We start from the raw sequence: 57,671 nt of genomic DNA on the forward strand, positions 1-57,671 counted from the left end.
GGCATTTTGCGGGCAAGCTGATCGACGATGCGGGCCTCAGAGGAATCCGTCACAAAGATGCTCAGGTTTCTCAGTTGCACTGCGGGTTTGTCATCAACAAGGCAGAAGCAAGTTGTGAAGATGTGTTGGAGCTCATTCGTTTTGTAAAAAAAACAGTCTATGATAGGTTTAACGTAGAGTTGGAAGAAGAGGTAAAAATTGTCGGAGAAGAGTAAAACGTGGATACAGACGGCGGAATACCATACACATACCTTTTATAGTGACGGTAAGAGTACGATGGAAGACAATGTAATCGCAGCTCGAAACTGCGGGATCAAAACGATCGGTATCTCCGATCACGGATATCGTCATATGGGTTTCGGAGTTTCTTACAGAGATTATCCGAAGATGAAGGATGAGGTGTTGAAGTTGAGGGACAAATATCCCGATATGGAGATCCTGCTCGGAGTGGAAGCCAATATCCTCGACGATACGGGTTTGATTGATGTCGATGACTACATCCTGAGGTATGTGGATTATGTGATGGCAGGCTATCACTTCGGCTCCTCCATCACGAAACCGCGGGGATTGCGAAATCATGTTTGCAACTTTATCAAGCCCTTGAAGCGTTTTGAGGTCGATTACAATACAAGGGCGTTGATCAATGCAATGAAGCAAAACGACCTGTTTATCCTTACTCATCCGGGAGATAAGGGGGATATCGATACCAAAGAGGTAGCCAAGGTTGCGATGGAGACGGGTACGATATTGGAGATCAACACTCACCACGCCAATCTTTCCGCCGCTCAGCTGAGTCTGATCAAGGATTGGGATCTCAAATTCAGTGTGGGAGCCGATGCCCATCGCAGCGAGCATATAGGAAATTTGGAGGTCGCGCTCAAAAACATCCGGGAGGCGGGACTGTCCTTGGATAAGGTGATAAACCTAAAAGAGGACTAGTGTAGCGGCACGTTGAAATTCACGGTAATTTCGACTTTGATATGAATTCTTTCGGTTTATAACCGAGATAAGAAATAAAGCTAAATATCAATATGTCAGGACACTAGTACAAAAGAACAGTATTTTATAGTGTGGAAGTTCTATAGATTTTGTGACAGGAAGGCAGGTGAGAGAAACAGTGAACAGAGGTTTTGCCGTCTATCTTGCACAGACGTATATCAGTAATAGGCAAGGAGAAAGAAATTGAATACCGTAATTGTAACCGGGCTTTCCGGCTCGGGAAAAAGTGAAGCAATGAACATATTTGAGGATATCGGCTACTATTGTATCGACAATATGCCGCCCCTCTTGATCGAAAAGTTCAGGGAGCTCAGTCGCAATTCCTTTGAGCAGGAGAAGACGGCGTTGGGAGTCGATATTCGGGGTTACCGATTTTTTGAGGACTTTCGAGCGATGGAGGAGTTTCTCAGTGAAGAAAAGGGGGATATCAAGATCCTCTTTTTGGAAGCGAGGGAAGACATTCTTGTAAGGCGTTACAAGATGTCGAGGCGAAGCCATCCGCTCTCGGCGAATCAGACGATGTTGGAAGCGATCCGTCAGGAGAGGGAGATCCTTCTTCCCTTAAGAGAGAGGGCCGATTATATCATCGATACCAGCGATACCGACATTCATATTCTAAGAGAGAAGATCTTGGAGTTTTGTCGTGATAAGGATGAGAAGAAAGCCTTTCATCTCATCATCAACTCCTTCGGTTTTAAGCACGGGATCCCCATCGATGCCGACCTTGTCTTCGACGTGAGGTTCCTGCCCAACCCTTACTATATTCCTCAGCTCAAGGAGCGTACGGGCAATGAGAAGGAGGTCCAGGACTACGTGATGAACTCTGAGGTCAGCGTCGAATTCGTCCGAAGGCTCGAGGATATGATGGATTTTTTGATACCGAACTATATGAAGGAAGGCAAGACGCAACTTGTGGTTTCGATCGGATGTACGGGAGGCAGACACCGTTCGGTCACCGTTGCCAACAAATTGTATGAGTACTTGGATAAGAGCGGATACAGGGCGTCCATTCATCATAGGGATGCCTCAAAACATTGATTTGGGGGAAGAAGGGCTATGAAAAAAATCAAAAAGAAGGTTGTCGTCCTCGGAGGAGGAACGGGGCAGGGAAATCTGCTCAGGGGGTTTAAGAACAAAGATGATGTGGACTTGACGGCGGTAGTCGCCGTATCCGACGACGGAGGAGGTTCGGGAACGATAAGGACGGAAATGAGGATGTTGCCGCCGGGAGATATCCGAAACTGTTTGATCTCGCTGTCCAATATGGATCCCACTATGGAAAAATTGATGAATCACCGGTTTGCTTACGGGAGTTTGAAGGGACAGAACTTCGGCAACCTTTTTATTTTGGCCCTGAACGAGATCTTCGGAGACTTTCAGATCGCTATTGATCAGGTATCGGAGATGATATCGGTAAGAGGCAAGGTCCTTCCCGCTTCTCCCGAGATGATCAGATTGATGGCGGTTCTTGAGAACGACAACGTCGTTATCGGAGAATCCCAGATCGCAAGAACCTGTCTGGAGCAGAGCACCCATGTCAAAAAAATTGAGATTATACCGGAAAAGCCGGAGGCGACCGCGCAAGTCTTGGAACACATCCAAGAAGCTGATATCATCATCATCGGTCCGGGAAGTCTTTACACCAGTTTGCTGCCCAACCTTCTGATTCCCGAAATCAAAGAAGCCATTCTAAAAAGTTCGGCAAAAAAGGTATATATCTGCAATTTAATGACCGAAAACGGAGAAACCGATCACCTCGACATTTATCAACATGTGGAACTTATTCAAAAGACCCTCGACTACCATCTACAGTATGTAGTGATCAATACCTCCCCTATTTCAGCTGAGATACAACATAATTATGACAGGGAGCAAAAGACCATCCTCTATCCGGCTGCGGAAGATATCCGCAGGATGAATGAGATCGGGGTCCAGAGTATTCGGGGAGAATTTGCCGTGGAGACCGATTACGGAGCCATGATGCACGACAGCGACAAGGTGGTGCGGACCATACTTAAACTTCTTCAAAGCCGGCGTTCTCAATGAATAGCGAAAAAGATAGCAAAAAGGTAAGATATAGGATATAATAATAACAAATAGTATCATTTAGGAAGGATAGAGGAATTTGTTAAAAGAAGAGATAAGTTCCGGAGGAGTCGTCGTCTTCAATAATGCCATCCTGCTTTTAAAGAAGTTCAACGGAGACTGGGTCTTGCCCAAGGGAAAGATCGAAGAAGGAGAGTCTTCGAAGGATGCCGCATTGCGGGAAGTCTTTGAAGAGGGCGGAGTAAGAGCCGAAATCAAGGAGTATCTGGGTGAGATTCACTATACCTACAAGGAAAATTGGGACGAGAACAGACCGGTGCATAAGACCGTACATTGGTATCTTATGACCTGTAAGAATATGGAAACGACACCTCAGAAGGAAGAAGGCTTTGTGGAAGCCAAGTTCATCCATTTCAATCAAGTCTTATCCCTTGCCAAATACAATGATGAGACTGCCATCATTGAAGTGGCGTTAAAGAAAATAAAGAGCAGGAGATAGAGATGTCTTTTTCTACGGAAGTAAAAAACAACTTGGCGAGGATTATCCCGGAGACCAAGGAGCAACAGATCAGTGAGCTTTCCGGGATTATTCGCATGGGCGGAAAGATCCGTTTTGTGGGAGGAGGTCTTCTCTCTTTCGTCATTACGATAGAGAACCCTGCGGTCAGCAGGAAGATCGTGCGTATCGTCAAGAAGTGTTTTGCCTTGAATATGCGCATCAGCGTCAACAAAAACGAGAACCTCAAAAAGAGGCTCTATACGATGGAAGTCATCGACAGGAAGAGGGGCAATGACATTCTCTTGAAGACCGGACTGATTGAGAAGGACGGAGAGTATTTTCGCTTGACCAGTTCCATACCGCCCTTTGTTTTGAGGTCCGAGATGAACAGCAAGGCCTATATCCGAGGTGCCTTTATCGGAGGAGGTTCGGCAACCGATCCCGGCAAGTCCTACCACATCGAATTTGTGACGGGGGACGATGAATTCAGCGGGAATTTTAAGCAACTCCTGCAGAGCCTTCAACTTAGAGCGAATGTAACGAGGAGAAAGAACAACAACGTCATTTACATCAAAGACAGCAACGACATCTCAGATCTTTTGACCCTGATGGGCGACTACGAAAACACCTTCCTGATCGAAAATGTAAAAGCGAAAAAAGAAGTTCGAAACAAGGTGAACCGAATGGTAAACTGTGAAACGGCAAACCTCTATAAGGTTGTAAAGTCATCGGTTCAACATGTGGAGAGCATTGATTATATAAAAAATACCGTAGGCCTAAAAGCTTTGCCGGACGAACTTCGGATCGTGGCTGAAGCAAGGTTGGAGAATCGATACTCGAGCCTTAAGGAACTTGCCGATATGCTGGGAGGCTCCTTGGGACGCTCGGGGGTGAACCACCGATTGAAGAAGATACAGGCCTTTGCCGACAAACTTAGGGAAGAGGACCTTCGATCAGGCGATGGAGCACCCTCCTCAATGAAGAAAGGCACACGATAGCATCAAAACGACACAATCGGTAGATAGTACTATGGCAAATATAAGGAAGATCTTAGATAGGAGAGGAAACTATGTTAGTCAATACATTTGAAATTAAGAGCAAAGGAGGCTTGCATGCAAGACCTGCAGCTTTGTTCGTACAGGAGTGCAACAATTTTGAATCGGAGATCGAGGTTCAAAAGGGACAACACCGTATCAACGGCAAATCTATTATAGGAGTGATGGCCTTGGCGGTGGAAACCGGAGAGAGCATTGAGGTCTTTGTGGAAGGACCTGACGAGGAAGAGGCTATGAAGGCGATTGAAGCTTTTTTGGCCAAACAGGTCGACTAGAGAACTGCCGAAAACGGTACCGAAAAACCCCTGAGAGTATTGTAAAAGCCGATGACTTGACAATACTCTTTTTTTATTATACCTATGGATGCAAGAAGGATTACTGTTGTCTATTGGAATTGAAAGATTGAATGCGTTGGAGCTTATCGTCCTTCCAATGATTTTTGGGTAAGGATCTATGTTTTATACTATTTTTCAATAGAAGTGTGGATATATCTATTTTTCCATGACGAAAAACTATGTTGTCTTCTATGGGCCACAGATTAGTTATATCTACAATTCAAAGGAAGAATAGTATAATACTACTCTCCGCTGGCAGTCCAGTCCTATCCGTTTTGTCGCCGCAAACATTCGTTTTCTCTTTTGTAAAGAAAAAATCGGTGTTATCGGGAATTCAAATGACGAACAAGATAAGGAGACATCGGACAAAGGCAAGCTGTAAACAAACTGTAATGATATGTAATGATATCGGTATGGACTTGATACAAGTTTTGTTAAGCCCTCGCTTTTCATATCAATAGGGAGGGAGTTCAAGAAGGCGGGAGTTCTCAATCGAACAAAAAAACAAAGACCTGCCTTTTAACTGTCCGAAAATAGGGTATAAACATAACGTATGCAATAAAACAGGTTTTGAAAACGGAGCGTTTTCGGATGAGCAGCGAAGGGAGATCATATGGAAAAACAACTGTGGTACCAAAAAACAGTTCAGGAAGTCCTGGACCATTTCGGGGTTGATAAAATGAGCGGGCTAAGCGAGGAGAAGGTCCGTGACAATACACAGAAGTACGGACTGAACAAGTTGAAGGAAGAGAAGAAAAAAGGCTTTATATCGAAGCTGATCGATCAGTTTAAAGATTTTTTGGTGCTGATCCTGCTGTTTGCAAGCGTGGTGTCCTTCGCGGTCGGAGAGAGGACCGATGCACTCATCATTATTGCCATCGTGCTTGTAAATGCGCTTCTCGGTCTGTATCAGGAAGGAAAAGCGGAGGAGGCGATCGAGGCTCTTCAAAAGATGGCGGCGCCCAATGCCAATGTTCTTCGTGACGGTCATCCGATGTCGGTACCTGCGGAACATCTTGTGCCGGGAGATATTGTCATCTTGGAGACCGGAGACATTGTTCCCGCCGATCTGAGATTGATTGAGAGTGCAAACCTGAAGATAGAAGAGGCATCGCTGACCGGAGAGTCCGTCTCTGTAGAGAAGTCGGCAGAGGTGTCTTACGATAGAGATATCCAATTGGGAGATCGCGAGAATATGGCGTTTTCTTCCACAATACTGACCTACGGTCGAGGTAAGGGAGTTGTTGTAGAAACCGGACATAGCACGGAGATCGGAAAGATTGCCAGTATGATCCAGAGCTACGAGACAGAGCAGACTCCATTGCAGAAGAAGCTGGCAAAACTCGGAAAAGACTTGGGGATCATCGTACTTGTCGTCTGTGCCCTTGTCTTCGGTATCGGAGTGATCCGAAAACTTCCCATGTTGGAGATGTTTATGACCTCCGTCAGTTTGGCGGTCGCAGCTATTCCGGAGGGATTACCTGCCATCGTTACCGTGGTTCTGTCACTGGGGATGAGCAGGATGGCACAGAAGAATGCGATCGTAAAGAAACTTCCCGCAGTGGAAACCCTCGGAACGACCACCGTCATATGCTCGGATAAGACCGGAACTTTGACACAAAATGAGATGACAGTCGTAAAGGTCTATGTTGATGCAAAGATCTTGGAGGTGGAAGGCACCGGCTACAGCCTTGAAGGTAAGATCAAGGATGGAGATGAGGAAGCGGTGCCGGAGAAGGTACCTTCTTTGGAGAGACTTTTGGAGATCGCCTTGCTTGCCAACGATGCCAAACTTAAGAAAACAGAAGGAGATGCTTTGGGCGTTATGGGCGATCCTACGGAAGGAGCCCTTCTCACTCTTGCGGGAAAGAAGAAGATGCTTCAGGACGAGTTCAACGCGAAGTATGCTCGTTTGAACGAACTTCCCTTTGACTCCGACAGGAAGATGATGACGACTTTCCATGAGAATATCGGCTCCGACAGAGTGGTTTCATTCACGAAGGGTGCACCCGACGTCGTGTTGTCCCACAGCTCGTTCCTCCTTCAACAGGGAGAGAAACTTCCCTTGACGAAGGAACTTAGAGAAGAGATCCTCAAGATCAATAGCGGTTTTGCAAGCAAGGCCCTGCGTGTTCTTGCAATGGCATACAGAAGTTATGAACAGATGCCGACGGATATCAGTATAGAAACGATAGAGAAAGACATGGTCTTTGTAGGTATGGTCGGGATGATCGACCCCGCTCGCTCCGAAGCGAAAGAAGCGATCAAGCTGTGTAAGAAGGCAGGCATCATCCCCGTTATGATAACCGGAGACTATAAGGAAACTGCCTTTGCCATCGGAAAAGAGCTTGGAATGGTTGAGGACATCTCACAGGCTATCATGGGAGAGGAGCTCGACTCCTATACTCCCGAGCAGATGAGAGAACTTGTAAAGGACAAAAGGGTCTATGCGCGGGTTTCTCCCGAACACAAGGTGAAGATCGTCACCGCCTTGAAGGAGAACGGTCATATTACGGCGATGACGGGAGACGGAGTCAACGATGCACTTGCAATAAAGAGGGCCGATATCGGAATTGCAATGGGTATTACCGGGACCGATGTCGCCAAGAATACGGCGGAGGTCATACTGACCGACGATAACTTTGCTTCCATTGTAGAGGCGGTAAGACAGGGAAGGATCATTTATTCCAATATCAAGAAGTTCGTTTCCTTCCTCTTGTCCTGTAATATAGGAGAAATTTTGATCGTACTTTTGAGTATTGTTATGAAGTGGCCGATCCCGCTTCTTCCTATCCAGCTCTTGTGGCTCAACCTTGTCACCGACAGTTTTCCGGCACTTGCCTTGGGTGTGGAGCAGGGAGAAAGTGAGATCATGGAGATTCCGCCCAGAGATCCGGACGAACCCGTGCTTGACAAGATGACCTTCCAAAGGGTCGTGATCCAGAGTGCGGCGCTTTGTATAGCGATCTTGGGAGCGTATTACTACGGCTTGAGACATTTTGGAGAGCATTTGGAGGGAGCCAGAACAATTGCCTTTGTAACCTTGATTATGGCGGAATTGCTTCGTTCTTATTCGGCGAGGTCTCAAAGACACACCATCTTTGAGATCGGCATCTTCTCCAACAGGGCCTTGGTGATGGGAACGGCATTTTCGTTTGTTATGATGATGGTGGTCATCTATGTACCCTTCTTACAGACGCTGTTTAAGACTGTACCTCTGGGGATGAAGGAGTGGAGTCTTGTTCTGCCCTTTGCCTTGATCCCGTTTGTTGTGGGAGAAGGATATAAGATTTTTGTACGCAGAAATAAAAGTGAACAGTCCCTGTAAGATCGGGGTAAGATAGACTTCGGATATCGGAAGTGGATATATCGGGCAAACGCTTTGCGGAATAAAGATGGAAGAAGAGTTTCATCTTCATTCCGGTGGACCGAACTTGAGGAAACACAGATTTTTATTCTGTTTGGCCAAGCAAGCCTGTCGCACTTGCAGGAGTTATCCTCAACCTGTTACAAGGGTATTTCATTTGAAAAAAGGACGGAGAAGGACCTTTGAACAGGTGTTTTATGTAGGAAGAAAGGTATAGGGAAGATTGTGAATATGAAATTAAGAAGACTTATGGTAGCCTTATTGACGCTGTTGACGCTGGTCGCATCGTCGTTGTCCGACCTCTCTTTTGTAGAGGCGCAGACACAACCGAAGAAATTGGAGAACGTTGTGACGGACTTCAAGATGGTAAATCTTGTAGGGCAACCGGTACAACATACGAACCATAAGTATAAGATGGTGATCAACGGTCCTTATGCGATCACGACCAAGTTTAATTTGGATGCGTACAACGGGAATCTAAACGATGGAGATTTCTTTGAAATAAGCGTAGGAGAAGGGTTCTCGATGCAGTCAGGAGGAGTGGAACTTAAGGTCAATCTTAGGAACGGACAACAACTGGCGATTGCGGATCTTGCTTTCGTGTCCAATGGAGGAGTAGATGGAGGTAAGGCGGTTGTTACACTCAAGAATTTGGAACAGTATAGGAACCTCCAGGGTTATGATATGGTCAAGAACATCTACGGGAATGTCAATATTTCGGTAAAGACGGGCCCTTCTCCCGTTGACAATAAGGTTGTTCCCATAGGTGGAGTGACGGGTGTATCTCAGATCGAGATCACCACTGCGAGAAATGTCTCCAACCCTATAGCAGTCAATGGAGAGATCCTTCGTAAGCGTGGAGGAGAAGTAAGGGGAGGAGCGGAAGGAACGTACGACTCTCCCGCCTTGGGCAAGAGAGGACAGCATGCCCATCTTTGGTCACTTGCGATCAACAGAGCGGAAAGGGAGTTCGATACGCTTACGGTCATCGACAACATCTCTCGAGAAGGAGCTCCCATGCAGTTTATCCCCGAGAAGATAAGGCTGCTTAAGGGGGAATATGAACCGGACACATACAATATTAGAAATATCCAAACCTTGGTAAAAGACAGGGATTATACCATAGAGTATCTGGACAATTTTACGACCTTTAAATTGACCATACCCAATTCCGGAAAAGGTCAGTATGCCTTCATCTACTATACGACCGCTCCCTTGGACGGATCCAATGTAGGCAACGAGGCCCTTATCCAAGATAACGGTCAGACCCTTCGTCCGAGAAACGGAGCTACGGGAGATAAGATCAGTGCTCACTCGGTAAGCAAGGATCTTCAGGGCGGAAGCATTGCCATTGATGTATCCAACCGAATTTTTCTCTACAAGGTTGATGAAGATGATATGACAAAGGGATTGGCGGGAGCTGTGTTTACGATAAAAAATACGGCGAATGCAGAGGAGCCCATTGAGCTTGCTCCTACAAACGAAAGAGGCTTCACCTATACGGAGCACAAGCTTCCCAACGGAATCTATGAAATCGAAGAGAAGACGGCTCCTCTCGGATATGAGAGAAACCCTGAAAAGCTTACCGTAACACTGGGAAGCAGCGGGATTACCAGAACGATCACAAATAAGAAGAGACAGATTCCGCTTATAGCGATCAATGTAGAAAAACAGTGGGTCGCGGGAGCGGAGGATGCCAAGCCTGAGAGCATTACCTTGAGGTTGAAGGAAAACGGAGAATTTAAGGGCAAAACTCTCGAGTTGAGGGCGGATGCACAGTGGAAGGGACGTTTTGAGAACCTTCCCAAGACAGACGATCGGCATATGGACATTGCCTATGAGGTCGAAGAAGTCGGCGTAGCAGGTTATAAGGGGGAGGTAAGTGTCCTTGATGAGACCGATGTACTGATTACCAATACAAAAACCGTCGATCTTTCGGTAAGAAAAGAGTGGGAACTGACGCTGGGTGAAACAACTCCCCTTGATGAAATTACCGTGGTGCTAAAGCCCGGAGATAAGGAACTGGTATTGAAGGCACAGAACGGGTGGCAGGGAAGTTTTGATTCCCTTCCCAAATATATGCCGAGCGGAGAAGTCATTTCCTATACCATTGAAGAAAAAGATATTCCTCAAGGTTATCGTGCAGTTATCACAGGAGATATGGAGAACGGCTTCCTGGTAAAAAATGAAAAGGAGCCTCCTGCAACCAAGGATATCCACATCCGCAAAGAGTGGGTAGGAGATATTGCAGGTCCTGTGACCATAGCCCTGCTCAAGAACGGGCAGGCGGAAGGCACCGAATTCGTTTTGGATGAAAACAACCGGTGGCAGGGTGTGTTTGCAAACCTTCCTCGGAAGGATGACGGAGGAAACGTTATTGATTACAGTGTGGAAGAAGTCGACGTTCCTTCGGGCTATGATGTCCATGTAAGAATCAATGATGAGGTAAACGGATTTTTGATTACCAATACAAAGAGGGCGGATCATAACGGAGGCGGTGGAACAAGTCCCGATCCCGACAACCCGGGAACAAACCCGAATACGCCGGGAGATTCAAACAATCCGGGAACAAATCCGAATACGCCGGGAGATTCAAACAATCCGGGAACAAACCCGAATACACCGGGAGATTCAAACAGTCCGGGAACGAATCCGAATACACCGGGGGATTCGAACAGTCCGGGAACAAACCCGAATACGCCGGGAGATTCAAACAATCCGGGAACAAACCCGAATACACCGGGAGATTCAAACAGTCCGGGAACGAATCCGAATACACCGGGGGATTCGAACAGTCCGGGAACAAACCCGAATACGCCGGGGGATTCGAGCAATCCGGGAACAAACCCGAATACGCCGGGGGATTCGAGCAATCCGGGAACAAACCCGAATACGCCGGGAGATTCGAACAATCCGGGAACGAATCCGAATACGCCGGGAGATTCGAGCAATCCGGGAACGAATCCGAATACTCCGGGAGATTCGAGCAATCCGGGAACGAATCCGAATACACCGGGGGATTCGAGCAATCCGGGAACGAATCCGAATACTCCGGGGGATCAAAACGGTACGGATCACTCGAATCGTGATGATAGAGAAGACCGAAGTGACAGGGAAGACCGAGTTGATCACGCAGGAGACAGGGATATGTCCGAGTACGGATCAACATCGGACAATCCTATAAGCACAGGAACGCTTACAACGGAAGAAGTCGTATCTCGTCCTACAAACGACAACAACTCTCAGGAAGAAGTGGTATCTGCAAGAACGGATAAGGAAGCACGGGAAGTCCTTTCGAATCAAAGAGAAGGGGAACAAACCGAACATGCGGCATCCAAACAGATAAAAGAACAGACGAAAAAGACAAACAAACTTCAAACAGCTCCTGAATCTGCAGGTGTAGTTCGGGAGGCGAAGGCAAATCGCGTAAGAAGAACTGTTCCTAAGACAGGTGTGTTGGACAATGTGGGAATGCCGTTCGCGTTCTCGGCGATTCCGGGATTATTGTTGTTGGTCTTCGGTTTGAGAAGAAAATATAAATAACAAAGATGGTTTTTAGTAAGAAAGCACCGATTCAGTTCGGGTGGATGCGGAAGTATGTTTTTGAGAGAATACGGTTATTTATTTACATGACAGTGCGTTCTGTCTTGGTAGGAGATAAAGCGAAATGTTCGTCATCTCAGGATAAATGGAACAATACTTCTATCGCAGAATAGTATAAGGCTTTGCCTGTACATCGGTAAAAACTCGAAAACGAATGTTCACAACGACCATTTTGGAAAGACACCTGATAGGGGAAAGGCATGCGGATTTCGCATGCCTTTTTGTCGGGATGACAGTCATACATTTATCTGTAATACTATTCTCCAAGAGAAGTATGGATATATCCGTTTTGTAAACACAAACATTCGTTTCCTCTTTCACGGAGTACAAATCGGCATCATCCGTAATTCATACGATTTTTCAATAGAAGTATGGATATATCTGTTTTTCAACCTATGAAAAATTGGTTTATCTTCTATGGTCGCAGGTCGTTTATATCCACAACTCAAAAGAAGAATAGTATCAAATGAAATAGTATAAATCCTTGATACCGAGCTTGTGTATCCCTATGCTTGCTTCAAATATCTCTGTATATGTATAGAGGAGGATATCTCTGCTCTTTCATCGCAAGAGGGTACTAATTCACGGCAGTTTTTGCTTATCTTGGATTTATTAAAGTTGATTTTATTAAAGAATTCGTATAAAATAAAGAAAAAAAGTTTGGAGTGCGTATTGTGAACGAAATAATTCGGTCGGATAAGGATAAGAAGTATAGGATAGAGATGTTGGATAAGAGTATAAAGGTAATTGATTGTATCTTTGAAAACGATTCTATGACTTTTATGGAAATTCAAAAGAAGATAAATATCTCCAAGGCAAGCTTGCATAGAATTCTCTACACTTTGGAACAAAGCGATTACTTGGAGAAAGATAGAGACACCGATGTTTATCGGTTAGGGAAGCTGTTTGCTTTTTATGGGATAAAAGTACGTTCTTCAATGACGATAACAAGCATTTGTGAACCGTTTATGAAAAATCTTGCCAATGAGCTCGGAGAGTCTGTGAATTTAAATATTGAGTATGATTCCAGAGTGCTCTGTTTATTGTCCTTCAAGGGAGAATCTTCCGTGATCTCTTCCACCTTAATGCCGATTTCTCCTTTGAACTGTTCTGCGAGCGGAAAGTTGTTTCTTCTTTCCAAAACCGATAAGGAGTTGAAGGAGTATTTCGATTCGGAGTTGCCCGAATATCGTACGGTAAATTCGATCATGAGTTATGAGTCTTATTGCAAAGAACGGGAAAACATTTTAGAAAAAGAGGTCTCCTATGACGTTGAAGAGTATGAGTACGGCTTGTTTTGTATATCCATTCCCTTGAAGAATCATCAAGGGAGACTCAATCTGAATGTGAGTATCTCCGGACCGAGGACCCGGATGGAGATGAAGGGAATCGACATGTTGGAGGAGAAATTGAGAAGTACGGTTGAGAGTATCAGCTATATTTTGAAGAATATTCAATACAGTCAGTCGCAAAGACGTTTGTAGAGAAGCATTGATAATAGTATTCTCCAATAGAAGTATGGTTATATCTGTTTTTCAACCCGCGAAAACTCGTTTTATCTTCTATGGGTCACAAATTGTTTATATCTATAATTTAAAGGAAGAATAGTATAAGAGGGTGTTTACTGGCTGTACTTTCCGAATGTATTGGATAAAAAAGGATTTCCGCCTATATAGGACGGAAATCCTTTTTTGCATTATTATAGGTCTATGCTCTTTAGGCAATTCCGAATAGGTTGGTAAGAAGAACGATGATGGGCAGGGCAATAATTGTTTTTTGTAAGAATAAAAACAGTACACCGCCGAAACCGATCGGAGTTTTGGAAGTTATGATCAAAGTGCCTACTTCTGTCATATAGATAATTTGTACTAAGGATAAAATCCCGATTACAAAACGTGTTTTGAAAGAGGCGATATTTGCAGCCAGGATCGCGGGGATAAACATATCCGCAAAACCCACTATGGTTGAGGGTGCGGCAGCAAATGCTTCTTCCAATCCCAAAAGTTGCAGATAATACCCGAACGGCAGAGACAAATAGTCGAACAGGGGTGTATAGGTCGCCAAAATCAGAGCGAGGGTACCGTAACACATGACGATGGGGGTAAGATTAAAGACAATCCCCATAAACACATCGAAGCCTCGATAAAGAAGTTGAGAGAAATCGGGAGCTTCTTTCGCTTTTTCAACTGCCAGGTGCAATGCCCATTGTCCTTTTTTGATTCCCTCCGGTTCGGATTCGTGAACTCTCTGACCTACGGGAGCATAGTATTCATCCGGATAGGAAGAGAGAGGAGGGATACGGGTCATAATAATGACGCTGAGAATCCCGGTAATACATAAAATCGCATAGAAGGGAATGAATTTGGATTCCACCTTAAGCATTGCGGCAATAACCAGACAAAACGGCAGGGATACAGCGGAGAAGCAGGTTGATATGGTAATGGCTTCTCTTGCAGTGTAGTAGCCTTGTTCGTACTGTTGTGTCGTCAATACGACACCTACGTTACAGTTTCCGACCCACGAAGCAAGCAAATCTACGGTAGCTCTTCCCGGGATCTTAAATAAGGGTCGTGTGAAATCTTTGAGTAGTGTTCCCGTGTATTCCATGATTCCGAAATCCATCAACAAAGGCATTAAAAACGATGCCGCAAAAAACCATGCAATCAGAGTTTGAAGAAGGGAGAGCATCGTTCCTCCCGTATCCGGCGAGATGATAAACTCAGGTCCCTTGTTGAAAATAATCATAGCTGTGGCGATTGAGCCTAAGATTCGTACAACCAAATAATACGGTGAAGGAGAAAACAATTTGTTCAACAAGGTATTGTTCTTGATAAAAGCGGGCTTAAACAAGCGATTGATCAAAGATACAATGGCCGATGATGAAATAAAGAACAAGAGCAGTTGGGGAGCAAAGGGCTTAATCAACTTTGCCAGAAGATCCGAGATAATACCGATCGGAATGTTTATGGAGTCATTCCATGGAATCGGACAAAGAAATATAAATGCTCCGATGAGAGACGGTATCAAAAACTTGGAGACCTCTTGTCGATCGGGTTTTTTTATAACAGCATTTTGACTCATGATGCTCACGTTTGATATTTCAAAAAATATCAATACTCCTTTCTTGTCAAATTTTATAGAAACTAAGTTTCTGTTTAAAACAAATTATAGAATTAAAAAGAAAAAATGTCAACAATAGAATTAAAATTATAAGAAAATTTATTTTCGTAAAAAAATATATTGAATAAAAATTCTATTTATACTAAAATAATAGAAACTGAGTTTCTGTTATTTCGGTCATGAGAGTAGTATACTATTCTTCCTTTGAGTCGTGGATATAAATAATATGTGACCATAGAAGATAAACCGATTTTTCGTAGTTGAAAAAACGATATATCCATGCTTCTATTGGAGAATAGTATTAGATGAGATATGAATTGCAGAGGCTATGCCTCAAACGTGAGGAGGATCCATATCGAGAGGTTTGTCCAATACGAAAAACTCATACCGAAAGAGAAAAGGAATCAAGGTTTTGTTTGAAACCCGCATGGATCGTTAAGGAGGAGATGGATAATGAAGCACAGATTTATTTCAAAAAGGTATTGGAACGATATTTCGACTCCCATGGGGGAGAGCGCCGGTTTGTTAAGCAAATATGATGATATTATCAACTTCAGTTTGGGAGATCCTGATTTTACCACACATGATCTGATTATCGACAAATCGATGGAAGATGCAAAGGCAGGTCATACACACTATACCGACTTTTTTGGAGATCCGGAGCTCAGGGATGAGATTTGTAACTATTACAGAGAAGACTTTGCGATGGATGTTAAACGTGAGGAAGTTATGATAGCGACAAGCGGTTGTCATGCCATGTGGCTTGCATTGGAAGCGATTTTGGATGATGGGGACGAAGTGATTATTCACGATCCCTTTTTTACTCCCTATCCGCAACAGATTGAATTGTGCAGAGGTAAGGTTGTCTACCTTCCGACCTTTGAAGAAGAGTTGTTTGAAATCAATGTGGACAGGCTGGAGCAACTTATTACAAACCGTACCAAAGCTTTGGTTGTAAATACGCCGAACAATCCCACCGGAACCTGTTTTCGTAAGTCTACACTCGAACAGATCGCACAGGTTGCCCTCAAGCATGATCTGATTGTTATTGCCGATGATGTCTATACGGCCTTCAGTTTTGACGAGCCCTTTATTCCCATCGCCTCTCTCGAAGGAATGAAAGAACGTACGATCATTCTGGGAACCTTCTCCAAGAATTATGCGATGACGGGATGGAGGATAGGCTACATTATAGCACCTGATTTTTTGATCAAGACCATAAAAGATATCAATGAGAACAATGTATTTACCGCTCCTTCAGTTTCTCAAAGAGCTGCCATCTATGCACTGAGAGAACGCAAAAACGTGGTTCCTCCAATCGTGCAGGAGGTAAAGAGTCGGTTAGACTACGCCTATAAGAGAATTTGCTCCATTCCCAAGATGTCTTGTATCCCTCCGCGTGGAAGTATGTATATGTTTGTCAATATCAAGGAAACCGGTTTAAGCAGTACGGAGGTCTGTGACATCCTCTTAAGAGAAGCTCACATTGTTGCTCTGCCCGGTATTGCCTTCGGAAATGCGGGAGAAGGCTATATCCGTCTTGCCCTCACCATCGACATCCCTCACTTGGAAGAGGCCTTTGATCGGATCGAACGACTCTCGATTTTTTCGGAAAAGGATTAGAACTGTATTCCAATACCGTCCTATTACGCACAATGTCCCTCATATTCGGGAAAGGAGTTGTCCGCCTTCTTGCCTAAGCGGTATCTTGAGGGAGTAATCGCTACGTCCTCATATGTTCCATTTGATACTACTATTCAAAAGAATAATAGTATTAGGGAGATACCGCATAATTCGAAAAGTCGGCATAAGGTCCATTTTGTACGAAGGATGAAATTCTTGAAAACATTTATATGACAGACTTTCACGTCTTATAAAATCGAAGGAAAATCAAAAACTTGCCTTTGTACGGTGTTTCCTTAGAAGGTTTTTAGGAACAGATGTACGGATATTTATGATGAAACGGAGGAATCAAACCCATGATCAAAGTATACCAGATAACCGAAGATGTCGATCACAAAAAGGTAAGTGAATTTGCTGAAGGTTTTGAGCTGATCTACAAGCCTTGCAAAACTCAAGATGACATTATAAAAAACTGTTCGGATGCAGTCGTGCTCATCAGCCTTTATGAACCGATAGACCGAAGGGTCATAGATGCACTGACGGACTTGAAATACATCTGTGTCGCCTCTATCGGATACAATGCGGTCGATGTTGAATATGCAAAGAGCAGGGGAATTCTTGTGTCGAACAATCCGAGCTATTGTATAGAAGAAGTGGCGGACCATACCCTGGCACTGATGTTAAACTGTGTCAGAAAGATAAATGCGTATCACAAAAGTGTTCAGGAAGAAGGAGAGTGGGATTATACGAAGTTCGGAAACACGCTTCGAAGAATGAGCAATTTGACAGTTTCTCTCATTGGATTTGGGAGTATTGCAAGAAAAGTCAACGAACGGTTACGCGGATTCGGCTGTAAGGTAAATGTGTACGATCCTTACATCAGTGATGAGATGGCGGAAGCCAACGCTGTAGAGAAGGTAGACCTGAATGTCATCCGGGAAAAAGCGGATATTATCTCGATCCACGTTCCGTTGCTTGACAGCACGAGAAAGATGATAAACGAAACTTTTTTGACCGGTCTTGGCAAAACGCCGATTATAGTCAATTGCAGCAGAGGAGAGATCATAGATGAACAAGCGCTGCTGCGAGCATTAGACAAAGGACAGATCCGAGCTGCGGCCCTTGACGTACTTGAGAGTGAAGATCCCGATTCCGCTTATTTAAAGGATTTGACACATCCCAACTTATTGATAACACCTCATGTGGCCTTTTATTCCCGGGAGGCCGTAGAAGAGTGTGATACAAATGTGGGTAAGTTTGTTTCGGCCTTTGTGAATGGAAGACAAGGCGAGATCCCCCTTCTTTAAAGAAGGCAAAGAAGGCATTGAGATTGTTGTCGGAAGAATCCGGTATTTCGGCATATCGACAGTCCTGTTCCTTTCAGCTGTACGGGACTCTTCCGTGTTATGATGGAGATACCGAATAATAGGGAAGTACCGCATAAAAACACAAAATGATGTTCCATTTGTTTTGGAGATATAGAAAGGCTCTAAAATGAGGGGTTTCAGAAATGTGTTTGTTCAAGAAAAACTGAATTTCTTCTACTTTTTGGAATTGTGCGGTGTTTTCATGGTATTCGTCATTTAAATGGTGGATAACACCGACCGGAACCCCACGGGAAATAATACTATTCTCCGTTTAAAACCTAAAGTAAACAGAACATATATTTACCGGAAACGTTTTGAGTAATCGTAGAATTTAAACTTCAAGACCGAACAATTTTCATGGAGAATAGTATAATACTATTCTCCAATAGAAGGATGGATATATCTGTTTTTTGACTGCGAAAAATTGTTCTATCTTCTATTGTTCACAGAACATTTATATCCACAACTCAAAAGAATAATAGTATAAAATGAATTTGCGCGGTTGCAAAACGGATAGAGTACATTTCTACCGCAAAGTAATGTGGGGAAAAATACCCATGTGCCGGTATATCGTTAGGCAAGCAATCCCATAGTAAAAAGCACGCTGAAGTCAGCGTGCTTTTGTAACATAAAGCGATAGGAAGCTACACGAGTGATTCGATGGAAGCATATCGATTCTGCGGGCACGAAAGCTTCTCCTCCTTTGAGTGTAATACTATTCTTCAATAGAAGCATAGATAGCTATTTTTCGGCCACGAAAAATCGTGTTATCTTCTATGGGTTTATATCCACAACTCAAAGGAATCGTAGTATAAGCTGTTGATACAAAGGATTGTAGAAACAATGCTTCCTCGTGGCGTTTTTCTATGGGCACTTCCTCCCGAACTCCTAAGCGCTTAATCTCGAAGTTACTTGACTTTGATTTGATGGAATTTTTTCTTTCCTTTTTTCAGCATGATAATCCCGTCTTTCAGGCAGGAACTGTCAATTACAGCCTTAGGATCACTGATAATCTCGTCGTTGACGGATACTGCGTTTGAGGTTACCAGCCGTCTTCCTTCGCTGTTGGACGGAGACAGTCCGACCTGTCTTAAAAGGTCAAGAAGACCGATCCCGCGATCCAACTCCTCTTTGGAGATTTCGGTCGTGGGAGCATCAGCGGAACTCGTACCTGCACCGAAAAGTTCTCTTGCCGCGTTTTGTGCCTTCACAGCTTCTTCTTCTCCGTGAACGATCTTGGTAACTTCAAAGGCGAGGACTTCCTTAGCCTGATTGATTTCGGCATCCTTTAACGCACCGAGACGGCGGACCTCATCCATAGGAAGGAAGGTCAAAAGAGCCAAACATTTTTCAACGGAAGCATCTTCGATGTTTCTCCAGTATTGGTAGAAGTCGTAAGGCGAAGTTTTTTCGGCATCGAGCCATACCGCTCCGGACATGGTCTTGCCCATCTTTACTCCGTCGGCGCGTGCGAGGAGCTGGAAAGTCATACCGTAGGTGGAAGCTCCCTTCTTTCTGCGGATCAGATCCGTTCCCGCTATGATATTGGACCATTGATCATCTCCTCCGAACTGAAGTTCGCAGCCATACAGTTCGTGCAACTTCATAAAATCGTAGGCCTGCATGATCATATAGTTGAATTCGAGAAAGGACAGTCCGCCCTCGTTTTGCATACGGGTCTTGAAACATTCCGCCGTCAACATTCGATTGACGGAAAAGTGAATACCGATATCGCGAATAAAGGGGATGTATTCAAGTTTCATCAACCAATCGGCATTGTTTACCATAATCGCCTTGTCTTCACTGAAATCGATGAAGCGGGAAAGTTGTTTTTTGAAACACTCGCTGTTGTGAGCGATGGTTTCTTCCGTCATCATGGAACGCATATCGGAACGTCCCGACGGATCCCCGATCATAGCGGTCCCTCCTCCGATAAGGATGATGGGCCTATGGCCTGCAAGTTGAAGATGTCTCATTGCCATCGCTTGCAGAAAGTGTCCGACGTGAAGGCTGTCTGCGGTAGGATCGTAACCGGTATAGAAGGTAACCTTTTTCTTTCCCAAAAGCTCCTTGATCTCATCCTCATGTGTCGCTTGTGCGATAAACCCTCGCTCAAGCAATACGTCATAAACGTTTCTTGTTTCCATGTTGTTCCTCCTTATACTATTTGTTTCTTCCATTTCTCCCTTAGCGTTCGGACGGAAAAAATCGAAATAAAAAAGGACAATCCTCCTGTCATGTAGACAGGGGCGAATTGTCCGCGGTACCACCCTGATTGTGTCAAACACATCTCATTTGCCGTTAACGCAGGCAGCGGAGCACCCTACTGAAATTCAGGTGTCGGCTCCAAAGTGTATAACCCGGCTCTTCCCGTCGATTTTCACCATTCACCGACTCTCTGGAGGGAAGACTTCCGTGTCTCTCTTTTTCAACGCCTTATATTGAAGCTAATTGTAGTATATTTCGTTTGAAATGTCAATATTTCTTTTTGCGCCTTTCGAAATACCGGAGAAACCTCTCACTTGAAATAAATGTTGATTTGCCTATTGAAGTTTTTAGATGTTGCTTTTACAATATTCATAAGAGGCTTTGTGTAATAAAAAAACTTAGGGCAATTTCCTTATCTTTCCAAAAAGTAGCATAACTTGATAAATGAAGTGATCGAAAATCAATGTTCTTCGGGCAACACATTTTCGAAAACGAGAACTTGACAGGAGTTGTGTATCTCGAAAAAGAAGCGATCGGGCGGTACCTTTTAATACTATTCTTCCTTTGAATTGTAGATGCAAATAATCTGTGACCCATAGAAGATAAATTGATTTTTCATAGATTGAAAAATAGTATAAGATAGTTCTTTGAAATTCCATACAAGCAAATGGCAGCATTTTTGAAATTCATTCAGATGATTACGGGATTTATATAGGTATGGCCCATTCGAAAAAATGCAGTGAACGAACCTTCATACAAAAAATAAAATTCTTGGAAATGTTTGTTTTGCAAGATTTCTGTACTGTATAAAATAAAAAAGATATGATTTTGTGCAACGTTGCCCTACTATTTGTTTGAGTTGTCGGTATGTAGAAGATGAAGCGGCGTTTCGCTTGCGAAACAGCTATGCCTATCGGACGATAGCGGTATATGGAAGTAGCGACCTGTTTAAACGAAGTATATACAAGGAGGAAAATATGGGTTTTGTATTTGGAGGTTCTATTCTTCTATTCATGGCATTTTTCATCATAGTGACTTCAATCACGATGGGGATCGCTATCTTTGTTGTGGTCAAAAATATGCAGGAGTTTAAGCGTAATCAAAATTCTCCGGTGAAAAGAGAAGCCGTCATTGTCGTAACTAAGAGACAGGGAGTTCGCTCAGGAGGAAACAGTCCTGCCTATACTTCCTACTATGTGACCTTTGAAGATAAAGAGGGCAAGAGGAGCGAGTTTAGAGTACCTGCCAAAGAATATGGATATTTGGCGGAAGGAGATATCGGAATCTTGGAATATCAAGGAACAAAGTATCTGCATTTTGAAAGGGAAGATAAGATCGCCCTGCAAAAGGGTGCAGAACGACAGGGGGTGTAATTTTCTTACGGTTTGTATGACACTTCGTTAGGGAAACGTCGTACAAAGGCGAATAATTGATTTTTCTTTTTGACCGTCGGTTTATTTCTTTTAAGGAAATATCGTACAAAGGAAAACTTCCGATTTTTCTTCGATTTTATAAAATACAAAAGTTTCTTATTATTAATATCTTTAAGAATGATATCCTTTATATAAACTTGGATTTATGCTGATTTTTCAAATTATGTGGTGTTTCCTCGCATAATCAAGAAAGGGCTTTTTCGGGCGTTGAATTTAGAATGGAACGAGTAAATACAAAAACCTCCTTTCTGTATAAGCAAAAGAGGTTTTTGGTGCTTTTATTCATATTCTTCCAAAGCTGTCTTAATAGCCAGACAAGCGTTGTAATTGCGTTGGCTCTTCATGTCGTTTCCTAGATCTCTTAACTCTCTTTCAGAAAGTTCGTTTTTTAATTTGAGTCTTAGTACATGAGAATATGCCATCAGTTTTGTTCCGTTCGTATGTTTTATTCTTGCACATAATTCATAAACATCCATTGCTTGAGCTTCATTTTGATACTCTTGCATATTTTGTATGCCTTGTTTCACGCTGTTTGTAAGATCTGAGAATAATCCCATCCCTATTATCTCTCCTTTACCAAGTCGAATTCTTTTTACTAGCTTCTTTAGCTTTTTCTCTACTTTCTTTAGCGCTTTCATACTTTCGCTTTGCTAAACCATAGTTGTAGTCGCCCTCTCCATTTTTTGCTTTTGCATAGTGTTGACTTGCTTCTTTTTCCATTCTTTTTGCTCGATGTTCATGCATCTCTTGAGGATTTTTAAAAAATGCCATAATTGAAACTCCTTTCACTAGAACTTATATATTTTTCATATATTATATACTTAAGAAATATATGGTGTCAATAATTTTTTGGGAAATTAAAAAACGATAAACTGGATATCACAAATTTTGAACGAAAGAAGAGAAAATATCTTGCAAAACTTAAAAGAGTATGATAAGATAAACGAGTTATGAGTTGAGGAGAGGTGTCCGAGTGGCTTAAGGAGCACGCCTGGAAAGCGTGTATACGGGGAACCGTATCCGGGGTTCAAATCCCCGTCTCTCCGCCAGTATATCATTCAAAGAAGGAACTGTGCTGAAAAGTACAGTTCTTTTTTTATCTCTTGAGGGGAGAAAGTAGAACGATGCTTTGACAAAAGTATGGCTATATCCCCTTCAGTCATCAAAATAAAGGATTTCAGGTATGAAAAAGTCAAAATCATCAACATCAATCAAAGGAAATGTTATGTTCGGCAATTCGTGAGGATAATATCAAACGGAAAACGGCATAGAGCCTTCAACAAAGTGCTCAAAACTTCTCCTTCCATACCTTCAAAAAAGCTTGTTTCCGGAATCCCTTCTTTGCACGGACGAAGAAGGGGCGTTGCAGAAAAGAGGCTTCAGTGCGTCCTCAATTCTTATATTTTGCGGAAATGAAAGCGTTTTCGACCTGATATTGTTTTGTAACTCGCTATGGATTGAAAAAAAGAAAAAAAGTGTTATAATAAAGGCAATAAATAAAATGGGAGGGAACGTATATGGACGATGGCGCCGGGAGTTTGTTACAGAATTTTTTAAGACCGCCTCTGGGCATTGTAGCAAACGGAAAAACGTTTCGTAGAGATACGAGTGTGGAAGATGATAATGTGAGAGAAGGTATTATCACAGCGATCATCGATAATGAAAATGCCGTTGTGACCGATCTTGAAAAAGATATGATCAAGAGGGTGTTGAGGTTTAACGAAACCAAGGCCAAGGATGTGATGACACCGAGGACATCGGCATTTACCATCGATGTAAATGAAGATATCGGAGAGGTGCTCGATCGGATCATTGAGGAGAGGTATTCGAGGATACCGATCTATGACAAGGACATCGACAACATCATAGGGGTGCTTCACATCAAAGACCTTTTCGCGCAGGTGAGAAAGGGTAACCTTGAGTTGATCAATATTCGGGGACTTTTGAGAGAAGCCTACCTCATCCATGAGTACAAGGCCTTGGATGAACTCCTGCTTGAGATGCAGAGAAACAGACAGCCGATTGCCGTGGTGATTGATGAGTATGGGGGTTTTTCGGGCTTATTGACCATGGAAGATATCTTGGAAGAGATTGTCGGAGATATCGCCGATGAAGACGATGAAGATGAAGAGATTCAAGAGATCACGAAGATAAGTGAAACCACCTACAAGATAGACGGATTTACCAATATACAGACAGTAAATGAAAAACTTTCGCTCAATTTGCCGACCGATGTCAATGAAACAATGGGAGGGCTCTTGTTGGAGGGCTTGGGTAAGTTGCCCGATAACCAGGGAGATCCTACGGGAATACAGATCGGAAACGTGGAGTTGAAGGCGATCAAAGTAAATGAAAAAAGAATAGAAACCCTCTTGCTCAGACTTAAGAGGGATTTGGTTTAGCTACGGTTTCAAGCTCCGCTTGATAACGGAACTTTGCCTGATGAATAGATGCTTCCAAAGTGAGATGTTCCGGTCGATCCGCTCTTTCTTTGGGAGCATTTTTGATTAAAACCGGCATTGTCAGGAAACGCTGAATCAATATCGCAGAATCCGAAAAATCGATGTAATACTATTTTTCAATAGAAGTATGGATATATCTATTTTTCGATGACGAAAAACTATGTTGTCTTCTATGGGTCAAAGATTGTTTATATCCACTATTCAAAAGAATAGTAGTATAAAATCAAGCTTAATAGTAGGAATGAAATTCTCAAAATGTTGATTTGACAAATCTTTGTATTTTATAAACTCAAAAAAATCAAGAACTTGGGGGTGTTCGGGCTTTCTATGCTATACGGATATATTGATATTTAGCTGTATTACACCTTTGTTATAAGTCAAAACAATCTATATTGCTGTCAGAATTACTATGAATTTCAACATGCCGATGTACCGGCACACGGGTGGGAATGAGCCTTACTTTCAAAAGGATACGGATTCGGCACGAACAGGCTTTCGATTCCTGATTTTTACGGAAGTTTTGCTCTCTGTGTGAGATGTGTGACAGATGCAAACGTATCCGTGTCGATGAAATCATAGACAAGACCTCTCATCTCTGTTACACTGGAGATGGCTTTGAAGGTCTGTGATTGAAAATCCATGCCAGACGCAGGCGAAGGGATCCACGTAAGTCTACTCAACAGGGAGCAGATGAGCATGGTGCGTTCTAGGAGTAAGCCCTGCCGACAAAAGAGTCGAGAGAAGAAAGTAGTGAGATGATATCAAGCGAACCTTCCGGCAGGCGAATGTGGGGGCAAAGATCAGGTCAGCTTCAAAGCCTTTTTTATAGCTTGTTTCCATATTGTCATTTAATTGTTTCCTTTTTGAAATCAAAGCGAAAAACAAGTGTGATATTATGATTATAATGGTGGATTGTATCATGTGATAGAAAATCAGAAAAGGAAGGTCCGCCTGAGCAGCTTCCCTGAGTTTTTAGGCAAACATACTTACAAACGGGAAAGACCCTCCATCCTTTAGAAAACATTGAACCTTTGTCAAGCAAAAGCATTTGAGATTTTTGTCTGCAAAACGGATTTCAGGTTGTTTTGTTGAAGGTTGAGGTATTGCCCTAAGTAAAAAAGACGAGTTTAGGAGGGAGAACGATGAAACGTAAAGCCATAAGAGTTGTACTTACCAGCCTGCTGATTATGGTTGTGCTTGTAACGACTGTCTTTGCGCAGAACAAAAACGGTACGAAAAACCCGTCGAACACACAGGACTTGAATGTCTATGAGACGATGAAGTTGACAACAAAGAATGATATTGACAACATCCATTCCAAGATCGTTATCACTGATAAAAACGGAAAACGAGTACCTTACATCGTCAACAACAATAAGAAGAAAGAATATTTGATTCTTCCTCTGTACAAAAACAGAGAAGAAATCAATATGAAAATCAATTTGAACCCCAAGGAATACGAGATAGAAAATACCGGTGAGATCGTTCACCTGAACGACAAACAGAACTTGAAACATTTGTCGAAGGCACTTGAACAAACGTATTCCCCCGCACCCATGGCAAGAGATTACGGTCCGGGTGTCGAGAGGCAGGAGCTTCAAAGAGGGGCGATGGTAACAAAGGAGGCTGTAAATTCCGCGGATGCCGGCGGAGCGGATTTCAGTACGACCAACACACAGGTAAAAGGTGTCGATGAAGCCGATATGATAAAGACGGACGGAGAAAGGATCTATTCCATCTTTGAACAGAAGGTCCGAATCGTAAAGGCGACCAAGGGAGTTCTCAAAGAAGAGAAGAGTATTGAGTTTCCTGAAGGGCTGCTGCCCTTGGAACTCTACGTCTCCAATAAGAAACTCAGTGTCATCCTGTCCGATTACAGAGGAGACTCGAAGGCGAGAACTACAGTCTATGTCTATGACTTGAGTAAGCCGGCATCTCCCAAGAAAATTCGCGAAACAACGCAAGACGGAGCGTATATCACTTCGAGAAAAGACGGGGATACCTTGAGGATTGTCACGCAAACTCATATGTATTCCGGTCAGATCGAGCCTATGATACCGGTCCTGAGAGAGAGTATGGAAGGAAAGAAAGAGACCTCTTCCGTGATCGCTCTCAATAAGATCATGATTTTCCCGGGATATCAAAGTCGTTCAATCGTAACGATAAGCAGTTTTCCCACAGATTCGAAAACTCCCGCCAAGCAGATTGCTTATGTAGGAGATGCACAAACCCTCTATATGTCAAAAAATACCATGGCGGTATCCTATGAGGTGTATCCTTGGCATCCGTGGGTCCCGTTGGGATTTGACGAGCCTAATCCTGAAGTTGAAGTTGTAACCGAAGATACGGCGGAAGGTTTGAAAGAAAAGATATCGACGGAAGTTGCCGTTCAACCGATCGTCGAGGATACGGGAATTAAAACGGTGATTAAGCGTTTCGACATAAAAGGAAGCAATATTTCTTATGTCGGAGAAAACAAGATAAGCGGGACCTTGATTAACCAATTTGCGATGGATGAATACAGGGGAGTTTTGAGGGTTGCCTATACAAACGGTATGATCGGAGAAACTTCCGTAGAGACCTTCGATAAAAGTATGAACAGACTGGGTACTCTGTCGGGACTGGCAAAAGGAGAGAGAATCTACTCGGTACGCTTTATGGGAGAAAAACTCTATCTGGTAACCTTTAAACAGGTCGATCCCTTCTTTGTCATCGATATGAAGAACGCATCTGCCCCGAAAGTGCTTGGATATTTGAAGATACCGGGATATAGCAACTATCTGCATCCGGTCGATGACACCCACGTCCTCGGTTTCGGTCACGATGTTAAAGTAACGGGCGAAAATGTTCGAAATGCCGGAGTTAAGATTTCTATGTTCGATGTGAGAGATGTAGCAAACCCCAAAGAATTGAGCAATGTAGTACTTGGCAAAGGCGGTTCCTATACTCCTTTGGAATATGACCACAAGGCTCTTATGTATCATCCGGACAAAAAGTACTTCGGTTTTCCTGTTGTATTGACTGACGAGATCCCGAGAAAGGACTCTTACGGAGGATGGATGGAACAAAGACAGGTCTTCGACGGAGCCTACCTGTATCAGATAGATCAGGGACACCGCTTGAAATTGAAGGGAATGGTAACACACAACAAAGAGGATCAGAGATTTGAACACGATTATCGCAACCGTATTCAAAGGCTGCTCTATATCGGTGATGTGGTGTACTCCATCTCCGAGAATAAGATTATGTCGACAAATGAGAAAGATATGAAGTTGATCGATATGTTGGAATGGAATCAAAAATAAGTCCTCCTTATTTTTGATAGATGTAAAAGCGGAGAAGCTGTCATAAGGCGACTTCTCCGCTTTTTGAATGGGGTGGGAATGAACCTCTTTGAGGCGGAGAGAAAACAGTGATTTTCAGAACGAAAGTCGCTTGGGCTCAAGGAAGGAAACCAAACCTTTTTAAACAAGTATGAAAAAACAAAAAATAACCGACACTTAAGGAAGTAATTATGCTATAATAAAAAGAGCTGTGAAAAGAGATGCAAGGCACAAGGAAACGATTGTATCTCATCGCCGGGGGTAAGGTAAACGATTAAGGGCGAGGTGAAAAAATGAGACTGTATAGCAACTATATTGTTTTGAAGGACAGTGTAGCCGAAGGAACTATCGAGATAGAGGGGGAGCATATCAAAGAAGTTCGGATCGGGGATAGACCTGAAGGGGAATTTCTCGACTGTACCGGAAAGTTCGTTATGCCGGGAATGATCAATATTCAAAGCCGGAACTTTGACCTTGGAGAGGCCGAACGCTATTTTAGTCAATATCCGATGCTTAGACAATTCAACCGTGTAGATCGAGCAAGTGCATTGTCGGGCATCACAACAGTCTATCACAGCATCGACATCGAAGAATTTCTCAGAGGCTATGATGGGGAACAGGCGGTTGAACGACTGAATAAACTACGTATCTATAAAGAAGAAAAACACCTCGTGGAACATAAGATCCACCTTAAGTTCAGAATCGGCGATATTCGCAATATCGAATTTATGAAACACTTGATCTCTAACGGATTGGTCGACCTCATCACTTATATGGGCAGTGTAAGAGGAGAACAGGAGTATTTTAAGGACGAGTACTTCTTGGAATATCTCAAGGAGAAGTTTGATATCAAGGACAGATTGGCTTGGGCCATTTTGGAGAGGATCAAAGAACGTCGCTTTGAAATAAATCAGGAAGAAATAGCTTATCGTTTCAAATATGCGGCCTCGGCGAGAATACCTGTTGCGACCACCAAGTACAGGCTCTCTGAGAGCATGGAGAAAAAATACAGTTCCAAGATTTCCATCATTTTGGATCCGGTCGAGCCGGAGGCCTTGGATTATGTTCAAAAGAATCATAAGTATGCCACCATCGATGCATCTAATCTCTGGGATCTCGATAAGATCTTAAACTATTCCTCGGGAGTTGCCAAAGGCAGTTTCAATATCCTCACCGCCTCACACAGCCCGGAAGACTTGTTGGAATCCGTATTTATGATGGCACAAGAGATCGGACTTGTCGAAACGGTCCGGATGGTGAGCTACAATCCCGCAAAGGCTCTTGGGCTTAAAGGTAAGGGGAGTATTGCGAAAGGAAGCTGTGCCGACCTTATCGTCGTAGAATACGACGGGGGTCTTCCTATGAATATGATGACGATATGTAGCGGCAAGGTGGTAAGCGAACTCTCTTATCGTTCGGGACAGACCGGGAGAGGCCGGAGGTAAGATATCTCCTTAAAAAATACCGTACAAAGAAGGAGTTGTACCCCCGGGCTTGTCAAAATACCAAAGAGAGAAAAGAGGAGGATCTCATCATTCGTACAAGTGGAATTAGGTGCCATTCGTGCAGCAATACGTATTTTTGTTGAAAACATAAAGGAAGATAGAGGGCGATATTTTCAAATGGAGAAGTATCGTCTTTTTTTGTTGTTGTCAACACATGAAGGATATGTATACTGTGTTCCGTTTGATACTATTCTCCAATAGAAGTGTGGTTATAGCTATTTTGCGAACACGAAAATTTGTGTATCTTCCACGGAGTTATAGAACGCTGATATCCATAATTCAAATAAATAATAGTATGAAATGCCGGGTATGAAACATATCTCCTTGCCGAAAAACCCTTCATAAAGACGATATGCTTTCAAGTAGTCCGTCGGTTCATCCTAACAGATAATAGTATTATACAACATATGGTATATAATATCGCAAAAATCAATTATCGTGCACTACATAGGTGGACTTAGACCGCATCTTAAAGTTAGCGAGAAACCCAAACCGAGTATCTTACAGGAAAAAAGTCAAAATGAAACAAATTTGTAATAGACATTTTTTACAAAATAGGGTAATATAGTAATAGAATTTAACTAGGAAAAACGAAAGTAAATAAGTAATCAATATGATTTGACCGATAACCGTCAGGTGGAAGGCGCAAAATCATATATGATTATAAGATATATGATTTGCTTTCTTAAATTCGGCGAAATCATGAACAGGGACATCTGTTCCTGTCAGGATGGCGGCGTACGTTCGGTTTCCTTATTAAATTCGATTCATGACAACAGGAAGGGCGGTTCGAATTCGCCATCATTTTGCAACCTGCTTCTACTGTGGGATTGAATAAGGTTCAGTGTTCATTACAGTTTTATTACATCGGGGAAAAAACGTTGACGGTAAAAAAGTGCAATGCTATAATCCTTCTATGTTAATTCGGTGATACACTGAATACAAGGGAGGGGGCCCCTAAGCCTTCAAAAACTATAATAATTTTTAAGGAGGAAACAAGAAATGAAGAAGAGACTTTCTTTATTGGTAGCGGTATTGATGATGCTTACATTGGTACCTGCTAGTGCGTTCGCTGTTGAAGCTAAGTACAGCAGTGTTGTTTCTGTTGACGACAGCGAAGGAACGGCTACATTCTCTGCAACTTTCAAAATCGAAGAAAATGACATCATCGGTTTGAAAGACGGTTCTGTAGCAGTTCAATTGGTAGGAGATGATGTAGTGTTCGAGACATTGAACATCGGTGTAACAAGTGCAACAGCAATTACACCTGCTACAAACTCTATCTACGAAGTTGCAAACTTGACTAAAGCTGAATTGGCACCCGGAAATGCAGCCGGACAAGTTTTGAAAATCAACGGAACAGTTAGATTCAAAAATGCGGTTGACGGCGAATACAAAATCATCTACGATTTGAGCGGTGTTGGTCTTCCGACATACCCTGAAAGAGTATTTGCTAAATTGAATGACAAAGATGGCGGATTTACAAAAGTAACAGGAACAGTTAAGAAAATTGCAAGAGGTAAAGGACAAGATGTTGCTCCTTTTGAAGTAACCGGTAAAGTTGGAGAAGAAGTTATTGTTAAACTTCCTTCCACAGACTTCAAATTTGAAGCAGGAACAAGAGTAACAAACGGAACGACTCCTGTGTTTGATCATGACAAAGGAACAATGAAATTTAACTTGACAAGCACAAAAGCTGTTGTTCAAGCAGTTCTTACTGTAACAAGAGATGCAGGAAAAGGCGATGTAGAATTTGATGTTAAAAAAGGTTCTGCAACAGATACAATCAAGGTAGCTGAGTATGTTGACTACGGCGTTACTATGGAATTGGTAAAAGCTCTTCAAGAGAAACTTGCTAACGGAGATACTTACAAAGTTGATGTTAAAGTTAAGACTTCTGACAGAGATTACCTTCCTAAAGTAATGGATTTCGAAGTTGAAGGCGCTGATGTTAAAGTTCTTAGCGCAACAAACTTTGAAGGAGATGCTGTTGGTGATTTCGGCGACAACTTTACATGGAACTCTCCTCAAGGGGGAGCAAACAACTTCACAGTTAAATTGGAAGTTGCTCCTGACTGGGATGCAAGCGGAGATGTAGTTCTTAAAGCTAAAGGTAGAGGAATGGATGATCTTTCTCTAGTAATCCTTAAAGTTAAGCCGGTTGCTGAAATGAAAGTTGAAACTAAAGAGGTTCTTGGTGGAGACTCTAAAGTTGCAGTAGCTGACATCGTGATCACTGAAACACAAGGCGGAGCAATGAAGAACGGAACAGTGTTCGGAGTTACTTTGACAGGATTGAAATTTGCTGATGAAGTTAAATTTGATGTTAAAGGTAAAATCGAAGCTGAAGGATTGACAGTTAAGTCTTATACTTTGGACAAAGCTGACCAAACATTGTACTTCACAGTTGCAACAAGATCTAAGACAGATGCACCCGGAAAGATCACATTGAAAGATGTAGAAGTTGTATCTACACGTGCATTCCCCTTCGGAACACACAAATTGACATTTGTTCATGTAGGTGAGTTTGTAAGCGATCCTGCAATGAAGCGTGGAAGCAAATATGCTTTGACAAGCAACAAGCATGCTCTATTGGATACCATCAACTCTGATGAGTTCATCAAAGTTGTTGACAAGATGAGCAAAGTTAAGAAAACTACAATCTTTACACTTGGTTCTGCTGACTATACAGTAGACGGACAAGCTATGAAACTTGATACTCCTGTATTCACACAAGACAACTACACAATGCTTCCTGTAAGAGCTATCGCTGATGCTCTTGGAGTAGACGTTGTATGGAACCAAGAAAACTTGACAGCTACCTTCATCGATGGAGATATCGTAGTATCTGTAACTCAAGATGCTAAAATGCTTTACAAAAACGGTAACTCTTATCCGATGGTAACAAAGGCTACTGTTAAAGCTGACAGAATGTTCATCCCTGTATCTTCTGTAGGAGATGCTTTTGGATTGACAAGAGATTATGACTACCTCTACAACAAAACTTCTAAAGAAGTAACAATCTATCCTAAGGCTATGCCTGCTGCAGCTGAAGAAGTAAAAGCAGAGGAAGTAAAAGCTGAAGAAGTTAAGTAAGTATCAAAAATCATAAATAAAAAAGGGGAAACAGAAATGTTTCCTCTTTTTTATTTATTACTTATTACCTGTTGTATTATCCGATGTAATTACACATTGAATTGACAGCTTGAATACTCTGATACTATTCTCTGTTTAAATTAACAAATATATGTGTGATACTATTCTTCCTTTGAGTTATGGATATAAACAATCTGTGACCATAGAAGATAAAGAGATTTTTCGCAGGTTGAAAAAAACGGATATATCCATACTTCTATTGGAGAATAGTATGAGTATTCTTTATGCTATTAGTCATTTGAGTTATAGATATCAGTAACCTGTATTCAACAGGAGACAAAACAGATTTTTGTGATCATAAAATAAATATAACCACACTTCTATTGGAGAATAGTATTAATTACCTTTGAATGCAGTTTAGGCATTTCGGTAAATAGCTTAATGATACTGTTAAAAAAATGTGGAGGAATACTTACGATTTGATTACAGTTAGCTTCAAAGAGGAGAACGGGTTGTAAAATGTAGTATAATAAAAGCGGGATATATCAGTGCAGTGACATACTGATATTTCTCCTTACTCAGCATCTTCGTTATAATGTAAAAGTGTTCCTAACATGGTTTGAGTTTATAGGAATATCAATGTGCTGTAATGGCAGGTCTTGGTTTGCGTATAGGTATGTTATTCTCTGCTTGAACTAATATCCCTTCTGAAAGTGCAAAAATGGTTTTCGTCCTTATTTGCAAACAAGGGCTATGTTATGCGATAAAGCTTTGAAAGACGGGGATAGAGAACAGGGATCTGCATCAAAAAAATTTTTGAATGCCCCGAAAGAGAAAGGATTGATATAGGGGCTCTCCACGGTGTATTTTCCAAAGCCGCACCTTGGGAGAATTGTTTGGAAGTTTTGATTTATAGGAGGTGGGTGATGAAACGAAAAATAATATCGGTAGGCTTGCTGCTTTTCTTTGCTGTTACACCTATGGTTATGGCAGAGGCAAGAAAGACCGGGCCTGTGTATGATGTAATGTCAAAACCGTATGTTTACTCGTTTAACGGAGATGTTAGACCCATGGGAGAGGAGTATCAGACCCTGGAGTATGATAAGAGGGCCTATGTTCCCATACGTTTTGTCGCTGAAGCCCTCAATATGAAGGTACAATATGACGAAAAGGGTCAGGTCATCAGCATCACCGCTCCGCCAAGGCCTGAGGTGGAGAAACTCTCTTGCCCTTACATTACTTCAAATGATAAGATTAGAGCCTTGGAGAAGAGGGTGGCTGAACTGGAAAAGGAAAACGGAGAACTGAAGAAGGAGCTTGATGACTACAAAACTTCTTTGCAGAAGCAAGCTATCGATACCGGCGTGAACAAGAACTATGCTCTTCTTCCTCAGTACAATATGGATGAAAACATCCGTATCAATATCAGAGAAGGCGGTTTTGTGAACGGAGGAAGGGATCTCTACCTCGATCTTCAACTTGAAAACGTGAGCAAGTATAGTGACGGAGTTAATTTACTTCCGACAGAGACCATACTTTCTTTGAATGGAAAGGAGTATCGGGCAACTGTGAATGAGGTCGGTGTGCCTCTGTATAACTTTATGAATAACAAGGAAGATACTTTGACAGGAGGACTTCACTTTGAGGAGGTATCTCACAGTTCAAAGGAATCCAAGTGCATTGCAAAGTTTTTCTATCAAAAAGAAGACGGAACCAAGAAAAGCCTGATGATACAATTCAAGATTGTAGAGTAAAATTTTGTTGAGCAATTCTGTCTTTTAATGGTATAATGTTGGTTAAAGAGACAGAAAACCAATTTTGGTTCGGTAATATGCTTTTTTGTTAATGCTATTCTCCGATTGGAGTATCATGGAAGCAAAGTATAATTGCTGAAGCGGTTTGAGTGGTGATAGGATTCAAGCCGTGTGGTTGATCAATTCAATAGAGGGTAGGATGCACAAAAAAGTATAAAATAAAAAATTTAAAGAAAAGAGAGGGAGTTACTTATGAGAAGGTATGCAGGAAAAGCGGCAGCAGCTCTGTTGGTTTTGGCCATGGTTCCTACAACGGTATTTGGAGCCGAGATCAATGTGAGCTCAAGAACGGCAAAACAAGACACAAATATGCCGTTCCAAGTGGTGCTCAATGCAAACAGTGCGGATATTCTTCAACCGGGAGCAATGACGGTATCCTTGGAAGAAGGAATGTTTCTTTCAGCTGATGTAAAGGCTACTTTGGGTGCAAAAGACTTGAAACCCCAACTCGTGGTTACGGAGAAGAGTATTGTAATTACGTTAGCTGAAGATGACATCGCCCTTGTTAAAGGCGGAGATAAGATTAACATAAGCGGGATCGTAGATGTCGACGGCCTTGGCGAGAAAAAACTTACCGTAGATGCAAACACGGTAGGACTTGGAAAAGATACTAAAGTATTTGCTGTAATGACGGAAGAAGATGCTTCTTTTGCAAAGGTCTTGAATAAGGTTCCCAGCGTGGGTTACCAGAGAGATACAGAACTTGCTCACTTTATGGTTTCTTTGAAATCCGGTGAAGAAGTCACTTTGACGCTTCCGAGCGGAGTGGAGTGGGATTCCACCGAGATGAAGAAGGCGGAGCGTGTAAGTGAGGCGACGGTTGTAAGTGTAGAGGGAAGAAAACTTGTTTTAAGAGCGACCGCCAATAAGGCTGTAATTGTAAAACCCTTTGTAGATATCGATGACAGCGCATCTCAAGATACGATAGAACTTGAGATCAAGGCACCTTCCAACAGTGCAAAACTGGTAGTTGGAAAGGTGGAAGAGTATAAGCCTGTGCTTGAAGTACAAAACGGAGTAAAGACGGAATTTGCAGGAAGTAAGGAAATTCCTGTTACTGTAGTTTTAAAATCTACGGGTGGAAGACTTCCTCAGACCTCTTATGTGGATTTCAAAGTGGTAGGCGGAACTGTCAAGGGAGAAGCAAAAGATGCAAAAGAAGTAGCGGATAAGGCTAAGATCCAAGATAAGAAGGGCAATCCCGTAGACGATTTCTCCTTCCGTACCAACGATCAGGGTGGCACGATGAAGCTGGATCTTAAGGTGACACCGGATGAAGATGCGGATGTCGTTGTTTTGGAAGCAAAGCTTAGAAATGCAGACCTCAAAACCGAGTTGGTCAAAGTTTCTCCGCGAGTAGGTCTTAGCGTAGATAAAAAGAATATTTCCGGAGGAGTTGTCAATGAAGAGGTAGGTAAGATTGTGATTGAAGAGAAGAAGACCAAAGCTTTGGAATCTTCCGAGATCTATGGAATCAAAGTTGCCGGAGGAAAATTCGATAAGGTACTTTTCGGTAAAGATGTAAAGGTCGATGCGGAAAAAGTAACGGTGAAAGATGCAAAACTCGGTAAGGATGAAGATGTCGTTCAATTCACTTTGAATAGAGCTTCCAGCGGTTCCGATATGGGTAAGATTACCATTTCGGCTCTGAAGGTGACAACTCAAAGAACGATTCCGAACGGAAACTATAAGGTGGTCTTCTTCAAGGCGGTCAAACCTTCCAAAGAATTGGACAGCGTGATTTTGGCGGATGGAAAAGAATATGGAATGGAACCGATTGCAAAAGAAGATTTCTTTACAATAGGTGCAGCTCCTGTTGTACCGACGCCGGTACCGCAGCCTCAACCTCAACCCCAGCCTGTTCCGCAGGTACAGACAAAAACGGTCTTTACTTTGGGTTCCAATAAATATATGGTAGGAGATGCGGAAAAACAAATGACCTCTGCCGTCTATACAAAGGACGGTTACACCATGTTGCCGATGAGAGTCGTGGCAGAGACCATTGGAGTACAGGTAGCTTGGGACAGCGCAAGCAAGACAGCGACCTTTACAAAGGGAGATACCGTAGTTAAGGTAAAATCCAACGGAAAAACCTTGAACAAAAACGGTGTAGACATCAAGATGAATACGGCGAGCCAAAACGTAAAAGGAAGCCTGTTCTTACCGCTGAGCTCTTTGGGAGATGCCTTCGGTTTGGAAAGAGGAACCGGTTATGTTTGGGTTCCTGCAACCAAGCAGGTTATCGTCATGCACTAAAAATATGATCTTTCATACAATAAAGATGGAAGGATAAGGATCAGAGGTCGAGAGAGTCATTCTTTCGGCCTTTGATTTTTTGTTTTTTTTACCGATTTGCAAAGATTTCTTAATTTTTTTGTGGTATTATTATACTATGCTTATAATACAGTTTGGCGCCGATCTTCTTATCGCTCATTTTTCAAATGATGGAGGCTCAACAGATTAGAAGAACGGAGCCCAATAACTTAAGGAGGTAGCATGATGATAAAAAAAATAATCCCTATAGTTCTAAGTTTGGCAATGGTTTGTACCACAGCATCTTATGCAAATCATACGGAAAAGAAGGAAGCCAAGCTCCTCACCTATGAAAAGGCGGTCGAACTTGCTGTAAAGAACAGTTTGGAGATAAAGAGGACAGAAAAACAGATATCCAAGCAGGAAACTTCGAATGAAGAGTTGGATTTTCAAGGAAGAATCCTGACGGATACCATCAACCAGAACCCGGAATATGATCAGATGATCGACAAGGTATCTTTCGGTTTGGAAAAATCGGTATTGGAGAAGGACTTCTATGAGAAGCAGGTTCGTTATACCAAGGTGGTTCTCGAGTTTGCCATTCGCAACCTCTTCAATGAGATCGATACCGTCCACGAGGAGATCAAACTCCATGATAAGGAGATCGGGATGCTCAAGAAGGAGATCGCCATTGCCGATGTCAAGAAGGAGAGGGGCTTGATCAGCAAATACGACTACAATGCTTTGAATAACTCTCTACAAGAGATGCAGAAAAATAAAACGCAAAAGTATTTGACTTTGAACAAACATTTGTTAGAATTAAATAAGTACCTGAATTTGAAGGACTTAAATGAATATTCCATCGTTGAAATCCCCTACAGTTTCAAACCTCTCAATCTGAAGGAAGAGGAGATCAAACTGAAGGGAATGCAGGCTTCTTCCGCAAATATGCAGGTTGCCGCGAAGGAACACGGGGTCAGCCTGCAAAAATTGATTTTGGACAGGAATCTGTATGAGGGAAGCAGGGCGATCCGACAGGCGGATGTCTACATCGATCAGACGGAGATTCTCAAGTTGAAGGAGGACATTCGCTCTGGAGTGGCAAGGGAGTACCAAAGTCTCAAACTCTTGCAGGAGAAGATAGAATTATTGCAACAGCAGAGGGAGATAAAGGTCGAAGAACTTGAGAATGAAAAGATCAAGCTCGTTGCAGGCAAGGTCTCTTCCTTTAGTCTGGAGAAGAAGAAGATGGAGCTGGAACAGATGGATGTTCAGATCCAAGAACTGATAAAGGCATATGAAACATCGAAGATCCACTTCAATCAAATCTACTTGACAGGATCTTCAATGTAGAAGGGAGAGTTATGAAAAAATCAAAACGAGTTTCAAAGAATAAAAACAAGAAAGGTTCGGAGCAGCCCGGTCTCGTTTCGGGAGCGGAACAGACAGAAAATACGGAGGTTGCAACCTTCAACGAAGAACCTTCAAAAGAAGCGGTTGATGTTGCGAACGAACCCGAAAAGGTCTTCTTGGATAAACCCGAAAATCCCGTTTCCTTGGAAAAGGACGAGACCGAGACGCTTCTTCCCTCAGAAGGAGCCCAAGAAGTTTCTTCGACATTGACAGAAGAGGTCAAGGAAGATCTTTCGGTGAAGGAGGATGTCAAGGCGGATTCTCCGGTGGAAGAAAAGGGGACGGTTTCTCTGACCAAGGATGAGACATCTTCTCCGACAGGGGATGCTGAAGCGGTCCCCGTACCTTCGATAGAAGAAACTGAGGAGAAGGATCAAGGTAAGAAGAAGTCGAAGCGGGAGAGGGATAAGGAGCAACAGAAGAAGAGCGAGGGAGAAAAACCCAAGCAGCAATCTTATGCCGTCAAGCAGTTTCTTATGGGCAGTGCCAACTGGGTGGGATTGCTTCCGATCGCACTTGTGCTGTCGATCGTTCCGCTGATTGTCTTTTTGAAGGTGCTTCCTCTGGAGCCGGAGATCGATGCTTATTGGTCGTCGGCCGGAGTTGTCTATGACTTCTTCTCCTACTACAAATCACTTGCCGTAATCGGTTTGGCGGGAGTGTCTCTGGTCTTTATGGCTCTGTTTCGACGCAAGGACAGATCGAAGAAGGATATCCTGCTCAGATTTGCCTTTGCCTTGGTCGCGGTCTACCTCGCCTTCAGTCTTATTTCTACTGTGATTGCCCTTTATCCCGGAGTTGCGATCTGGGGTGCGCCTGACAGAAGGGAAGGAATGATCGTGCTTCTTGCCTATGCGGTGCTGTTTATGTATGCGATCACTTCGTACCGAAGCGAGAAGAACAGAAAGATCATCTTTTGGAGTCTGTCCTTCCTGATGCTGGTGACAACGGTGATGGGGATCAGTCAATTCTTCGGTCAAGATCTATTACAGACACCCGGAGCGAGGAGCTTCATCCTGCCTCCCGAATACCAAAATGCGACCCTGAGTTTTCAATTTGAGAAGGAAAAGATTTATGGAACAATGTTCCACTACAACTATATGGGCAGCTTCGGAGCCATGATGGTTCCGTTCTTCCTTGTAATCGCTCTGTTTTCCAAGGAGATCTTCCGGCGTATTGTCGCTGCGATTTTGGCAATCTGTGCTCTTTTCGTATTGTTCGGAAGTACGTCAAGGGCAGGGATCGTAGGGCTTGCCTTAGTGGTGGTCTTCTTCCTTTTCGTACTTCTCAGACAACTGTTCCGCTATTGGAGGATCAGCTTGACAACCTTTACCATCTTGTTGGCCGCTGTGGCGATATTCAGCATTGCGACTCAAGGAGCTATCTTTGCGAGGATTCCGACCTTGTTGGAGGACTTGGGGATTGCGGGTGGAGTACAGCAGAACTTTGATTATCACGATCATGTACCCATTCGTGCGATCTCGGTGGACGGAAAACAACTTTTCCTAAGGCTTCAGGGTGAGCATATGCTCGTTGTCGACAATACGACGGGCAATATCAACCTCTTCGATGAAAAGATGGAATTGCTCCCTTATGAAAAGGGAGAAGACAAGATCTATAGAACTTCGGATACGAGGTTTGCAGATTTTTCTTACTCAAAAGGAAAGATTAAAAGGACAATAAACAGAACCGAAGAGATCGTCGATGTCCTTCTTCTGAAATATCTGGATCAGGATGTGTTGATCCTGAACTTGAGCAACCCGAGCGAAATTCGCTTCTATACACCCAAGTTTTATGAATTCACGCCGAAAGATGCCCCTTATATCGGCTTTGAAGGCAAGGAGAAGATCGGCTCGGCACGTGGTTATATCTGGTCGAGATCCCTTCCTCTGCTCAAGGATACGATTATAGCGGGCTACGGTCCCGACACCTATATGCTTCACTTCCCGCAGGGAGATATTTTGGCGAAGTGGTATGCTTACGGTACGCCGAATATGACGGTGGACAAGCCTCACAACTGGTATCTCCAGGTGGCGATTAACCAAGGTTTGGTTGCTCTGGCGGCTCTGTTGGTGCTCCTGCTCCTCTATGTGATAGACAGTATTCTGCTCTATGCCTTCCGCAAGGAGTACAGTGAGACGGAGGTCTTTGCAATCGGACTTTTCTTGGCGGTGATCGGATATATGGGAGCAGGGTTCTTCAATGATTCCGTGGTTTCGGTAGCTCCTGTCTTCTGGTGTCTGTTCGGTTTGGGCTTCGGTGCCAACTCCTGGGTGAGAAGACTGAGAAAAGAGGAAGCTTAGACCGATATCGAAGTCTTTTAAGCGTGAAACCGCTCTTGTATGAATATCTGCTATATAAGGTATCTGCCGGGAGAAACATCTCGGCAGATATTTTTTGCATAAGAGAACTTGGATTTTTCTCAGTGGAGATACTATAGAATCCGGTTGAAATAGAAACAACATAAATGATACAAACAGTAATGCTATTCTCCGCTTAAAATGTCGGGTATATAGAATGTACAATTGTCGAAAAACAATTTGGAGAATCATATAGTTCAAAGTATTCCACCTGTCAATTCTAATAGTATAATACTATTATCCGATAAAAGTGTGGATATATGTATTCTGTGATTATGAAAATCCGTTTTATTTTCTATCCGTTACACAATATTTATATCCATAACGCAAAGGAATAATAGTATAAAATGTCGGGTAAACAGAATATATGTTTGTCGGAAACATTTTGGGTAATCGTAGAATTCAAACTTCACGACAGGACAATTTTAATAGATAATAGTATAAAACTTCGTCAATGGTCGCAGGGTGCAAGCTCTGTCATTTTACAAGAAGTATGGAGAAGAATGGAGAGGCGAATGATTTATTGTACAAATATCGGAAAGGCCTTTGTTAGAAACATAGGACGAAAGGGAGATAAAAAGCCCAAACGATTTCAACGAACAAAGGAGGAGTTCTTTGCGGTGGAAGACGTGAGCCTTGCCGTGGACAGGGGAGAGGTTCTTGGCATCTTGGGTCCGAACGGTGCGGGTAAGACGACCCTGCTTCGCATCCTGGGGCATATTATGACTCCTACGAAGGGCGAGATCGTAATCACCGATCAGGATGGAAGAGAGGCGAAAGACGAACAGGAAGCCAAGCGACGGATCGGTTATCTTTCGGCGAACACGAAACTCTATGGACGGATGACTCCAAAGGAGCTCCTCGTCTTTATCGGAAGAGTGTACGGTTTTGACAGAAAGCTGATCGATCAGAGGATGCAGGAGGTTATCGAACTCTTGGATATGTCCTCCTTCTGCGACAACAAGATAGAGAAACTGTCGACCGGACAGCTCCAGAGAACTTCGATTTCCCGCTGTCTCCTCCACGATCCGGACAACTATATCTTCGATGAGCCGACCTTGGGCCTCGATGTGATAAGCAGTCATACCATCGTGGAGTTTATGAAGAAGGAAAAACAAAGGGGCAAGTCCATCCTCTATTCGACCCACTATATGGAAGAGGCGGAGTATCTTTGTGACAGGGTACTTATGATCCATAAGGGGAGGGTCCTGATCGAAGGCAGCCCCGAGCAGATCCGTGAGAAAACTTCCTGTTCCAACCTCAGGGATGCGTTTATCTCAATGGTGGATCTGAGGAAGGAGGAGGTACAATGAGATCTCAAATGATATGGTCCTTGTATAAGAGGGAGATGCTCGATATTTTTCGGGACAAAAAAGCGGTGTTTATGAACATCTTCATTCCGATCATCCTCTATCCCCTGATCACGATTTTGGCGACTCAAGTCTTTATGTTCGTAAACACATCGATGGACGAAAAAACTTACTACATCGCCGTTTCGGAAGAAGTGAAGGGTAGCCCTCTCTACGCCTTTTTGCAAAGGGAGGAGACAGAGGAAGAGGATAAGAAGGTCGAACCCTCTTCCGGGCAGTTTGTAGCGGGAGACGCTCCCGTCTATTTTGAACTCAAGGACAGTTCGGATCCTCAGAAGGATCTGGAGGACAAGGACATCGACCTCTATATCGAAGAAGACGAAACGGGAGAGGGATATACGTTTCACTATATCTCTTCCGTGGTAAATTCAAGGACGGCCTTGAGAAAGGCGGAATCCCTGATGGAAGCTTATCAGGAGGAAGTGAGGGAGGAGAAGATACGACAGCTTGGAGGCGATGTGGAGGTTGTACTCTATTCCGTGGACTTCGAAACTGCCGATCATTCCACAAAAGAGCAGTCGATGGGTTCTCTTCTCGGAGGATTGATCCCCTTCTTCCTGGTGATGGGTCTGGTCGGAGGAGCGATCCACACTGCCATAGATGTAAGCGTAGGCGAAAAGGAGAGGGGTACGCTGGAGACCTTGTTTTCTCTTCCTGTTACAAGTAGGGAAGTGCTCTACGGGAAGTTCTTTGCTGTAGCGACCATGGCGATTATCTCGGTCATCCTGAACTTTGTGTCTATGTCTCTGATGGGAGCCTACTTCTATAAGTTGATGTCCGAATCGGGTAACGATATGGCACAGGGTTTCCGTCTTGCAGAGTTTATCCCGGTGATGAGTGTCGTTTTGCTGTGTATCATCCTGTTTGCCGTCTTTATCACGGCGGTCTCCCTGACCCTCTTCTTCTTTTCGAAGAGCGTTAAGGAGGCACAGAACTATGCTATGCCTTTGGGGATCATTGTCAGTTTGATCTCCTATATCGGTTTTATTCCCAATATGGAGCTGACTTGGAAGACCGCTCTTCTTCCCGTCGCCAACGTCGTCCTCCTCGTTAAATCGGCCTTTCAGTTCCAATTCCACCTTCCGCTGATGATGGGGGTCTTGGCGAGCAACCTGCTCTACGGTCTGCTGACGATGAGCTTTATGACGGGGGTCTTTGACAAGGAAGAGATGATGTTTGAAGAAGACATCCACTTTATTCGACTGTTCGAGAGACGCTCCAACCTGAAAAAGGGCGGGGCTCCGACAGTGGCGGAGGCGATCTTTCTGCTTGTCGTCGGCTTGGCGGCCCTGATCTTTGTCGGCACCTATGCCCAACTGAAATTCGGTTTTTACGGTATTCTGCTGACCCAGCTTTGTATCATCGTCCTTCCCCTTGGCTTCGCCTTGTATACGAAGTGTGATCTCAAGAAGACCTTTTCGCTTAAGTTACCGAAACTTCGGCACGTTTTGGGTTCTGTCTTCTTGTGGATGGGCACCTTTATGCTCGTTATGGTGTTGAGCCTTCTTCTACAGGACATCTTTCCGGAGAGCTACGAGAACTTGGAGCAGATGAATCGGATCTTTGAGGGACGCTCGCTCCTATCGATGATTCTCGTCGTTGCTCTTGCTCCTGCCATTTGTGAAGAGATTTTTTTCAGGGGCTATGTTTTTTCCGCCTTCCGACAGAAGAGGAGGGTCTTTGTCGCCGTGCTCATCACATCGATCTTTTTCGGTGTCTTCCATATGAGTTTGGTGAAGTTTTTTACGACGACCATTCTGGGAATCTCCCTGAACTATGCCCTGTATCGCTCCGACAGCATAGTGACCTCATCCCTGATGCATTTTCTTAACAATACAACAGCGGTTGCCGCCCTCTATGTGCATAGCGGTCGGGGAGAGGCGGAGGTACAGATGGAGGCGGCGGAGCAGTTGACACATTCGCAGTTCATCGTCTTCGGGGTTTTGATCGTTCTCCTTATCTCAATAGGAGTGTTTTTGCTCAGGTCCAAGGAGAAAAAGGACAATCCTGCTTCTTCTTGAAGTCCGTGATCGGTTTTAAACGGTGAGCCAACATATTTGAGAAAGGACGAGTTGCCTCTTTCGGAGCTATGTAAAGGGGACTGAAGTCCCCGGAGGAGGGATGGCCCTACTTCTTCTTGAGTCCCTCCATAATGGAGAGGAGTTTGTCGAACATCCCTTCCTCGTAGGGAGAGTGTCCGGCCGCGTCTACGAAGGTCAGCTCAGAGTTCGGTAGAGCCTTGTGGAGCTCATAGGCACCGGAGGGCCTGCAATCGACATCGTATCTGCCGTGGACGATGTAGGTCCTGATGTTCGAGATCCGATCGATGCGGTTGAGGATGTAGTTGTCGTCATCCCAAGACATTCGGTTGACAAAATAATGGCACTCGAGTCGGGCGATCGACATATCGTAGTTCGTACATTCCTTAGGGAGCGTTGCGGGCGGGAGTAGGGTAATAATGCTTCCCTCCCAATCGCTCCATTTTTTTGCCGCCGCCCTTCGGACTTCCTCGTCGTCGTGGGTCAGCTTCTCGTAGTAGGCTCCTACGAGGTCATCCTGTCTGTCTTTGGAGATATGCTCTCTGAAAGGTTCGAATACATCCGGAAAGAGGTAGGATGCTCCTTCCTGATAGAGCCATAGGATATCTTCCTCCCTTGCGAGGAAGATCCCGCGTAAAATCAGAGCACGAACATATTCGGGGTGGGAGATGGCATAGGTCAGGGCGAGGGTGGAGCCGAAGCTTCCTCCAAAGACATACCAACTCTCTATACCGAGGTAAGAGCGGATTTTTTCGATGTCCTCCACGAGGTGGAAGATGTTGTTTTCCTCAAGTTCGGCAAAGGGGGTACTCTTACCGCAACCTCTTTGGTCGAAGAGGACGATGCGGTAATACTTTGGATCAAAGAAGCGTCGGCTCTTTTCGGAGATACATCCACCCGGTCCTCCGTGAAGAAACACGACGGGTTCACCGTCGGGATTGCCGCACTCTTCGACATAGAGGGTGTGAAGCTCGCTTACCTTGAGGCGGTGGGTGCGATAGGGTTCGGTGTTCAAATAAGGTTTCATAGGAAACTCCTCCTTTATAAATCAGTATGGTATGGTTTGTCATAGGATACTACTATTCTTTTGAATAGTGAATATAAACAATCTGTGAGCCATAGAATACAACATAGTTTTTCGTTATCGAAAAATAGATATATCCATACTTCTATCGAAAAATAGAATAAGTCCAAAAATCATCATAAAACCAATTTTATACGAAGGATGAAATTATTAAAAAATTGATAGGATAGACTTTCGTACTTTATAAAGCCGAAGAAAAATCAGAAACTTGCCTCTGTGCGGTGTTTCCCTAGAAGTATACGGTATCTACACGACATCCCTGCACAAACTCAAAAAATTTTTGCGGTGGAAGAGCGGATAGGCCCCACATCCCATTATATACCAAAAGTTGACAAAACTGTAACCTTTTCCAAGGGCAGGGAAGGCGGACGAAAGAGGTTGAAGAACAAGGGAGAGTGGATCTCTAAAAACCTTGGAGTGCAAGGAGTGTGAGCAAACATCAAGGCTGGGGATATCTTCAGAAAGAGGAATGTAAAAGGAATAAAGAATTAATGACAAAATTGAAATGTTTTTTGAAAGCTATTTGGGATATAATGAAGAAAAGTAAGGCAATGATATGATCTGCAAGAGGGATAGCAGAACATAAGGAAGTATGAACTCTCCGACTGAAAGAATGTATCTATAAGCAGGACACCGACATTAAGGAAGTAGCGTACAATGCAGAACCTGTGATTTTCTTGTGAGTTGTGAAAATACGGGAACTTGTCCGATCAAAAACTCCGGGAACTTCCAAGAATTTTATTGTATATAAAACCTGGCGGTGTGTTGCTTTCTGGTATGCAGTATTATCCTAAAGTGCTTAATTCGATTGTAGATATGAATTACAATAGGGCAGTTTAAAAGGAGAACAGTATTACCGAACCGAAAACAATCTGTCATCGTTTGGGTGACAGCAATGGAAGGATGATGATTATGAAGGGATTTAAGAGTGTCAAGTCGACGATAAAAAACATAAGCAACAGTTTTCGGAGATTTCCGGTGTCGATGATGTTTGCCTGTGCCATAGCGTTGCTCCTGATCATCTCGTCGAATCTCGAGAGCGATATGTATGGGGCGATGGTCGAGATCAAGGACTCGATACGTGACACAACGGTTATTTTGAGGAGGCTCGCCAGTGTACTCTTCACGGGGCTGCTCCTCTTTGCCAATCTTCAACTGTGGGACGAGAATGTCAGGAAACGGCTCGGTACAGGCAAGTATACTTTGGTTTTCCAGATTATCGGGGCTCTTTTTATTCCCCTTTTGTATACTGTCCTCTATTGGGGCTTGGGGACGGAGGACTTTATCAAAGAAAAAGAGTTTACACTTTGGATGGGGCTTAACATGATTCTGATCCTTACCGCCTTTGTGGTCGGTAAGATCAAAAATGAGGAGAACTTCGTCGGCTATACGATCACGGTGTTGACCGCAGGCATCAAGGCCTTTATTTACTCCGGAGTACTCTTCATCGGCCTGTCCTCGATTTTGTTCACCTTGGACAAACTCTTTGAACTCGATATCAACAGTCGTTGGTATGAATACAGTATCTATATCACCTTTATTCCGTTTTTTATGGGGATCTTCCTCTCCTCCTATCCGTATACGGACAGTCTTAGGGGAGAATATAGGATGGCTAAGGCCTTTCGGGTCCTGCTTACAGCCATCGTAGTCCCTCTTTTGATCGTATACACGGTGATTCTCTATGCCTACTGTGCAAAGATACTCCTCACTTGGGAATGGCCCAAGGGGGTCGTGGGTAGTCTTACCCTGTGGTACGGGTTTATCAGTGCCATTGTCCTCTTCTTCCTGGCGCCGATACAGAAAGAGAATCCGTTTATCCTGAAATTTCGAAAGAGCTATCCTCTTGTCATCCTTCCGATGACGGTGGTCATGTTTATGGCACTGAGCCTTCGCATTGGAGAATACGGGATAACGTCCATGCGTTATACGGTTCTGATGACAGGGGTATTCGTCGTACTTTCGATGCTCTACTATAAGTGGAAGCCGAACTCACAGAATCTTCCGATTCCCCTGATGCTTGCAGCGATTATACTCATTGTAAGCGTGGGTCCTTTTAGCGGTTACCATATGGAGAGAAGGAGTCAGAATAGGAGGTTTGAAAAGATCCTGACCGAAAACGCAATGCTCCGGGACGGAAAGATCGTTCCGAGAGAGGATCTTGACGAGAAGACCAGAATCGAGATCAGTCGTATCGTCAGACACTTGGACAGGGGCTTTGAAGATAGTGAAGTCCCCTTGCTTCCCGAAGGCTATGAGAGTTCGGACTTTAAGCAGACCTTCGGTTTTGTGGAGACCTTCTCTTCGAGCATGGATGTCGATGAGGAGAATGAGATCGAAAAGTACAGTTACTACAGAGAGAACCTGATCTATGACATCAAGGGCTATGAAAAGGCGGCTCTTGTCGATCTCTCCGTCTATGACCGAGCCGAAACAAAGGATGAGGAGACGGTCGCTTTTAGGGATGAGAAGATCTATCTTAAGTTCTATGACGGAAGTAAACAGATCGATGAGGCTGTCTTGGAACTGGATGTGCTCCGTGACACACTCAAGGAAATTCAGAAAAAGACAGGTAAAGCTCTGGTAATCAAAGGAAGTACGCAGAAGGTGGACTACGGCCTCTATATAGAAGATGTGTATATGTTCTACGATATTAGGAATGATGAATATCAGACCGTCAATATGAGGGCCGACCTGTATTATAAGATCAAGGAATAGACTCGGGATAAGGTGTTTGGAGACTGTCTTTTGAAGAGTTCACCTTGGTGAGTCCTTCTTCGGGAATGGGGAGAAGAACGGAGATAATAGAATGAAATACAAAGAGGCATGCCGAAAGGCGTGCCTCTTTTCATCTTATACTATTCTTCCTTTGATACTACTATTCTTTTGAATAGTGGATATAAACAATCTGTGACCCATAGAAGATAAAGAGATTTTTCGCAGGTTGAAAAAAACGGATATATCCATACTTCTATTGGAGAATAGTATGAAAAACAGATATATCTATACTTTTATCGAAAAATAGTATTACTGTGATCCTGCTACGGCAGGTTTTAGAAAACACCATCCAAAGTCAAGTTTTTGATTTCCCTCCGGTTTTATAAAATGCGAAGGTTTGTCATATCAATATTTTCAAGAGTTTCATCCCTTATATAACATCGGTTTTATCCCGATTTTTCGAATGGTGCGATATCTTCCTTATAGGTGCTGTGTTCTACAGATCGATCATTGATCGATGGACATATAAATGCCTCTCATATAAACTACATAGCTATCTTCCTTTTTAAATAAGGTGAATGTATTGATTGAGGCGTCTTCTGTGCCTTTCATTTCAACGAGCCCCGCTGATTTGTAATCCGCAACTTGGTCTTTTTTCAATACGGTAAATTGATATCCGGATTCGCCTCTTTCGATATTGTTTAAATCGGAGGGGTCTACCTCTGAACTGTAGAGACTTTTTGTTTTGCCGAAATCACTTAGGTTTTTTTGAATCCTTGCACTCTCGCTGAATTGGAGCTGGTAGATCAACAGAGAGCCGACAAGGATTAATAGGATAACAACTACTTTATTTCTCATAGTTCCCTCACTTTCTTTCAGGAAAACAAGAAAAAGACTTATATATTTACATGGTATCAAACAATAATTGGGGCATCAACAATAAAAGTAAAAATATTAATTTCTTAATAGGATACTATTTTATATAGCATTTTAATACTATCACCTATTTAAATCGATCGATTATGAAGTTGAACCCCATCATGCTCAAACCTTTTCGGAAAAAATAGATGTTGTTTGGCCAATGTTTCTTGTACGACTATCCGTTTGAACGGCGGATATCGAAAAATTTGTCCTCTTCAGAGCTGAAGGACATTGTTTTGATATCCAAGTCGGATAGAACTATACTTCCATCGAAGAATAGCAGAACAAGCCCTTTCTTAGAGCAGAGCCTCCTTCCACTGTTCTTCCTTAAAACCGATCAGGACGAAGTCCTTGCTGATCACGAGGGGACGTTTGACGAGCATTCCGTCGGTTGAGAGGAGCTTGATCTGTTCCTCATCCGTCATCGTAGGCAGTTTGTCCTTCAGTTCCAGTTCGCGATACTTGATGCCGCTGGTGTTAAAAAACTTCTTTATCGGCTGTCCGCTGAGCTTGATCCATTTTTTCAGCTCTTTTTCCGTCGGATTCTTTTCGACGATATGGCGGTCGTCAAAGGCGAGGCCGTTGTCTTCCAAAAAGTTTTTTGCTTTTTTGCAGGTGCTGCACTTGGGGTATTCCAAAAATGTAAGATTCATAAGTCTACACTCCTTTTAATATGAGTTTTATGCTTGTCCCGTTTCATGCTTGCAGAGATGAGAGGAGAGTAAAGCTCCTCCCCCCTCTTATCCGAATGGATGCTGATCGGATAAGCGCATATTGTTTTTGAGGATTTACGAGGCGGGACTTCTCTCTGATACTATCTGAATTGATACCCTTCTTGCCCCTTCTTATTCAAGGGGGAGGGACAAAAGGTTTTTTTGACGACGGGATATCAAAGTGGAAAAAGTTTGATATAATTAGAAAGGGTGTTTTCCGGCATATGTGCCGAAGATTATAACAAAGTAAGGAGAGATAGGAATGAACAAAAAGAGTTTGCCGATGACCGTAGCCGGAATTTATGCGGGGACTTTCTTTATAGCGGCGGCGGTTATTTGGTTTTTTGCACCGATCGGACTTGTAACAGGAGGTTTGGCAGGTCTGTCGATTGTAATCGAAGAGTTGGGGAGGAGGTTTTTTGATATCTCAATCCCTCTGTGGTTTTCGACCCTTGTGATGAATATTCCCCTCTTTGCCGTCAGTATCTACCAGAGAGGACTAAACTACGGACGAAACTCAATGATTGCCGTCGCCTGTCTGACCTTCAATCTCTGGCTCCTGCGTCTTATGCAGTCGCCGTTTCAGGTATCCGATGACAGGATGATCGCCTGTATCTTCGGGGGCGTCGCCTTGGGTATCGGCGTAGGGATGGTTTTGCGTAATTCCGCTACCACGGGAGGAACCGATATGCTCGCCATGATCATCCGTTACAAGAATCCCTCCTTTCCGATCAACAAGTTGATGCTTATGACCGATGTCAGCATCGTCGTGATAGGAATGTTTGTCTTTGGAGCCTCCAACGGACTGTATGCCATCTTGTCCATCTACATCACCTCCAAGGTGATTGAAACAATGATTGAAGGGATGAAGTTTGCCAAGGCGGCCTTTATTATCTCACCGAAGTACGAAGAGATTTCGGAAGAGATCATGGACCGTATACGAAAGGGTAATACCTTGATTCATGCACACGGGATGTATACCAAGCAGAACAAAAACATCCTCTATGTCGTCATCCTTCCCAAACAGGTACAAAAGCTCAAGGAGATCGTTTCTTCAATTGATCCCCATGCCTTTGTGACCATAGCTGATGTCAAGGAGGTCATGGGAGAGGGATTTGAAAACGATGGTGGTCTGTAAGACAAGGTTTGGAGGGGACGTTTACGCCCTGTCATCTTGCGGATAAAGTGGGTTTATACTATGATCTGCTAAATTTGATACTTTGAACGCTTTACAAAACCACAGTCATCCAAATTATTTTTTTGTAATGGTGGAAACACCGCACAAAGGCAAACTTCCGATTTTTCTTCGATTCTATAAAACACAAGGTTTTGTTATATCAATGTTTCTAAGAATGTCATCCTTCGTGCAAAAACGATTTTATGAAGTTTTTTGAATTATGCGGTATAATCAGTCGATAAGACGGGTTTAACATCGGCAGAAGGGGGTAAAGATGAGGAAGACTATACAAAAGGAGATCTTTATATGCTAAAACAATTGAAACGACGAACCTACCTTCTTTGGACCGTGATTCTGCTCATCGTTCCCCTGCCCCCGGCAGCGGCACTGGGAGGAAGTTTTTTGAGGCTATCTGTTTGGAGTCTTGCACTCTACTGTGGGATCTGTGCCTACACTTGGATGTTGGCGGGGGTCTATCTGGCGACCAAACCCGTTTGGATTGAACGCAGGATAGGTCTTCCGGAGATGTACTTTATCCATGGAGGAATCGGGTCCTTTTCTTTGTTGGCGATGTCCTTTCACGCCTTCAACCTTTCTTCCGATGGTGTGACAAAGCTCTCGGGAGGCTTTGCCTTCTATTTGTTTGGTATCCTCTTTATCTATTCGGTCCTCTTCTTTGGAGGAAGAACGGCAATGAGGGTACAAGCTCTAAAGAGATTTAGACAAAGAGCTCAGAGGCATCTCAAACACGAGATCTCGGTTTGGATCCACCGTCTGAACCTGCTTGCGGTTCTTGCCGTGAGCGTCCATGTGACGACGATCGGCTATATAATAGAGAAGAACAACGGCTTGTTTGCCCTTGTGTTCTACTCGTATACAGGCTTTGTTCTCTTATCCTACCTCTTCTATGTCATCTCTCGAAAGAAGAAGGTGATGAGGGCAAGGGTCAGGAAGGTTTCGATGATTGACGAGAAGGCAACACAGCTTGTACTGGAAGGAAGTTCTTCTTCCCTGCGTTATCGTACGGGAGACTTCGTCTTTGTGAGTTTTCCTGAATATAAGGAACTGAGGGAACCGCATCCCTTCTCCATCGGCAACCTCCCCGGGAGTGGAACTTTGGTGCTTACCGTCAACGGAGTCGGAGATTTTACGCACAAGGTATCGGAACTGAGAGAAGGCTCTCAAGCGGTGATAAGTCAGGGCTACGGGATCCTTCATGATATCGTTGCGACCTTGGAGGATAAGGACAGGCTCGTCTTTATAACCGGAGGAGCGGGAGTTGTGCCTCTGCTCTCCTTAGTTCAGGAATTTGTCGACAGGGATACCCTCTTTCTCTACACGGTGCAAAAAGACAGGGAGTTTATCGGAAAAGACATCCTCGAAGAGATGGAGAAGCGGAAGAATTTCAGAGTTCTTCTTCAAAAGGGAAGGTTCTCGGAGGAACAACTGCAGAAGGAAGTTCCCCTTGGACAAGAGTTCGTATACATCCTTGCGGGAACGGCGGAGATGAACCTGTCCTACCAACGTTATTTGAAGAAAAAGGGAGTCTCTTCCGAGAGGATCTACTTCGAGGAATTCTATTTTTAGGATAAGGGAGAAGGGATATGGATCGGAACTGTTCGGTCTACCGATCAAGCAAGGTGTTTCAAATCAAGTCCGAGATCGTATTATCCGAGAGGATCATCATATCTACAGGAGAAATGCGACCGCAAAAAGTACTTTTCATTGTAGAACAGAGCTGTGCCACATGCCGGTTTATAGGTCGAATATGAGAACTCTGCAATTTCGGATTTATTGTGAACGATTGGAGAAAAAGATAGGCAAAAATGTATAAAAAATGCAAAAAGACAGGAAGTAAAGGTTTGATAAAAGATAAAGAGGGTAATTTATTGGATGGAAATTCATCTTAATTAATATGAAAATATCAAAATCAAAGGAGATAATTAAAGTATGAAGAGATATGTAAAAGTAATGTCGGCTTCCATGTTGGCGGCAGCCTTATTGTTGAGCGGTTGCGGCGGAGGACAGAAAACAGCTGAAAATGCACCGGCGGAACCTGCAACGGAGGCACCGGCAGAGCCTGCAACAGAGGCTCCTGCGGAAACCGCAACGGAAGCACCGGCGGAAGGTACGCAAATGCCCGAACAACAAACCTTCACCTTGGAAGAATTGGCAGAGTTTAACGGAAAAGACGGAAACCCCGCTTATGTTGCTGTAGGAGGCGTTGTCTATGATGTCACAAATGCGGATGAGTGGACAAACGGAGAGCACAAAGATGGTGTTATGGCAGGAATTGATGCTACTGAAGCGATCACGAAATCACCTCACGGGGCGGATGTGCTTGCAGGGCTTCCCGTTGTAGGAGTGTTGGCAGAATAGTTTTGTCGAACTGACGGATCTATACCCTTGGAGGGTGTCTTTTTGGACTGCTGTGTATAATTTGTGTATCACAACGGATGAAGGAGTTTTGGGGGAGATCGTACACGATTCAAAAACCGTCGTAAAATCAACATTCTATAGTAGGTGTAATTGCTGAACGTATTGACCTGAAAGATCGTTGTATTTAGTGAACTCATAGGGAGGTCGGAGGTTCGCCTTTAAGATCTGTCTTCTTATACCTCCTTCGCAGCAGATCAATTCGATAGGATAGGCTCTGTTTGTAGGCAATACTTGAGTGGGGTAGGCACCGGAAATTCCGGTGCCTATTATAAGTAGGATATGTTTAAGCAGGGTCATACCAACGAGAACCTGCGATGCAAGAGATGCATGAACGGTTGTATATACCGTTCTCTGATAGGGGTGTGGTTATATCCGCATATACAAGCACAAAAATTTTTTATATTATTATGTGTTAGAATTGACAGGTTGACGCTTGAAGCTGTCATCCTTGAACCTATTTTTCGATATTTGGCACAATGAACGTTATATTCAAAGTACTTTGAACTGCCATCTTCGAGCTTGTTTTTCGATAGGGATATATTCTGTATATCCGACATTTTAAATGGAGAACAGTATCATTGCCAATGGGATCAAGGCATCGATATCAATAGTTCAAACAGATGACTTTGCTATCCAAAAAACGATGGAATACCCGGCCGGATATTCCATGTCATCCTATACTGCATAACAGCGTTGTCCGAGAGAAGGGTTGTTCTAGCTGTGCGTTTGCAACTGCGAAACCCGCTCTCATCACTTCAAAAAACTTGAATCTTGCTTGCTTCCTCACATTCCAGTTTTTTCTTCAGGTCGATAAAGTACTGTCTTTGGCGTTCAAGCAAGTAGGGATTGACCAGAAGTTTCAAGTCGTTTTTTTTGGCACTTGCGGTTTCGGTAAAGTCCAAGGTGGTATCGCTTCCGTGCCTAAAGAACCTTCCTGTTACCAAGCCTTTGAATTTTTCGTTCTCGACCTCAAGCTCCAAGAGTTTGAGGGGTTGCTTTTTTACAACCCTGAATCGGGTCTTAAGACCGTCTTTTGCATGCTCGATAAACGTATCTTCATCGACGATCTCGATATCGAGAAGATCGCTCCTCCACTCAAAGTCCGACAGGTCCGTTATGGTTGCCCAGACTTTTTTGATGGGGCATATAAAGGTTACCTTGACATTAGCTGTTGCCATCTTTGCCACCTCCGATGCAATTCGAAATCCAACTTCTTATTCTCTCGAAACGGGAACTCCTACGATATTACATATTGAAATATCAGATAAACAGAATACATGATCTGCAAAAATGAGTCGCTATAGATTTTCATACCTATTGCCCTGCAAAAAAGTTACTATACGAGTATTGATTTAATACTATTCTCCAATAGAAGTATGGATATATTTATTCTGAGATTATGAAAATCCGTTTTATCTTCTATCCGTTACACAACATTTATATCCATAATCCAAAGGAATAATAGTATCACACAACAATGACGATCCGGATGAACAAATCGCATAAGGATGGGCTAAGGCTGCTCCCTGCTGAAAATAAGGATGGATTCATCCTCTTGCATCAGATAGACATCACCTACCGAACTGAGATCATCTCGGATGTCGATATCGAAACGTCCTTTGGGATATTTGTTATTTGCAAGACCGCCCAAAACAGTGATATAGAGGGATTCGTCCTCCACACAGTGGGAGAGGGAGCGTAGACTCTTGCCGCTTGAAACAAAGGAAACATTTGCATAGAACGAGGTATCCGTGAGCGAAAAATCGGAGAAAGCAAGTTCGTTGAAAGATGTCCGGCTTCCGGCGTGACTGGCATAGAAGATAAAACAAAGTAGAGCTACACTCGATAAGAAGCTGAAAATAACAAGGTTTTTGTAAAAATTGCGCATATTGCTTCTCTCCTTTACATTCCTGATCGTTTGAGTTAAGTTACTGCATTGTAGGCAGGTTTGGGAGAAATTCGATTCAACGCCCAAAATGTGCACATCATAAGCAGAGCTCTTAAAATAAGGGTGTCCACATCAAACGTACCGACAGTAAGTAATCTGGATAAAAAGGAATACATAAACGAAACCGATAGAGAGTAGGCAAAGATGAGTTTGGCATTCCCATCCAAGACCTCTCTAAGCAAAAAGAAGATATAGACTGATAACGGGATGAAGATAAGCAGAGACAGGACACCGCTGATCAATATGGAGGGATTATACCTGTCGAAGTAGGTGATGTATTCCGCTATGGTCCGTGAAGGTATCAGATTGACACCGTTCATCTGTTTGTTTACAAGATATACGGGACGTGAAGAATAAAAGAATTTTGCCAAAAGCAAGAGTAATACATATACGGAGCTTACAACAGTGATTTTTGAAACTGTGTTTTTCAAATAATACCGCCTCCTTTAAATGGTTTGAAATAAAAAGATCCATCGTTCTATGCCGTGTTTTTATTTTTCCGTTCCCCGTATACTCTACTTTTATTATACAGGCTAGAAGTACAAATGTCCGCATAAGGAAGATTTTTTTACAATTATGATACAAATTAGAGGTCATAAAATTTAATTTTAAGAAAATACTGTAAAAGATAAATGGTACAGAAACAAAGATATTTGTATAGTTTGCACCATTTATGAGGAAGAGGGTGTTGTGTTGTTTGAGGTCATCGCCCCCCCCGTTGTCATACTATTTTTCGATAGAAGTGTAGTTATATTCGTCTTGAAACTGCAAACATTTGTTTCCTCTTTCACGGAGTACAAATCCGTGTTATCCATAAATTGAAATGACGAATAGTATCGGATTGAAGATGGGAGGGGTTTTTGAACTTGTATCGTTCGAGGAAGATCTTCCTCTTCGCTGCTACCGGAAGGAGAAAAGAGGGAGGTCTTCTCTTCAGCCTTTCTTAACAAAAAAATCAAAACGTGATAAAATAAGAAGGAAACGTTCATCATCGGCTCCACCTAGAGGGGCGAGGGTCAAACTCTTTGAGGTTTGAGAGGAATCGGAAAGTTTCAGTTTGGATACGATTGCTTGAATAAGTCGGGGGAATGCAGGTGTCGTTTCTATATAATGAGGGTTGGATCGGACGAGTGTATGAAACAACTCCCGAGCTTAGGAACGGAAGATCGAAAGTTTGAATGGAGAAGACGGGATGATAAAGGCGGATTTGCATATGCACACCACCGTTTCGGACGGTGCGGACAGTATAGAGGTCGTGGTTACAAGATGTGCACAGAAGAAATTGACACACCTTGCCATCACCAACCATGATGATATGGACGGATTTGAAAAGATAAAGAACCTTTGTGAGAACTACGGGATAAAGACCGTCAAAAGCATTGAGATGACGACCTACGATAGGGATACGGGTCTGAAAGCCCATCTTCTGGGTTACGATATCCAAGATGAGGATCCGATTCGTGCACTTACGGACCCTATGCTGCAAAGGAGACACGAGAATGCCCTGAAACAGATAGAGGTTCTTCGGGAAGAGGGCTACGAGATTGACATCGACGAGCTCAAAAGAAGGGTATATAAGATCATCTACAAGCAGAACCTGCTCGCCTACTTGGTGGAGAAGGGCTACGCGGATGAGATCTACGGAGAGTTTTACAAGAAGTATTTTTCGGGCGGGGGAGTCTGTGCCTTTCGTTGTGAGGACATCGATACGGTGTCGGCACTCAAGGCGATCAAGGAGGCGGGAGGTTTCGCCGTGCTTGCACACCCCGGCCAGCAGAAGAACTATGATTTGATCGACAAACTCCATCCCTTGGGTTTGGACGGGGTGGAACTTCATCACAGATGGAACGATGAAGAGGCGATGAAGGCGGTAAAAAGTCATTGTGAAGGCAGGGACCTCTTTTTTACGGGAGGATCGGACTATCACGGCTCCTTCAGCAGACACAGGGTCGATATCGGAGACTACTTGGCGACCGAAGAGGCGGTGCGAAGGATTTTTCGTATGGATCTGTGATTATAACAGTATAGCAAACTTTTGTAGGAAAGAAGGGAGGAGAGGTTTTTCGGATGCAGGGACAGTATGAGATCTATGAAGGAACAATTGAAGATATTATCTTTCGCAATGAGAGCAACGGCTATACTGTCGCCGTGATGTCCGTGCGTGAAAACGAACCGCTGACGATCACGGGCAACTTCGTTTCTCTTGAGATCGGAGATCATCTCGAAGTCAAGGGAGAAAGGACAATCCACCCTTCTTACGGGGTGCAGTTTAAGGTAACGTTTGCGGAGCACAAGGCTCCCGCCTCCGAAGAAGCGATTATGGCATTTTTGTGTTCGGGCGTTTTGGAAGGAGTCGGACGCAAGATGGCGGAGAGAATCTTTGAGAAATTCGGCCTAAATACCCTGGACGTGATGGATAACGAGCCTGAACGTCTGATCGAAGTGGAGGGGATCGGCAGGCGAAAGTTGGAGAGACTGCTTGAGAGCTATCGTGCCAAAAGAGATCTCAACCTTGCCATCTTAAAGCTCTCACAGTATGGAATCAGTTCGGCGATGGCGATGAAGATCCATCGTTTTTATGGAGAACATGCCATTGGAATCATCGAGGAAAACCCTTACTGTCTCTGTCGTGATATCAAGGGGATCGGCTTTCGCAAGGCGGATGAAATCGCAAGGAAGATCGGTATCGAAACAGGCGACATCAACCGTCTTATGCAGGGGATTGTCTATCTGCTCCAGGAAGCGGGAGGACGAGGTCACACCTACCTTCCCGAGGGCGAGTTGATCTACTTGGCAAGAGATCTGCTCCGGACAGAGGAGGAGAAGATCGATGAGGCGATCTACGAACTCTGCGTTCAGGGTTTTGTAGTCATGCAGGTCGCGGAGGAGGAGAGAAGGCTCTATCTCGAGCACTATCACGAAACGGAGAACGCGATCGCCAATGCGTTGGTCCACCTTCTCGGAACGGGAGACGAGATAGAGGATATGCAGTCGGAAGACTTGATACAGGCGATGGAAGATAAGACGGGAATCTCTCTTGCGGAAAAGCAAAAACAGGCGGTTTCTCTTGCTCTCGGCCACAAGGTTATGATATTGACGGGAGGTCCCGGAACGGGAAAGACGACCGTCGTCAAATTTATCCTGCGTTGTTTTGAGGATATGAAGAAGAAGGTGTTTCTCTGTGCTCCGACGGGACGGGCAGCCAAGCGTCTCAGTGAATCTGCGGACAAGGAGGCCAAGACGATCCACCGTCTTTTGGAAGTCGGATTTTCGGACGATGACGAGGTCAACTTCTACAACAGGGATGAGAGCAATCCTCTGGAAGCCGATGTTGTAATCGTGGACGAGATGTCCATGGTCGACATCTTTTTGATGAAGGCCCTG

The 57,671-nt window shown here is 43.5% G+C and carries 39 protein-coding genes, 1 tRNA gene and 1 other annotated feature (2 of these 41 cut by a window edge); of the genes, 30 read left to right on the forward strand and 10 right to left on the reverse strand.

All coding sequences use genetic code 11. From position 1 onward, the window contains the following. From murB to ACFO4R_RS01825, 10 genes are all read left to right on the forward strand, one after another. A protein-coding gene (murB, locus tag ACFO4R_RS01780) for a UDP-N-acetylmuramate dehydrogenase (RefSeq protein WP_379787265.1) crosses the window boundary here: on the forward strand, positions 1-215 show its final stretch. Its footprint begins 697 nt before the window's first position; only the last 215 of its 912 coding nucleotides appear in the window; its start codon lies off the left edge, out of view; the stop codon is at positions 213-215. Next, positions 199-939, forward strand: a complete 741-nt coding sequence (locus ACFO4R_RS01785) for a PHP domain-containing protein (protein ID WP_379787266.1) — start codon at positions 199-201, stop codon at positions 937-939. The genes murB and ACFO4R_RS01785 overlap by 17 nt, the downstream gene beginning before the upstream one ends. 243 nt (positions 940-1,182) lie before the next feature. Then, positions 1,183-2,037, forward strand: a complete 855-nt coding sequence (gene rapZ, locus ACFO4R_RS01790; protein WP_379787267.1) for an RNase adapter RapZ — start codon at positions 1,183-1,185, stop codon at positions 2,035-2,037. An 18-nt stretch (positions 2,038-2,055) separates the two neighbouring features. Continuing rightward, entirely contained in the window at positions 2,056-3,045 is a 990-nt protein-coding gene (locus ACFO4R_RS01795) for a gluconeogenesis factor YvcK family protein (protein ID WP_379787268.1), read from the forward strand. A gap of 79 nt (positions 3,046-3,124) precedes the next feature. Beyond that, positions 3,125-3,544, forward strand: a complete 420-nt coding sequence (locus tag ACFO4R_RS01800) for an NUDIX hydrolase (RefSeq protein ID WP_379787269.1) — start codon at positions 3,125-3,127, stop codon at positions 3,542-3,544. 2 nt (positions 3,545-3,546) lie between these two features. Further along, positions 3,547-4,542 carry a DNA-binding protein WhiA gene (gene whiA / locus ACFO4R_RS01805; protein WP_379787270.1) on the forward strand — a complete coding sequence of 332 codons (996 nt, stop codon included), beginning with the start codon at positions 3,547-3,549 and terminating at the stop codon, positions 4,540-4,542. A 71-nt stretch (positions 4,543-4,613) separates the two neighbouring features. Further along, complete coding sequence (locus ACFO4R_RS01810; RefSeq protein ID WP_379787271.1) at positions 4,614-4,874, forward strand: HPr family phosphocarrier protein; 261 nt, start codon at positions 4,614-4,616, stop codon at positions 4,872-4,874. A gap of 673 nt (positions 4,875-5,547) precedes the next feature. After that, the gene (locus ACFO4R_RS01815; protein WP_379787272.1) at positions 5,548-8,262 is read left to right on the forward strand and encodes a cation-translocating P-type ATPase; all 2,715 of its coding nucleotides are present in this window, start codon (positions 5,548-5,550) and stop codon (positions 8,260-8,262) included. 270 nt (positions 8,263-8,532) lie between these two features. Beyond that, a complete protein-coding gene (locus ACFO4R_RS01820; protein WP_379787273.1) occupies positions 8,533-11,844 on the forward strand; it encodes a Cna B-type domain-containing protein in 3,312 nt (1,103 codons plus the stop codon). Positions 11,845-12,578: 734 nt separating this feature from the next. Next, the gene (locus ACFO4R_RS01825) at positions 12,579-13,388 is read left to right on the forward strand and encodes an IclR family transcriptional regulator (RefSeq protein WP_379787274.1); all 810 of its coding nucleotides are present in this window, start codon (positions 12,579-12,581) and stop codon (positions 13,386-13,388) included. A gap of 232 nt (positions 13,389-13,620) precedes the next feature. On the opposite strand, the gene ACFO4R_RS01830 is transcribed toward ACFO4R_RS01825, so the two are convergent. Further along, on the reverse strand, positions 13,621-14,985 hold the full coding sequence (locus ACFO4R_RS01830; protein WP_379787276.1) for a YjiH family protein: 1,365 nt from the start codon (positions 14,983-14,985) through the stop codon (positions 13,621-13,623). A 492-nt stretch (positions 14,986-15,477) separates the two neighbouring features. On the opposite strand from ACFO4R_RS01830, the gene ACFO4R_RS01835 reads away from it, so the two are divergent. Then, on the forward strand, positions 15,478-16,647 hold the full coding sequence (locus tag ACFO4R_RS01835) for a pyridoxal phosphate-dependent aminotransferase (protein ID WP_379787277.1): 1,170 nt from the start codon (positions 15,478-15,480) through the stop codon (positions 16,645-16,647). 356 nt (positions 16,648-17,003) lie between these two features. Beyond that, positions 17,004-17,954: a C-terminal binding protein gene (locus ACFO4R_RS01840; RefSeq protein ID WP_379787278.1), complete on the forward strand. Its 951-nt coding sequence runs from the start codon at positions 17,004-17,006 to the stop codon at positions 17,952-17,954. Between the two features lie 968 nt (positions 17,955-18,922). On the opposite strand, the gene tyrS is transcribed toward ACFO4R_RS01840, so the two are convergent. Further along, complete coding sequence (gene tyrS / locus ACFO4R_RS01845; protein WP_379787279.1) at positions 18,923-20,161, reverse strand: tyrosine--tRNA ligase; 1,239 nt, start codon at positions 20,159-20,161, stop codon at positions 18,923-18,925. 95 nt (positions 20,162-20,256) lie between these two features. After that, positions 20,257-20,455: a binding site (T-box leader), on the reverse strand. Between the two features lie 744 nt (positions 20,456-21,199). Between tyrS and ACFO4R_RS01850 the strand changes: the two genes are divergently transcribed. Further along, complete coding sequence (locus tag ACFO4R_RS01850) at positions 21,200-21,595, forward strand: DUF2500 domain-containing protein (RefSeq protein ID WP_379787280.1); 396 nt, start codon at positions 21,200-21,202, stop codon at positions 21,593-21,595. Positions 21,596-21,933: 338 nt separating this feature from the next. On the opposite strand, the gene ACFO4R_RS01855 is transcribed toward ACFO4R_RS01850, so the two are convergent. Continuing rightward, positions 21,934-22,212, reverse strand: coding sequence for a hypothetical protein (locus ACFO4R_RS01855; RefSeq protein WP_379787281.1), 279 nt, complete (start codon positions 22,210-22,212; stop codon positions 21,934-21,936). A gap of 16 nt (positions 22,213-22,228) precedes the next feature. Then, positions 22,229-22,426 carry a hypothetical protein gene (locus ACFO4R_RS01860; protein ID WP_379787282.1) on the reverse strand — a complete coding sequence of 66 codons (198 nt, stop codon included), beginning with the start codon at positions 22,424-22,426 and terminating at the stop codon, positions 22,229-22,231. A 188-nt stretch (positions 22,427-22,614) separates the two neighbouring features. Here ACFO4R_RS01860 and ACFO4R_RS01865 point away from each other — a divergent pair. From ACFO4R_RS01865 to ACFO4R_RS01915, 11 genes are all read left to right on the forward strand, one after another. Continuing rightward, positions 22,615-22,704 (forward strand) — tRNA-Ser (locus ACFO4R_RS01865). A gap of 468 nt (positions 22,705-23,172) precedes the next feature. Next, a complete protein-coding gene (locus ACFO4R_RS01870; RefSeq protein ID WP_379787283.1) occupies positions 23,173-24,057 on the forward strand; it encodes a CBS domain-containing protein in 885 nt (294 codons plus the stop codon). Positions 24,058-25,259: 1,202 nt separating this feature from the next. Beyond that, positions 25,260-27,422: a beta-propeller domain-containing protein gene (locus ACFO4R_RS01875; RefSeq protein ID WP_379787284.1), complete on the forward strand. Its 2,163-nt coding sequence runs from the start codon at positions 25,260-25,262 to the stop codon at positions 27,420-27,422. Positions 27,423-27,733: 311 nt separating this feature from the next. Continuing rightward, on the forward strand, positions 27,734-28,885 hold the full coding sequence (locus ACFO4R_RS01880) for an amidohydrolase family protein (protein ID WP_379787285.1): 1,152 nt from the start codon (positions 27,734-27,736) through the stop codon (positions 28,883-28,885). 1,062 nt (positions 28,886-29,947) lie between these two features. Next, a complete protein-coding gene (locus ACFO4R_RS01885; protein WP_379787286.1) occupies positions 29,948-32,041 on the forward strand; it encodes a copper amine oxidase N-terminal domain-containing protein in 2,094 nt (697 codons plus the stop codon). 926 nt (positions 32,042-32,967) lie between these two features. Continuing rightward, positions 32,968-33,795, forward strand: coding sequence for a stalk domain-containing protein (locus ACFO4R_RS01890; protein ID WP_379787287.1), 828 nt, complete (start codon positions 32,968-32,970; stop codon positions 33,793-33,795). A gap of 252 nt (positions 33,796-34,047) precedes the next feature. Next, positions 34,048-36,111 (forward strand): copper amine oxidase N-terminal domain-containing protein, encoded by a 2,064-nt coding sequence (locus tag ACFO4R_RS01895; protein ID WP_379787288.1) that lies wholly within the window; start codon positions 34,048-34,050, stop codon positions 36,109-36,111. A 243-nt stretch (positions 36,112-36,354) separates the two neighbouring features. Further along, the gene (locus ACFO4R_RS01900; RefSeq protein ID WP_379787289.1) at positions 36,355-37,461 is read left to right on the forward strand and encodes a TolC family protein; all 1,107 of its coding nucleotides are present in this window, start codon (positions 36,355-36,357) and stop codon (positions 37,459-37,461) included. 11 nt (positions 37,462-37,472) lie between these two features. Continuing rightward, positions 37,473-39,824: an O-antigen ligase family protein gene (locus ACFO4R_RS01905; protein ID WP_379787290.1), complete on the forward strand. Its 2,352-nt coding sequence runs from the start codon at positions 37,473-37,475 to the stop codon at positions 39,822-39,824. Positions 39,825-40,396: 572 nt separating this feature from the next. Next, entirely contained in the window at positions 40,397-41,194 is a 798-nt protein-coding gene (locus ACFO4R_RS01910) for an ABC transporter ATP-binding protein (RefSeq protein WP_379787291.1), read from the forward strand. Beyond that, complete coding sequence (locus ACFO4R_RS01915) at positions 41,191-43,272, forward strand: ABC transporter permease subunit/CPBP intramembrane protease (RefSeq protein ID WP_379787292.1); 2,082 nt, start codon at positions 41,191-41,193, stop codon at positions 43,270-43,272. The genes ACFO4R_RS01910 and ACFO4R_RS01915 overlap by 4 nt, the downstream gene beginning before the upstream one ends. 106 nt (positions 43,273-43,378) lie before the next feature. Here ACFO4R_RS01915 and pip read toward each other — a convergent pair whose 3' ends face one another. Continuing rightward, on the reverse strand, positions 43,379-44,317 hold the full coding sequence (gene pip, locus ACFO4R_RS01920) for a prolyl aminopeptidase (RefSeq protein ID WP_379787293.1): 939 nt from the start codon (positions 44,315-44,317) through the stop codon (positions 43,379-43,381). Between the two features lie 969 nt (positions 44,318-45,286). On the opposite strand from pip, the gene ACFO4R_RS01925 reads away from it, so the two are divergent. After that, positions 45,287-47,089, forward strand: coding sequence for a DUF4153 domain-containing protein (locus ACFO4R_RS01925; RefSeq protein WP_379787294.1), 1,803 nt, complete (start codon positions 45,287-45,289; stop codon positions 47,087-47,089). Between the two features lie 507 nt (positions 47,090-47,596). Here the strand turns inward: ACFO4R_RS01925 and ACFO4R_RS01930 are convergent. Next, positions 47,597-47,947 (reverse strand): hypothetical protein, encoded by a 351-nt coding sequence (locus tag ACFO4R_RS01930; RefSeq protein WP_379787295.1) that lies wholly within the window; start codon positions 47,945-47,947, stop codon positions 47,597-47,599. A gap of 359 nt (positions 47,948-48,306) precedes the next feature. Further along, entirely contained in the window at positions 48,307-48,663 is a 357-nt protein-coding gene (locus ACFO4R_RS01935; protein WP_379787296.1) for an arsenate reductase family protein, read from the reverse strand. Positions 48,664-48,985: 322 nt separating this feature from the next. On the opposite strand from ACFO4R_RS01935, the gene ACFO4R_RS01940 reads away from it, so the two are divergent. The 3 genes from ACFO4R_RS01940 (at position 48,986) to ACFO4R_RS01950 (ending at position 52,279) form a co-directional block, all read left to right on the forward strand. Beyond that, entirely contained in the window at positions 48,986-49,861 is an 876-nt protein-coding gene (locus ACFO4R_RS01940) for a YitT family protein (protein ID WP_379787297.1), read from the forward strand. Positions 49,862-50,206: 345 nt separating this feature from the next. Continuing rightward, positions 50,207-51,487 carry a hypothetical protein gene (locus ACFO4R_RS01945; protein WP_379787298.1) on the forward strand — a complete coding sequence of 427 codons (1,281 nt, stop codon included), beginning with the start codon at positions 50,207-50,209 and terminating at the stop codon, positions 51,485-51,487. A gap of 363 nt (positions 51,488-51,850) precedes the next feature. After that, positions 51,851-52,279: a cytochrome b5 domain-containing protein gene (locus ACFO4R_RS01950; protein ID WP_379787299.1), complete on the forward strand. Its 429-nt coding sequence runs from the start codon at positions 51,851-51,853 to the stop codon at positions 52,277-52,279. 815 nt (positions 52,280-53,094) lie between these two features. Here the strand turns inward: ACFO4R_RS01950 and ACFO4R_RS01955 are convergent. From ACFO4R_RS01955 to ACFO4R_RS01965, 3 genes are all read right to left on the reverse strand, one after another. Next, positions 53,095-53,517: an SRPBCC family protein gene (locus ACFO4R_RS01955; RefSeq protein ID WP_379787300.1), complete on the reverse strand. Its 423-nt coding sequence runs from the start codon at positions 53,515-53,517 to the stop codon at positions 53,095-53,097. Between the two features lie 335 nt (positions 53,518-53,852). Next, entirely contained in the window at positions 53,853-54,227 is a 375-nt protein-coding gene (locus tag ACFO4R_RS01960) for a hypothetical protein (RefSeq protein ID WP_379787301.1), read from the reverse strand. Positions 54,228-54,262: 35 nt separating this feature from the next. After that, positions 54,263-54,718, reverse strand: a complete 456-nt coding sequence (locus ACFO4R_RS01965) for a hypothetical protein (RefSeq protein WP_379787302.1) — start codon at positions 54,716-54,718, stop codon at positions 54,263-54,265. Positions 54,719-55,479: 761 nt separating this feature from the next. Here ACFO4R_RS01965 and ACFO4R_RS01970 point away from each other — a divergent pair. Together ACFO4R_RS01970 and recD2 are read left to right on the forward strand one after the other, a co-directional pair. Then, positions 55,480-56,301, forward strand: a complete 822-nt coding sequence (locus ACFO4R_RS01970) for a PHP domain-containing protein (RefSeq protein ID WP_379787303.1) — start codon at positions 55,480-55,482, stop codon at positions 56,299-56,301. Positions 56,302-56,354: 53 nt separating this feature from the next. Next, positions 56,355-57,671, forward strand: the 5' portion of a protein-coding gene (recD2, locus tag ACFO4R_RS01975; RefSeq protein ID WP_379787304.1) for an SF1B family DNA helicase RecD2. It continues 930 nt past the right edge of the window; 1,317 of the gene's 2,247 nt are visible here — the first part of the coding sequence; it begins with the start codon at positions 56,355-56,357; its stop codon lies off the right edge, out of view.

This window comes from Filifactor villosus (assembly GCF_042652965.1).
Taxonomy (GTDB): domain Bacteria; phylum Bacillota; class Clostridia; order Peptostreptococcales; family Filifactoraceae; genus Filifactor; species Filifactor villosus.

Excerpts from the sequence above, each read along its gene's own strand:
- ACFO4R_RS01795 (WP_379787268.1), top strand. The coding sequence starts at position 2,056 with ATGAAAAAAATCAAAAAGAAGGTTGTCGTCCTCGGAGGAGGAACGGGG.
- whiA (WP_379787270.1), top strand. The coding sequence starts at position 3,547 with ATGTCTTTTTCTACGGAAGTAAAAAACAACTTGGCGAGGATTATCCCG.
- ACFO4R_RS01810 (WP_379787271.1), top strand. The coding sequence starts at position 4,614 with ATGTTAGTCAATACATTTGAAATTAAGAGCAAAGGAGGCTTGCATGCA.
- ACFO4R_RS01815 (WP_379787272.1), top strand. The coding sequence starts at position 5,548 with ATGGAAAAACAACTGTGGTACCAAAAAACAGTTCAGGAAGTCCTGGAC.
- ACFO4R_RS01820 (WP_379787273.1), top strand. The coding sequence starts at position 8,533 with ATGAAATTAAGAAGACTTATGGTAGCCTTATTGACGCTGTTGACGCTG.
- ACFO4R_RS01830 (WP_379787276.1), bottom strand. The coding sequence starts at position 14,985 with ATGAGTCAAAATGCTGTTATAAAAAAACCCGATCGACAAGAGGTCTCC.
- ACFO4R_RS01835 (WP_379787277.1), top strand. The coding sequence starts at position 15,478 with ATGAAGCACAGATTTATTTCAAAAAGGTATTGGAACGATATTTCGACT.
- ACFO4R_RS01840 (WP_379787278.1), top strand. The coding sequence starts at position 17,004 with ATGATCAAAGTATACCAGATAACCGAAGATGTCGATCACAAAAAGGTA.
- tyrS (WP_379787279.1), bottom strand. The coding sequence starts at position 20,161 with ATGGAAACAAGAAACGTTTATGACGTATTGCTTGAGCGAGGGTTTATC.
- ACFO4R_RS01850 (WP_379787280.1), top strand. The coding sequence starts at position 21,200 with ATGGGTTTTGTATTTGGAGGTTCTATTCTTCTATTCATGGCATTTTTC.
- ACFO4R_RS01855 (WP_379787281.1), bottom strand. The coding sequence starts at position 22,212 with ATGGGATTATTCTCAGATCTTACAAACAGCGTGAAACAAGGCATACAA.
- ACFO4R_RS01860 (WP_379787282.1), bottom strand. The coding sequence starts at position 22,426 with ATGGCATTTTTTAAAAATCCTCAAGAGATGCATGAACATCGAGCAAAA.
- ACFO4R_RS01870 (WP_379787283.1), top strand. The coding sequence starts at position 23,173 with ATGGACGATGGCGCCGGGAGTTTGTTACAGAATTTTTTAAGACCGCCT.
- ACFO4R_RS01875 (WP_379787284.1), top strand. The coding sequence starts at position 25,260 with ATGAAACGTAAAGCCATAAGAGTTGTACTTACCAGCCTGCTGATTATG.
- ACFO4R_RS01880 (WP_379787285.1), top strand. The coding sequence starts at position 27,734 with ATGAGACTGTATAGCAACTATATTGTTTTGAAGGACAGTGTAGCCGAA.
- ACFO4R_RS01885 (WP_379787286.1), top strand. The coding sequence starts at position 29,948 with ATGAAGAAGAGACTTTCTTTATTGGTAGCGGTATTGATGATGCTTACA.
- ACFO4R_RS01890 (WP_379787287.1), top strand. The coding sequence starts at position 32,968 with ATGAAACGAAAAATAATATCGGTAGGCTTGCTGCTTTTCTTTGCTGTT.
- ACFO4R_RS01895 (WP_379787288.1), top strand. The coding sequence starts at position 34,048 with ATGAGAAGGTATGCAGGAAAAGCGGCAGCAGCTCTGTTGGTTTTGGCC.
- ACFO4R_RS01900 (WP_379787289.1), top strand. The coding sequence starts at position 36,355 with ATGATAAAAAAAATAATCCCTATAGTTCTAAGTTTGGCAATGGTTTGT.
- ACFO4R_RS01905 (WP_379787290.1), top strand. The coding sequence starts at position 37,473 with ATGAAAAAATCAAAACGAGTTTCAAAGAATAAAAACAAGAAAGGTTCG.
- ACFO4R_RS01910 (WP_379787291.1), top strand. The coding sequence starts at position 40,397 with ATGATTTATTGTACAAATATCGGAAAGGCCTTTGTTAGAAACATAGGA.
- ACFO4R_RS01915 (WP_379787292.1), top strand. The coding sequence starts at position 41,191 with ATGAGATCTCAAATGATATGGTCCTTGTATAAGAGGGAGATGCTCGAT.
- pip (WP_379787293.1), bottom strand. The coding sequence starts at position 44,317 with ATGAAACCTTATTTGAACACCGAACCCTATCGCACCCACCGCCTCAAG.
- ACFO4R_RS01925 (WP_379787294.1), top strand. The coding sequence starts at position 45,287 with ATGAAGGGATTTAAGAGTGTCAAGTCGACGATAAAAAACATAAGCAAC.
- ACFO4R_RS01930 (WP_379787295.1), bottom strand. The coding sequence starts at position 47,947 with ATGAGAAATAAAGTAGTTGTTATCCTATTAATCCTTGTCGGCTCTCTG.
- ACFO4R_RS01935 (WP_379787296.1), bottom strand. The coding sequence starts at position 48,663 with ATGAATCTTACATTTTTGGAATACCCCAAGTGCAGCACCTGCAAAAAA.
- ACFO4R_RS01940 (WP_379787297.1), top strand. The coding sequence starts at position 48,986 with ATGAACAAAAAGAGTTTGCCGATGACCGTAGCCGGAATTTATGCGGGG.
- ACFO4R_RS01945 (WP_379787298.1), top strand. The coding sequence starts at position 50,207 with ATGCTAAAACAATTGAAACGACGAACCTACCTTCTTTGGACCGTGATT.
- ACFO4R_RS01950 (WP_379787299.1), top strand. The coding sequence starts at position 51,851 with ATGAAGAGATATGTAAAAGTAATGTCGGCTTCCATGTTGGCGGCAGCC.
- ACFO4R_RS01955 (WP_379787300.1), bottom strand. The coding sequence starts at position 53,517 with ATGGCAACAGCTAATGTCAAGGTAACCTTTATATGCCCCATCAAAAAA.
- ACFO4R_RS01960 (WP_379787301.1), bottom strand. The coding sequence starts at position 54,227 with ATGCGCAATTTTTACAAAAACCTTGTTATTTTCAGCTTCTTATCGAGT.
- ACFO4R_RS01970 (WP_379787303.1), top strand. The coding sequence starts at position 55,480 with ATGATAAAGGCGGATTTGCATATGCACACCACCGTTTCGGACGGTGCG.